The sequence below is a fragment of the Bradyrhizobium sp. 154 genome (genome assembly GCF_023073875.1).
Classification (GTDB): Bacteria; Pseudomonadota; Alphaproteobacteria; order Rhizobiales; family Xanthobacteraceae; genus Bradyrhizobium.
The window spans coordinates 57,672-114,086 of record NZ_JADPKG010000044.1; the positions used below are offsets into that span (position 1 = coordinate 57,672).

At 64.3% G+C, this 56,415-nt stretch carries 55 protein-coding genes (1 of these 55 cut by a window edge); 40 read left to right on the forward strand and 15 right to left on the reverse strand.

Annotation, left to right across the window (positions count from 1 at the left end):
- Positions 1-164: 164 nt before the first annotated feature.
- From IVA92_RS10140 to IVA92_RS10150, 3 genes are read left to right on the forward strand one after another with little or no spacing between them, the layout of a single operon-like run.
- The gene (locus tag IVA92_RS10140; RefSeq protein WP_247279528.1) at positions 165-1,214 is read left to right on the forward strand and encodes an aromatic ring-hydroxylating dioxygenase subunit alpha; all 1,050 of its coding nucleotides are present in this window, start codon (positions 165-167) and stop codon (positions 1,212-1,214) included.
- Positions 1,215-1,219: 5 nt separating this feature from the next.
- Complete coding sequence (locus IVA92_RS10145; protein WP_247279529.1) at positions 1,220-1,972, forward strand: GntR family transcriptional regulator; 753 nt, start codon at positions 1,220-1,222, stop codon at positions 1,970-1,972.
- Between the two features lie 10 nt (positions 1,973-1,982).
- Positions 1,983-2,963, forward strand: coding sequence for a PDR/VanB family oxidoreductase (locus tag IVA92_RS10150; RefSeq protein ID WP_247279530.1), 981 nt, complete (start codon positions 1,983-1,985; stop codon positions 2,961-2,963).
- A gap of 213 nt (positions 2,964-3,176) precedes the next feature.
- Here the strand turns inward: IVA92_RS10150 and IVA92_RS10155 are convergent, their stop codons facing one another.
- Together IVA92_RS10155 and IVA92_RS10160 are read right to left on the reverse strand one after the other, a co-directional pair.
- A complete protein-coding gene (locus IVA92_RS10155; protein ID WP_247279531.1) occupies positions 3,177-5,138 on the reverse strand; it encodes an EAL domain-containing protein in 1,962 nt (653 codons plus the stop codon).
- Positions 5,139-5,441: 303 nt separating this feature from the next.
- Positions 5,442-5,807: a nuclear transport factor 2 family protein gene (locus IVA92_RS10160; protein ID WP_247279532.1), complete on the reverse strand. Its 366-nt coding sequence runs from the start codon at positions 5,805-5,807 to the stop codon at positions 5,442-5,444.
- Positions 5,808-5,977: 170 nt separating this feature from the next.
- On the opposite strand from IVA92_RS10160, the gene IVA92_RS10165 reads away from it, so the two are divergent.
- From IVA92_RS10165 to hemC, 3 genes are read left to right on the forward strand one after another with little or no spacing between them, the layout of a single operon-like run.
- On the forward strand, positions 5,978-6,568 hold the full coding sequence (locus IVA92_RS10165) for a TetR/AcrR family transcriptional regulator (RefSeq protein WP_247279533.1): 591 nt from the start codon (positions 5,978-5,980) through the stop codon (positions 6,566-6,568).
- Between the two features lie 55 nt (positions 6,569-6,623).
- On the forward strand, positions 6,624-8,249 hold the full coding sequence (locus tag IVA92_RS10170; protein ID WP_247279534.1) for a choline dehydrogenase: 1,626 nt from the start codon (positions 6,624-6,626) through the stop codon (positions 8,247-8,249).
- Between the two features lie 26 nt (positions 8,250-8,275).
- Positions 8,276-9,256, forward strand: coding sequence for a hydroxymethylbilane synthase (hemC, locus tag IVA92_RS10175; RefSeq protein ID WP_247279535.1), 981 nt, complete (start codon positions 8,276-8,278; stop codon positions 9,254-9,256).
- Positions 9,257-9,425: 169 nt separating this feature from the next.
- Here hemC and hemE read toward each other — a convergent pair whose 3' ends face one another.
- Positions 9,426-10,460, reverse strand: a complete 1,035-nt coding sequence (gene hemE / locus IVA92_RS10180; protein WP_247279536.1) for a uroporphyrinogen decarboxylase — start codon at positions 10,458-10,460, stop codon at positions 9,426-9,428.
- A 106-nt stretch (positions 10,461-10,566) separates the two neighbouring features.
- Here hemE and IVA92_RS10185 point away from each other — a divergent pair, with 106 nt between their 5' ends.
- Both IVA92_RS10185 and IVA92_RS10190 read left to right on the forward strand, forming a co-directional pair.
- On the forward strand, positions 10,567-10,782 hold the full coding sequence (locus tag IVA92_RS10185; RefSeq protein WP_247279537.1) for a hypothetical protein: 216 nt from the start codon (positions 10,567-10,569) through the stop codon (positions 10,780-10,782).
- Positions 10,783-10,953: 171 nt separating this feature from the next.
- Positions 10,954-12,858 (forward strand): diguanylate cyclase, encoded by a 1,905-nt coding sequence (locus IVA92_RS10190; protein ID WP_247279538.1) that lies wholly within the window; start codon positions 10,954-10,956, stop codon positions 12,856-12,858.
- A gap of 9 nt (positions 12,859-12,867) precedes the next feature.
- Here IVA92_RS10190 and IVA92_RS10195 read toward each other — a convergent pair whose 3' ends face one another.
- Together IVA92_RS10195 and IVA92_RS10200 are read right to left on the reverse strand one after the other, a co-directional pair.
- The gene (locus IVA92_RS10195) at positions 12,868-13,086 is read right to left on the reverse strand and encodes a SlyX family protein (protein ID WP_346015457.1); all 219 of its coding nucleotides are present in this window, start codon (positions 13,084-13,086) and stop codon (positions 12,868-12,870) included.
- Entirely contained in the window at positions 13,076-13,828 is a 753-nt protein-coding gene (locus tag IVA92_RS10200; RefSeq protein ID WP_247279539.1) for a rhodanese-related sulfurtransferase, read from the reverse strand. The genes IVA92_RS10195 and IVA92_RS10200 overlap by 11 nt, the downstream gene beginning before the upstream one ends.
- A gap of 200 nt (positions 13,829-14,028) precedes the next feature.
- On the opposite strand from IVA92_RS10200, the gene ggt reads away from it, so the two are divergent.
- The 5 genes from ggt to IVA92_RS10225 all read left to right on the forward strand — a co-directional run bounded on the left by ggt (position 14,029) and on the right by IVA92_RS10225 (position 20,229).
- Positions 14,029-15,615, forward strand: coding sequence for a gamma-glutamyltransferase (ggt, locus tag IVA92_RS10205; RefSeq protein WP_247279540.1), 1,587 nt, complete (start codon positions 14,029-14,031; stop codon positions 15,613-15,615).
- Positions 15,616-15,775: 160 nt separating this feature from the next.
- Positions 15,776-16,390 (forward strand): (2Fe-2S)-binding protein, encoded by a 615-nt coding sequence (locus IVA92_RS10210; RefSeq protein WP_247279541.1) that lies wholly within the window; start codon positions 15,776-15,778, stop codon positions 16,388-16,390.
- Between the two features lie 4 nt (positions 16,391-16,394).
- Positions 16,395-17,411: a xanthine dehydrogenase family protein subunit M gene (locus IVA92_RS10215; RefSeq protein WP_247279542.1), complete on the forward strand. Its 1,017-nt coding sequence runs from the start codon at positions 16,395-16,397 to the stop codon at positions 17,409-17,411.
- 2 nt (positions 17,412-17,413) lie between these two features.
- Positions 17,414-19,705 (forward strand): xanthine dehydrogenase family protein molybdopterin-binding subunit, encoded by a 2,292-nt coding sequence (locus tag IVA92_RS10220; RefSeq protein ID WP_247279543.1) that lies wholly within the window; start codon positions 17,414-17,416, stop codon positions 19,703-19,705.
- Positions 19,706-19,764: 59 nt separating this feature from the next.
- Positions 19,765-20,229 (forward strand): FKBP-type peptidyl-prolyl cis-trans isomerase, encoded by a 465-nt coding sequence (locus IVA92_RS10225; protein ID WP_247279544.1) that lies wholly within the window; start codon positions 19,765-19,767, stop codon positions 20,227-20,229.
- Between the two features lie 151 nt (positions 20,230-20,380).
- On the opposite strand, the gene IVA92_RS10230 is transcribed toward IVA92_RS10225, so the two are convergent.
- Positions 20,381-20,599: a CsbD family protein gene (locus IVA92_RS10230; RefSeq protein WP_247279545.1), complete on the reverse strand. Its 219-nt coding sequence runs from the start codon at positions 20,597-20,599 to the stop codon at positions 20,381-20,383.
- Between the two features lie 129 nt (positions 20,600-20,728).
- On the opposite strand from IVA92_RS10230, the gene IVA92_RS10235 reads away from it, so the two are divergent.
- The 3 genes from IVA92_RS10235 (at position 20,729) to IVA92_RS10245 (ending at position 22,322) form a co-directional block, all read left to right on the forward strand.
- Positions 20,729-21,241, forward strand: a complete 513-nt coding sequence (locus IVA92_RS10235; protein ID WP_247279546.1) for a cupin domain-containing protein — start codon at positions 20,729-20,731, stop codon at positions 21,239-21,241.
- A gap of 129 nt (positions 21,242-21,370) precedes the next feature.
- The gene (locus tag IVA92_RS10240) at positions 21,371-21,799 is read left to right on the forward strand and encodes a VOC family protein (protein WP_247279547.1); all 429 of its coding nucleotides are present in this window, start codon (positions 21,371-21,373) and stop codon (positions 21,797-21,799) included.
- A 34-nt stretch (positions 21,800-21,833) separates the two neighbouring features.
- Positions 21,834-22,322: a VOC family protein gene (locus tag IVA92_RS10245; protein WP_247279548.1), complete on the forward strand. Its 489-nt coding sequence runs from the start codon at positions 21,834-21,836 to the stop codon at positions 22,320-22,322.
- Positions 22,323-22,440: 118 nt separating this feature from the next.
- Here IVA92_RS10245 and IVA92_RS10250 read toward each other — a convergent pair whose 3' ends face one another.
- Together IVA92_RS10250 and IVA92_RS10255 are read right to left on the reverse strand one after the other, a co-directional pair.
- On the reverse strand, positions 22,441-23,619 hold the full coding sequence (locus IVA92_RS10250) for a hypothetical protein (protein ID WP_247279549.1): 1,179 nt from the start codon (positions 23,617-23,619) through the stop codon (positions 22,441-22,443).
- 2 nt (positions 23,620-23,621) lie between these two features.
- Positions 23,622-24,323 carry a FecR family protein gene (locus IVA92_RS10255; protein ID WP_249797227.1) on the reverse strand — a complete coding sequence of 234 codons (702 nt, stop codon included), beginning with the start codon at positions 24,321-24,323 and terminating at the stop codon, positions 23,622-23,624.
- A 198-nt stretch (positions 24,324-24,521) separates the two neighbouring features.
- On the opposite strand from IVA92_RS10255, the gene IVA92_RS10260 reads away from it, so the two are divergent.
- A complete protein-coding gene (locus IVA92_RS10260; RefSeq protein WP_247279551.1) occupies positions 24,522-25,802 on the forward strand; it encodes a phospholipid carrier-dependent glycosyltransferase in 1,281 nt (426 codons plus the stop codon).
- A gap of 57 nt (positions 25,803-25,859) precedes the next feature.
- Here the strand turns inward: IVA92_RS10260 and IVA92_RS10265 are convergent, their stop codons facing one another.
- Positions 25,860-26,501: an OmpA family protein gene (locus IVA92_RS10265; protein ID WP_247279552.1), complete on the reverse strand. Its 642-nt coding sequence runs from the start codon at positions 26,499-26,501 to the stop codon at positions 25,860-25,862.
- Positions 26,502-26,872: 371 nt separating this feature from the next.
- Between IVA92_RS10265 and IVA92_RS10270 the strand changes: the two genes are divergently transcribed.
- The 3 genes from IVA92_RS10270 (at position 26,873) to IVA92_RS10280 (ending at position 28,745) form a co-directional block, all read left to right on the forward strand.
- Positions 26,873-27,109, forward strand: a complete 237-nt coding sequence (locus IVA92_RS10270; protein WP_247279553.1) for a hypothetical protein — start codon at positions 26,873-26,875, stop codon at positions 27,107-27,109.
- Positions 27,110-27,228: 119 nt separating this feature from the next.
- Positions 27,229-27,474 (forward strand): hypothetical protein, encoded by a 246-nt coding sequence (locus IVA92_RS10275; protein ID WP_247279554.1) that lies wholly within the window; start codon positions 27,229-27,231, stop codon positions 27,472-27,474.
- A gap of 104 nt (positions 27,475-27,578) precedes the next feature.
- Positions 27,579-28,745, forward strand: coding sequence for a crosslink repair DNA glycosylase YcaQ family protein (locus tag IVA92_RS10280; protein ID WP_247279555.1), 1,167 nt, complete (start codon positions 27,579-27,581; stop codon positions 28,743-28,745).
- A gap of 3 nt (positions 28,746-28,748) precedes the next feature.
- Here IVA92_RS10280 and IVA92_RS10285 read toward each other — a convergent pair whose 3' ends face one another.
- Together IVA92_RS10285 and IVA92_RS10290 are read right to left on the reverse strand one after the other, a co-directional pair.
- Entirely contained in the window at positions 28,749-28,913 is a 165-nt protein-coding gene (locus tag IVA92_RS10285) for a zinc-binding dehydrogenase (protein WP_247279556.1), read from the reverse strand.
- A gap of 137 nt (positions 28,914-29,050) precedes the next feature.
- Entirely contained in the window at positions 29,051-29,902 is an 852-nt protein-coding gene (locus IVA92_RS10290; RefSeq protein ID WP_247279557.1) for an oxidoreductase, read from the reverse strand.
- Positions 29,903-30,018: 116 nt separating this feature from the next.
- Here IVA92_RS10290 and IVA92_RS10295 point away from each other — a divergent pair, with 116 nt between their 5' ends.
- The gene (locus IVA92_RS10295) at positions 30,019-30,570 is read left to right on the forward strand and encodes a TetR/AcrR family transcriptional regulator (protein WP_247279558.1); all 552 of its coding nucleotides are present in this window, start codon (positions 30,019-30,021) and stop codon (positions 30,568-30,570) included.
- Here IVA92_RS10295 and IVA92_RS10300 read toward each other — a convergent pair.
- A complete protein-coding gene (locus IVA92_RS10300; protein WP_247279675.1) occupies positions 30,567-31,001 on the reverse strand; it encodes a DUF2809 domain-containing protein in 435 nt (144 codons plus the stop codon). The genes IVA92_RS10295 and IVA92_RS10300 overlap by 4 nt on opposite strands.
- 77 nt (positions 31,002-31,078) lie before the next feature.
- On the opposite strand from IVA92_RS10300, the gene IVA92_RS10305 reads away from it, so the two are divergent.
- The 10 genes from IVA92_RS10305 (at position 31,079) to IVA92_RS10350 (ending at position 45,332) form a co-directional block, all read left to right on the forward strand.
- Positions 31,079-32,401, forward strand: a complete 1,323-nt coding sequence (locus IVA92_RS10305; protein ID WP_247279559.1) for an MFS transporter — start codon at positions 31,079-31,081, stop codon at positions 32,399-32,401.
- A gap of 276 nt (positions 32,402-32,677) precedes the next feature.
- Positions 32,678-33,784 carry an efflux RND transporter periplasmic adaptor subunit gene (locus IVA92_RS10310; RefSeq protein ID WP_247279560.1) on the forward strand — a complete coding sequence of 369 codons (1,107 nt, stop codon included), beginning with the start codon at positions 32,678-32,680 and terminating at the stop codon, positions 33,782-33,784.
- Between the two features lie 179 nt (positions 33,785-33,963).
- Entirely contained in the window at positions 33,964-37,101 is a 3,138-nt protein-coding gene (locus IVA92_RS10315; protein WP_247279561.1) for an efflux RND transporter permease subunit, read from the forward strand.
- A gap of 34 nt (positions 37,102-37,135) precedes the next feature.
- Positions 37,136-37,735 (forward strand): TetR/AcrR family transcriptional regulator, encoded by a 600-nt coding sequence (locus IVA92_RS10320; RefSeq protein WP_247279562.1) that lies wholly within the window; start codon positions 37,136-37,138, stop codon positions 37,733-37,735.
- Between the two features lie 174 nt (positions 37,736-37,909).
- A complete protein-coding gene (locus tag IVA92_RS10325) occupies positions 37,910-38,533 on the forward strand; it encodes a flavin reductase family protein (protein WP_247279563.1) in 624 nt (207 codons plus the stop codon).
- A 318-nt stretch (positions 38,534-38,851) separates the two neighbouring features.
- Positions 38,852-41,119 carry an acyl-CoA dehydrogenase gene (locus tag IVA92_RS10330; protein WP_247279564.1) on the forward strand — a complete coding sequence of 756 codons (2,268 nt, stop codon included), beginning with the start codon at positions 38,852-38,854 and terminating at the stop codon, positions 41,117-41,119.
- Positions 41,119-42,402: an acetyl-CoA C-acetyltransferase gene (locus IVA92_RS10335; protein ID WP_247279565.1), complete on the forward strand. Its 1,284-nt coding sequence runs from the start codon at positions 41,119-41,121 to the stop codon at positions 42,400-42,402. The genes IVA92_RS10330 and IVA92_RS10335 overlap by 1 nt, the downstream gene beginning before the upstream one ends.
- A 2-nt stretch (positions 42,403-42,404) precedes the next feature.
- On the forward strand, positions 42,405-44,501 hold the full coding sequence (locus IVA92_RS10340; protein ID WP_247279566.1) for a 3-hydroxyacyl-CoA dehydrogenase NAD-binding domain-containing protein: 2,097 nt from the start codon (positions 42,405-42,407) through the stop codon (positions 44,499-44,501).
- Between the two features lie 7 nt (positions 44,502-44,508).
- Positions 44,509-44,919, forward strand: a complete 411-nt coding sequence (locus IVA92_RS10345) for an acyl-CoA thioesterase (RefSeq protein WP_247279567.1) — start codon at positions 44,509-44,511, stop codon at positions 44,917-44,919.
- A gap of 221 nt (positions 44,920-45,140) precedes the next feature.
- The gene (locus IVA92_RS10350) at positions 45,141-45,332 is read left to right on the forward strand and encodes a hypothetical protein (RefSeq protein WP_247279568.1); all 192 of its coding nucleotides are present in this window, start codon (positions 45,141-45,143) and stop codon (positions 45,330-45,332) included.
- A 230-nt stretch (positions 45,333-45,562) separates the two neighbouring features.
- Here the strand turns inward: IVA92_RS10350 and IVA92_RS10355 are convergent, their stop codons facing one another.
- On the reverse strand, positions 45,563-46,015 hold the full coding sequence (locus IVA92_RS10355) for a nuclear transport factor 2 family protein (protein WP_247279569.1): 453 nt from the start codon (positions 46,013-46,015) through the stop codon (positions 45,563-45,565).
- A 153-nt stretch (positions 46,016-46,168) separates the two neighbouring features.
- Here IVA92_RS10355 and IVA92_RS10360 point away from each other — a divergent pair, with 153 nt between their 5' ends.
- Both IVA92_RS10360 and IVA92_RS10365 read left to right on the forward strand, forming a co-directional pair.
- A complete protein-coding gene (locus IVA92_RS10360; protein ID WP_247279570.1) occupies positions 46,169-46,855 on the forward strand; it encodes an HAD-IA family hydrolase in 687 nt (228 codons plus the stop codon).
- Between the two features lie 87 nt (positions 46,856-46,942).
- A complete protein-coding gene (locus IVA92_RS10365; protein ID WP_247279571.1) occupies positions 46,943-47,791 on the forward strand; it encodes a DeoR/GlpR family DNA-binding transcription regulator in 849 nt (282 codons plus the stop codon).
- Here IVA92_RS10365 and IVA92_RS10370 read toward each other — a convergent pair.
- Positions 47,788-48,210 (reverse strand): type II toxin-antitoxin system VapC family toxin, encoded by a 423-nt coding sequence (locus IVA92_RS10370; RefSeq protein WP_247279572.1) that lies wholly within the window; start codon positions 48,208-48,210, stop codon positions 47,788-47,790. The genes IVA92_RS10365 and IVA92_RS10370 overlap by 4 nt on opposite strands.
- Positions 48,210-48,464: a type II toxin-antitoxin system Phd/YefM family antitoxin gene (locus IVA92_RS10375; protein ID WP_247279573.1), complete on the reverse strand. Its 255-nt coding sequence runs from the start codon at positions 48,462-48,464 to the stop codon at positions 48,210-48,212. The genes IVA92_RS10370 and IVA92_RS10375 overlap by 1 nt, the downstream gene beginning before the upstream one ends.
- Positions 48,465-48,748: 284 nt before the next feature.
- Here IVA92_RS10375 and glpD point away from each other — a divergent pair, with 284 nt between their 5' ends.
- From glpD to IVA92_RS10410, 7 genes are all read left to right on the forward strand, one after another.
- Positions 48,749-50,299 (forward strand): glycerol-3-phosphate dehydrogenase, encoded by a 1,551-nt coding sequence (glpD, locus tag IVA92_RS10380; RefSeq protein WP_247279574.1) that lies wholly within the window; start codon positions 48,749-48,751, stop codon positions 50,297-50,299.
- The gene (locus IVA92_RS10385; RefSeq protein WP_247279575.1) at positions 50,296-51,435 is read left to right on the forward strand and encodes an ABC transporter ATP-binding protein; all 1,140 of its coding nucleotides are present in this window, start codon (positions 50,296-50,298) and stop codon (positions 51,433-51,435) included. Before glpD ends, IVA92_RS10385 begins: the two co-directional genes overlap by 4 nt.
- 12 nt (positions 51,436-51,447) lie before the next feature.
- Complete coding sequence (locus tag IVA92_RS10390; protein ID WP_247279576.1) at positions 51,448-52,533, forward strand: ABC transporter ATP-binding protein; 1,086 nt, start codon at positions 51,448-51,450, stop codon at positions 52,531-52,533.
- Entirely contained in the window at positions 52,533-53,507 is a 975-nt protein-coding gene (locus IVA92_RS10395; protein ID WP_247279577.1) for a sugar ABC transporter permease, read from the forward strand. Before IVA92_RS10390 ends, IVA92_RS10395 begins: the two co-directional genes overlap by 1 nt.
- The gene (locus IVA92_RS10400) at positions 53,507-54,313 is read left to right on the forward strand and encodes a carbohydrate ABC transporter permease (protein ID WP_247279578.1); all 807 of its coding nucleotides are present in this window, start codon (positions 53,507-53,509) and stop codon (positions 54,311-54,313) included. Before IVA92_RS10395 ends, IVA92_RS10400 begins: the two co-directional genes overlap by 1 nt.
- A gap of 10 nt (positions 54,314-54,323) precedes the next feature.
- Positions 54,324-54,653 (forward strand): DUF2160 domain-containing protein, encoded by a 330-nt coding sequence (locus IVA92_RS10405; RefSeq protein WP_247279579.1) that lies wholly within the window; start codon positions 54,324-54,326, stop codon positions 54,651-54,653.
- Between the two features lie 130 nt (positions 54,654-54,783).
- A protein-coding gene (locus tag IVA92_RS10410; protein WP_247279676.1) for an ABC transporter substrate-binding protein crosses the window boundary here: on the forward strand, positions 54,784-56,415 show its 5' portion. It continues 111 nt past the right edge of the window; the window shows 1,632 of its 1,743 coding nt (coding positions 1-1,632); the start codon lies at positions 54,784-54,786; the stop codon falls past the right edge of the window.

Sequence of the window (56,415 nt, forward strand, 5' to 3'; positions counted from 1 at the left end):
CGCCTCACGCGGTTATTGCTCTCTTCGCGGAAAATAGAGCTCCGGCCAGATATGTATACAGCTTCACTGATAAAGGTATTATAGTAGGTTAGTTTTAGCTTGAACGTTTCTGGTCGACTGCTATTGTATACATAACGTATTCATGAGCCGTGGGAGTGAGACCGATGACAAAGCCCTTCCCGATGAACGCCTGGTACGCTGCGGCATGGGATGCCGAGGTGAAGCCGGCGCTGTTGCCGCGCACGATCTGCGGCAAGCATGTCGTGATGTACCGTAAGGCCGACGGCTCGGTGGCCGCGCTGGAGGATGCCTGCTGGCATCGCCTGGTGCCGCTGTCCAAGGGACGGCTCGAAGGCGACACCGTCATCTGCGGCTATCACGGCCTGAAGTACAACGCGCAAGGGCGCTGCACCTTCATGCCCTCGCAGGAGACCATCAATCCGTCCGCCTGTGTCCGGGCCTATCCGGTGGTCGAGCGTCACCGCTACATCTGGCTCTGGATGGGTGATCCCGCGCTGGCCGATCCCGCGCTGGTTCCGGACATGCACTGGAATCACGATCCGGCCTGGGCTGGCGACGGCAAGACCATCCACGTCAAATGCGACTACCGCCTCGTGCTCGACAATCTCATGGATCTCACCCACGAGACTTTTGTGCACGGCTCTTCCATCGGTAACGATGCGGTGGCTGAGGCGCCGTTCGACGTCACCCATGGCGAGAAGACGGTGACCGTGACGCGCTGGATGCGCGGCATCGAGCCGCCGCCGTTCTGGGCCAAGCAACTCGGCAAGCCCGGTCTCGTCGACCGCTGGCAGATCATCCGCTTCGAAGCCCCGTGCACCATCGCCATCGACGTCGGCGTGGCGCCGACCGGCACCGGCGCGCCGGAAGGCGACCGCTCACAGGGCGTCAACGGTTTCGTGCTCAACACCATCACGCCGGAAACCGAGAAGACCTGCCATTATTTCTGGGCGTTCGTGCGCAACTATCGCATCAGTGAGCAGCGCATCACCACCGAGATCCGCGAGGGCGTCTCCGGCATCTTTCACGAGGACGAGCTGATCCTCGAAGCGCAGCAGCGCGCGATGGACGAGAACCCGGATCGTATCTTCTACAATCTCAACATCGATGCGGGCGCGATGTGGACGCGCAAGCTGATCGATCGCATGGTGGCGAAGGAAAACGCGCCGCAGCATCTCCAGGCCGCGGAATAGCCGACATGGCCGAACGTGAGGTCGACCGCTCCGTCTCGCAGACCGTGAAGGCGCAGCTCGCGCTGCGCGACCAGATCCTGTCGGGCGTGTTGCGTCCGGGCGAACGCATCTCCGAGCTCCAGGCGGTGGAGACCACCGGCGCCTCGCGCACGCCGGTGCGCATGGCGCTGGTGCGACTGGAGGAGGAGGGCCTCTTGGAGGCGATCCCCTCCGGCGGCTTCATGGTGAAGGCGTTCTCGGAGCGCGACATCTCCGACTCCATCGAGCTGCGCGGCACGCTGGAAGGCCTCGCCGCACGTTTCGCCGCCGAGCGCGGCGTCTCCGCGCGCGAGCTCGAGCCGCTGAAGGAGTGCCTCGCCGCGATCGACGAATTGCTGCGCCAGGTGCCGATCTCGGTCGATTCCTTCTCGTCCTATGTCACGCTGAATGCGCGCTTTCATGCGCTGCTCACGGAATTGTCGCGCAGCCCGCCGTTGATTCGGCAGATCGACCGCGCCTCCGCGCTGCCGTTCGCCTCGCCCAGCGGCTTCGTGATGGCGCAATCGGCGCTGCCCGAGGCGCAGCAGATCCTCATCATCGGGCAAGAGCATCATCGCGTCGTGATTGACGCGATCGAGAATCGCGAAGGCGCGCGCGCCGAGGCCGTCATGCGCGAGCATGCGCGGCTCGCGGTGCGCAACCTGCGGCTCGCGCTGCGCAACCGGACCCATCTCGACCTCTTGCCGGCGCTCGCGCTGATCAAGACCGCAACCGATTGAGTGCACAGCCATGCGCTTCATCGAAACCTGGATACCGGCAACGCTCGTCTCGACTCGCGATCTCGCACCGAGCATCCGGGAATTCCTGATCCGGCCGGATCAGTTCGATGGCGCCGCCTACCCGGTCGGCAGCCACATCAATGTCAACGTCACCATCGACGGCCTGCCGGAGGCGCGGTCCTATTCGCTGGTCGGCGAAGCCACCTCGGCTGGTTTCAAGATCGCGGTGCGCCGCGCTGATGATTCCCGCGGCGGCTCGCGCTATATGTGGTCATTGCAGCCAGGCGCGCGGCTCGACATCACCCAGCCCGCCTCGCTGCTTGCGGTGGATTGGACGCGGGAAAACTATTGCCTGATCGCCGGTGGCATCGGCATCACGCCGATCTTTGGCGCCGCGCAGGCGCTGGCCCGCCGCGGCGCTGACCTCACGCTGCACTACGCCGTGCGCGCGCGCGGCGAAGCGGCCTATCTCGATGATCTCGCCGCGCTGCTCGGCGATCGCCTGGTCGTTCATGCCAGCGACGAAGGCAACCGGCTCGATCTCGACGCCCTGTTCGCGTCGGCGCCCAAGGGCGCGCTCGCGCTGTTCTGCGGCCCGATGCGCATGCTCGATGCCGCGCGCCATGCCTGGATCGGCGCCGGCCATCCGCTTCCGGATCTCCGCTACGAGACCTTTGGCTCCAGCGGCACGCTGCCGACCGAGACGTTCCGGGTGCGTCTGAAGGACTCAAATGTCGAGCTCGAAATCCCGCGCGAACGCTCGATGCTGGACGTGCTCAACGCCAGCGGCCACGACGTGATGTATGATTGCAAGCGCGGCGAATGCGGCTTGTGCGCCATCGACGTGGTCGCGGTCGACGGCGAGATCGACCATCGCGACGTCTTCTTCAGCGACCAGCAGAAGCAAAGCAACCAGAAGATCTGTGCCTGCGTCTCCCGCGCGAGGGGCACGATCACCGTGGATACACTGCTGCGGGCGGACGCGATTTGAAATAGCGTCCAGCGAGATCTGTTTTGGCGGAATGGACGGAGCCACGGACTCCACCTCTCCCGCGTGCGGGAGAGGTCGCGCCGAAGGCGCGGGTGAGGGTTCTCTCCTCTGGGGAACTCCCTCTGTGGAGACACCCTCTCCCCAACCCTCCCCCGCAAGCGGGGGAGGGAGCGCACCTCTTTCGTAGCGGCACCGATCTTAAGCGATCGAGTCCTACGCCGCAAAGGTCGCCCGATGTTTCTTGCTGTCCAGCAGCGCCAGCACGGCATCGGCCGCCACCGGCCGGCTGATCAGATAGCCCTGCACCTCGTCGCAGCTGATCTGGCGCAGATATTCGAGTTGGTCGGAGGTCTCGACGCCTTCAGCGACGACACCGATGCGCAGGTCCCGCGCGAGCGAGACCACCGACTTCACGATTGCAGCGCAGTCCGGCTGCACCAGCATGTCGCGGATGAAGGACTGGTCGATCTTGATACGGCTGAACGGCAGCTTGCGTAAATAGGTGAGCGAGGAGAAGCCCGTCCCGAAATCATCGAGCGCCACGGTGACGCCGAGTTCCAGCAGCGCATTCAGGACCGATGCGGCCGAGCCGTATTTCGACAGCAGCATCGATTCCGTGATCTCGATCTCGAGCCGCCTGGGAGAGACCTTCGCGTCGGCAAGCGCCTGCACGATGGTCTGGAGGATGCCGGTGTTGTGAAATTGTGCCGCGGAGAAGTTCACGGCGACCCTGATCTGTTCGGGCCATTGCGCCACCGTCGTGCAGGCGCGGCGAATGACCCATTCGCCGATCTCGTGGATCAGCCCGGTCTCCTCCGCGATCGGTATGAATTCGCTCGGCGGCACCAGTCCGCGTACCGGATGCTGCCAGCGCAGCAGCGCCTCGAAGCCGGTGATGCGGTTGTCGCCCAGACCGAGGAACGGCTGGAACACCAGGAACAGCTCGTCCCTCGCGATCGCGCCCGCGAGGTCCGATTGCAGCGCCTTGCGGTCGCGGGACACCTTGTCGTCGCTGGTCTCGAAGAAGCAGACCATGCCGGCTCCCGCCTTCTTGGCGCGATAAAGCGCGGCGTCGGCATTCTTCATGAGGTCGAACGGCGTGTTGCCGTCGCGCGGCGCCAGCACGATGCCGACGCTGGTCGCGCCGACGATCTGGCGGCGCTCGATCTGGAACGATTCGGTGAAGGCCGCGACGAAGCGCTCGGCGATCTCGAGCACATCTTCCGGCCGCGCCACATTGTTCATGACCAGCGCGAATTCGTCGCCGCCGATGCGCGCGACATGCTCGGCCGCGCGCGTGCAACGCTGCAGGCGGCTTGCAACCTGGACCAGGAATTCGTCGCCGGCGGGATGGCCAAACTGGTCGTTGACCTCCTTGAAGCGATCGAGGTCGAGCAGCAGCACCGCGAATTCCTCGCCTGATAACGCCAGCCGTTTGAGCGCGGCATCGAGCGTTTCGTTGAAGGCGACGCGGTTAGGCAAATGGGTGAGGGGATCCTGCCGCACCGTGCGCTCCGCCTCGAGCTGCTGCATCACGCGACGCGCGAACGAGAACGAATTGACGAACACGCCGCGGAGCAGCACGCTTCCGTAGACCACGACGAGGAATGCGATCAGCAGGAAGGCGAGATCGCCTTTTCGGCCCAGGCAGATGGCGATGCCGAGGAAGATGGGCGCCGTGAAAGCGATGGCCGCGATCGGGATCGTCGCGAAGGCCAGCGCGCCGCCCGCCAGCATGCCCGAGCACAGGCAGGTGATGACGAGTTGGCCGCCAGTCGAAGCGTCGGAGAAGAACGCGACCGGGACGATGCCCCAGGCCGTGCCAAGGATGAAGGCGTTGCGCACCAGCCGGTGCATGGCACGGCGCGAGACGAATTGCGGCTTGGTGATGCGGCGTGTGGCGTGGGATTGCAGGCCGAATGCGATCGCAGCGGCGGCCACGGCGACCGCCCAGATCAGGGCCGGCATCCGGTCCGGCGACTGCCACAGCGCGATGGCCAGCACGATGGCGTTGCAGGCATTGGCCAGCATGATGCCGACGGAATAGCCGAGCACCAGCGACATCTGTTCGGCCCGAATATGACCGGCGACGGCCTCGTCGGTTGCAGGACCGCCTAACGCCGACAGATCGCCGGCGAACAGCCGTGCGAAATAGCTGGTCGTTTGAGTCCGCATTCGAGAGCCTGGCAGCATCGGCCGTTGGTCCGGCTAGACGCTGAGAATTCGCTACAAACCTTTGACGAACTATGAATTATGCTCGGCTGCGACCGCCGCCGTGACCACTTCTGCGTGTTCGAAACGAGGGTATCGATAACAAATCGATACAAATGCGCGATGGCAGGGGATGTTCGCCCCTAACTCCGCTGTCATGCCCCGGCTTGACCGGGCATCCAGTACGCCGCGGCCTATCGATTGACTATTGGCGTCTCGGCGTACTGGATGCCCGGTCAAGCCGGGCGATGACACCGGTGTCCGCAATCATCGCCCCAACTGCTTCGGGTCGTAATAGAACCTCTCCTCGATCAGCTGATCGCCCCGCCAGGTCTGCCAGGCGACCTCGTCGAGCGTCCGGGTGATCCCATCGGCGTTGGTGAAGCTGAAGCACCAGCGGGTCGCGACATGGTCGCCCTCGATCAGGCTCGGCCCAATGCGCACGGCCTTGACCTCCTTCGAGGCCGCCAGCACGCCGCGCTCCTTGGCGATGAGCTTATCACGGCCAACCGTCGGAGCACCGCTGTTCTCGTAGGTGACGGCATCGGGCGCGCAGAACTGTTCAATGGCGCCGATGAAGTCTCCTGCTTCCAGCCGCTGCGCAAACGCTTCGACAATGTCACGACTCGGCAATGGCACACCTCACGACTAAACCGACTTATGGTCGGTAAATACCGACCGGTGGTCGAAAAGTCAACTGGCCGCCTGCGCCGAACTCGACTAAAGCGAGAGTGAGTTGAACCGGTGCGAGCCGAGAACTCACGTCTCCCGAAGGGAGAGTATTCTGAACCCAGACGAGACACATGGCGAAACAGGCGGAGCGGCGGGCGGCGACCACGGAAGCGATCCTGACGGCGGCGCGCCGCCTGTTCGGGACACAAGGCTTCGCCGCCACCACCATGGACGAGATCGCGGAGGGGGCCCGCATCGCCAAGGGCGCGGTCTATCATCACTTCAAGACCAAGGAGGCGGTGTTCGAAGCCGTGTTCGACCAGGTCTCGCGCGACCTCGTTGTCGAGATCGACAGCGCCGCGCGCGCCGAGAAGGACGTGCTCGCCGCTATGGTTGCCGGTACCCAGCATTACTTTGCGGCGACGGCAAAGGGCCCCACCGGCCAGATCATCCTGCGCGACGGGCCAGCCGTGCTCGGCTGGGAACGTTGGCGCGAGATCGACGCCAAGCACTTCGGTGGCAAGCTGCCGCGCACCCTTGCGGCGGCGATGGAGACCGGCCTGATCGCGCGACAGCCGGTCGAGCCGCTGGCGCGGCTGCTGCTCGGCGCAGTCACGGAGGCCGCGGTCGCCTGCGCCGGGCGCGCTGATATCGCAAGGGCGGGCGCGGAATATGCCCGTGCGTTCAGGTCGCTGGTCGAGGCGCTGCGCCTGCATGCATGATTGTGCTAAGTGACGAAGCTGGAAACGCCAACACCAACAAAAAGAACAGTAGCGCATGAACGCAAATTCCTCCCACGCGCCGTCCGATCCCGAATTCGACTACATCATCGTCGGTGCCGGCTCAGCCGGCTGCGTGCTCGCCAACCGGCTCTCGGCGAATGGCAAGCACCGCGTGCTGCTGCTCGAAGCCGGGCCGAAGGATTCCAACATCTGGATCCACGTGCCGCTCGGCTACGGCAAGCTGTTTAAGGAAAAGTCCGTCAACTGGATGTACCAGACCGAGCCGGAGCCCGAGCTGAAGGGGCGCCACGTCTTCCAGCCGCGCGGCAAGACGCTGGGCGGCTCCAGTTCGATCAACGGCCTGCTCTATGTCCGCGGTCAGCACGAGGACTACGACCGCTGGCGCCAGCTCGGCAACACCGGCTGGGGTTATGACGACGTGCTGCCCTACTTCAAGAAGGCCGAGAACCAGTCGCGCGGTGCCGACCAATATCACGGCAGCGGCGGCCCGCTGCCGGTGTCCGACATGATCGTGACCGATCCGCTGTCGAAGGCGTTCATCGACGCCGCGGTCGAGACCGGTCTGCCCTACAATCCGGATTTTAATGGCGCCACGCAGGAAGGCGTCGGCCTATTCCAGACCACGACGCGCAATGGCCGCCGCGCTTCCACGGCGGTGGCCTATCTCGGCCCCGCCAAGTCGCGCAGCAATCTCAAGATCGAGACCTCCGCACACGCTCAGCGCGTCCTGTTCGAAGGGCGGCGGGCGGTCGGCGTCGAATACCGGCAAGGCGCGGCCTTGCGCCGTGCGCGGGCCCGCAAGGAAATCGTGCTGTCGAGCGGGGCCTACAACTCGCCGCAACTGCTTCAGCTCTCCGGCGTCGGCCCGGCCGATCTCCTCCGCACGCATGGTATCGACCTCGTGCTGGAGGCGCCGGGTGTCGGCCACGATCTTCAGGACCACATGCAGGTCCGCATCGTGATGCGCTGCTCGCAGAAGATCACGCTCAACGACACCATCAATCATCCGCTGCGCCGCACGATGGCGGGCGCACGTTACGCGCTGTTCCGGAAGGGCTGGCTGACGATCGCGGCCGGCACAGCGGGCGCGTTCTTCAAGACTAGCCCGCGGCTCGCTTCGCCCGACATCCAGGTGCACTTCCTGCCGTTCTCGACCGACAAGATGGGCGAGAAGCTGCACGATTTCTCCGGCTTCACCGCCTCCGTATGCCAGCTTCGGCCCGAAAGCCGCGGGACCTTGCGCATCAAAAGTGCCGACCCGACCGTGCCGCCGGAGATCCGCATCAACTACATGTCGACCGAGACCGATCGCACCACCAACGTCGAAGGCCTGAAGATCCTGCGCAAGATCCTGAGCGCGCCGGCGCTGAAGCCGTTCGTCGCTGGCGAGGTCGATCCCGGCACGAAAGTATCCACGGATGCGGAGCTGCTGGATTTCTGCCGCGAGCGCGGCAGCACCATCTACCATCCGACCTCGACCTGTCGTATGGGCAACGACGCGCTCGCGGTGGTCGACCAACGGCTGAAGGTGAGGGGGCTTGACGCCCTCCGCGTCGTTGACGGCTCGATCATGCCGGACCTGGTGTCGGGGAACACCAACGCGCCCATCATCATGATCGCCGAAAAGGCCTCCGACATGATATTGGAGGATGCGCGCTAACCCGCGCGCTTCGAGAGGACAAAGACTTGGCTACGCGATTCAAGATCGGCACCCGCAAGAGCGCGATGGCGCTGGCACAGACGGAAGAGATTGTGCGCTGCCTGACCGCCGCCGTGCCCCATCTCGACGTCGAGATCGTCAAATTCGACACGACGGGCGATCTCGACCAGACCAGCAAGCTCCTGCCCCACGGCGGCAAGGGCGGCGCCTTCGTGGCGCAGATCCGCGCCGCCGTGCTCTCGGGCGAATTGCAGGCGGCGATGCACTCGCTTAAGGACATGCCGGGCAACGAGGACACGCCCGGCCTCGTGATCGGCGCCACGCTGTCGCGCGATCCGCCCAGTGACGCGCTGGTGCTGCGTTATGGCGTGACGCTGGAGACGTTTCGGCAAGCGCGCGGCCGAGGCTTCAAGATCGGCACCAATGCCGTACGGCGCGCAGCCTATGCGCGTCGGCTCTTTCCGGAGGCAGAGATCATTCATTTTCGCGGTGCGGCCGACACGCGTGTGCGCAAGCTCGACAACAAGACGAAGCAGCGTCTGCCCGATGGCGGCGAGGTGGGTCCCGCGGATGCGCTGATCATGGCGCGCTCCGGCCTTGATCGCGTCGGCCTTTCCCATCGCATCGCTTACGAATTCACGCCGGCGGAGATGCTGCCGGCCGCAGGCCAGGGCATCGTCGCCGTTGAATGCGCGGCGCAAGATTGGCAGACGCGGCAAATCCTTGCATCGATCGACGATCCCGCCGCGCACGCCTGTGCCAACGCGGAGCGCGAAGTGCTATGGGTGCTCAACGGCCACTGCAATTCGCCGGTGGCGAGCTTTTCGACCAGCGCCGGCGATCGGATGTCGCTGACGGCGTCCGTGCTCGACCTCTCCGGCAACACCATCATCGAGGCCTCGCGTTCAGGCCCCGCCAACCGCCCGCGCGAACTCGGTCGTGCGGTGGGTCTGGATCTGCTGGCCAAGGGTGCCGCCGAGATCATCGAGCGCAGCCGGCCGCGCTAGCCTGCCTGCGAGATCATAATCCGCGATGATGTCATCGTGCCCCTGTTTTGCCCGACGTGTCAAACGCGCCGGGTGAGTCATGCTGGCTTAGATTTTTCAATGACTTGTCTACTGTGCATGGGGTTGTTTTCGCGCTTTTTGTTTTGCCGCGTCCCACCTGCGAAATAAATCAGCCCCGCACGCGCTTCAGCATCTGCTCGACATGGGCGATCGGCGTTTCCGGCTGGATGCCGTGCCCGAGATTGAAGATCAGCCGCCCTTGCCCAAAATTCGCCAGCACGTCGTCGATGGCCCGGTCGAGGGCGGTACCCCCAGTGATCAACACCAGCGGATCGAGATTACCCTGAACGGCGACCTTGCTCTGCACGCGCTCGCGGATGAAGGCCGGCTCCGCGGTCCAGTCAATGCTCACCGCGTTCACGCTGGTCGTCTCGACATAGCCAGGCAACTGCGCGCCGGCGCCGCGCGGGAAGCCGATGATCTTCGCATCCGGCACCTTGGCGCGCACGCCTTCGACGATGCGCCGCGTCGGTTCGATCGACCAGCGCGCGAACTCTGCCGGCGGCAGCACGCCGGCCCAGGTGTCGAAGATCTGCAAGGCGTCGGCGCCAGCGGTGAGCTGCGCCAGCAGATATTCGACCGAGTTGTCGACCAGCACGTCGATAATCTCTGCAAACGCCTCCGGATGCTGGTAGGCCATCAGGCGCGCTGGTGCCTGGTCGGGCGTGCCCTGGCCGGCGACCATGTAGGTCGCTACCGTCCATGGCGCGCCGCAGAAGCCGATCAGCGCGATCTCGGGAGCGAGCGCGCCGCGCACGATCCGCAGCGCCTCGAACACGGGTGCGAGCTTGGAGAAGTCGGCGCGCGCGGCCAGCGTCGCAATCTTCGCCGGGTCATCCAGCGGTTCGAGCCGCGGGCCTTCGCCGACCTCGAAACGCACGGAGCGGCCGAGCGCATAGGGGATCACCAGGATGTCCGAGAAGATGATCGCGGCATCGAAGCCGAATCGCCGGATGGGTTGCAGCGTCACCTCCGCGGCAAGCTCCGGATTGAAGCAGAGATCGAGGAAGCCGCCCGCCTTGGCGCGCACCTCGCGATATTCCGGCAAGTAGCGGCCGGCCTGCCGCATCATCCACATGGGCGGGATGGCCTGGCGCTGGCCGGAGAGCACGTCGATGAAGGGCTTTGACGCAGACTGGGGCACGAATGGTCCTGAAGAGAGTTATGGCTCCTGATACACTGCCGCGGCCCCCAGCGGAACAGGGGAACCAGCGCAATCGGGCCGCGTTGACCAGCCAATGGAGGAGATCATGGCTGAGAGATTCAACCCTGCGCCGCACGACAAGCATGCCGATGACCTGCGCGAGGCGCTCGCCGCCGATCGCAACGCCAAGCTCGACGGCGGTCTGAAGGATACGTTTCCGGCCTCCGATCCCGTCAGCGTCGCGCAACCGACACCCTCGAAGGCGGATGCGGATGCCGAGCACCCCACGCTCTGGGAGAAAGTCAAGGCCATCTTCAGCTAGCGGGCGGGAGTCGTTCCCGAGAGGCGCGGTAATGTTCTGTTAGCAATGCGCTGATGCTTGCGTCCGTACGACTACGGGAAAGAGCGCATATCGCCGCGCATTACCGCGGTTATTTCAGAGTTCACTGGCAGAAGCGGCAGAGTTTCCGAAAAGATCGGAGAATTCTGCCGCATGAGTGCTGCGACCCAAAAAGCCGGATGGAGCCGTCTGCCGCTGCGCGCGGCGGCGTTCGTCGTGCTGACCTGCGTGACCATTCTCGGGGTCAGCGGCTGGCGCGAGTGGGCCGCGCGCGATGCGGTGCTCAAGGGTGCCGAGACCGAAATGGCGAACGTTGCCCGTTCGCTGACACAGCATGCAGAGGACAGCCTCGATCTGCTGGATTCGGGCGTCGTCGGCGTCGTCAGCCGGCTAGAGATGGACGGCGCCGGCCCGGCCACGATCGCGAAGCTGCGCACCCTGCTGGAAGCGCGCAAGAGGGCCGTTGAGCGCATTCACAGCCTCGCCATCATCGACGATCAGGGCAATTGGCTGACCTTGCCCGGCACGATCGGCTCGACCTTCAGCGACGACGCGTTCTTCCGTCATCATCAGCTCTCTGCGAAACGAGAGGCCCATGTCGGCCGCCCCGTGAAGAGCCTACTGGACGGCGAATGGGTCGTCACCCTGTCGCGTCGCTTCAACAAGCCGGACGGCAGCTTCGGCGGCGTGGTGCTCGCGACCATCAGCTCGGAATATCTTTCGCATTTCTACGAGCAGTTCGAGATCGGCCGCAACAGTTCGGTGGCGCTGACGCATGGCGACGGTCTGATCGTTGCGCGCAACCCGAGTAACGACAAATTCGTGGCCCGCAACGTCGGCGACACACCGCTGTTCCGCGACGCCAGCCTGCAGCAGCCGGGCGGCGCCTATCATTTCAAGTCGCCGCTGGACGGCGCCCAGCGCGTCAGCTTCTTCAAGCGCAGCAGCCGTTACCCCTTGGTCCTGCTCGCCACCGTCGATAAGGACGAACTGCTGGCGCCCTGGCGCGCAGCCGCGATCTCCCGCATGCTTTACGTGGTCGCCCTGGTGATGCTGATCGCGGTCATCGGTGCCGTACTGGTGCGGCAGCTGCAACGGGGCCAGCGCATGGCCGCAGCCCTGATCGAAAAGGAGGCTCACTTCCGCCTGCTCGCGGAAGGCTCTAGCGATATGGTGACCCGCATCGGGCTCGACGAGCGGCTGCGCTATGTCTCGCCCTCGTCGGTGCGCCTCGTCGGCTGGCGCGCCAATCAACTGATCGGCACGCCCGCGCTCGCGGGCGTCAATCCGGAGGATCGGCCGCAGGTTCAGGCGATCGTCGACGCCATGAAGCGTGGCGAGAAGGAGGAGGCGCGCCTCGTCTATCGCAACTCGCACCGGGAGAACGGCGAAGTCTGGCTCGAATCGACCATGCGGGTGACACGCAAGGCCAACGGTAACATCGACGGCGTGGTGGCGATCTCGCGCGACATCACCGAACACAAGAAGCTGGAGACCAGGCTTGAGACGCTCGCGATCGAGGACAGCCTCACCGGCCTTGCCAACCGCCGCCGCTTCGACGAACGTCTGAAGGACGAGTGGGCGCGCGCCTATCGCGACCGCTCCAGCCTCGCCTTGCTGATGGTCGACGTCGACCACTTCAAGGCCTACAACGACGAATACGGCCATCCTGCCGGCGATGCCTGCCTCCGCCGGGTGGCGCAGGTCATCGCGGCCGAGATGCAGCGTCCCGGCGATCTGGCGGCGCGCTATGGCGGCGAGGAGTTCGCCATCCTGCTGCCGAACACCGATGCCGAGGGCTGCGCCCGGATCGGCGACCGGATTCGACGGGCGATCCGCGAGGCGGGCCTCGTCCACACCAGCAACTGTGCCACCGGTTGCGTTACCGCTTCGCTCGGAGGCGCAGCCTGCCGGCCGGTGCTGGAGCGCACGGCGGGCGTGGCCTCGCTCGTCGAGGCGGCCGATCAGGCGCTCTACGCCGCGAAAGAGGCCGGGCGCAACCGGTTGATGATGTCGGGCGAGGTGGCCAGCCTGATGCTCAAGGCGTCCGGTCAGTAGCTCATCGTTTCAATAATGCGGCGGGCGCTCGTTGGCAGGCCCCGGCGCATTCGCCTCGGCATCCTGGAGCCGTTCACTGAGCTGCGCAATGTGCCGCGTCAGCGCATCGATCTGCTTCCACTGTGCGGTGATAGTCTGGTTCAGCGTTTCGATGGTGTCGTCCTGATAGCTGAGGCGCATCTCCAATGCGTCGATGCGCTCGCTCAGCGTCTTGATCTCATTCGCCACGGCTGTGCCCCTTGTCGAGTTCGCGCAAAGCGTGGCCGAGCGCGACGCGCTCGTCGAATACGAAACACTCGCCGCGCCAGCGGCTCTGCGTCTCCGGCACCTCTTCCAGATATCTCAGGATGCCGCCCTTGAGGTGATAGACCTCGGCAAAGCCGCGCGCGAGCAGATGCGCGCTGGCCTTCTCGCAGCGAATGCCGCCGGTGCAGAACATCGCGATCCTGCGGTGCTTTGCCGGATCGAGCTGATCGGCGGCAAAGTCCTTGAACTGGCCAAAACTCTTGATGCCGGGATCGACCGCGCCCTCGAACGTGCCCATCGCCACCTCGAAGGCGTTGCGGGTGTCGAGCAGCAGCGTGTCGGGTGCCGCGATCAAGGCATTCCATTCGGCGGCGTCGACATACGTGCCGACGTTCTTGGTCGGATCGGCGGCCGCATCGCCGAGCGTGACGATCTCCTTTTTCAGCCGCACCTTGAGCCGGCGGAACGGCATCGCCGCCGCGGTCGAGAATTTGAGCTCGAGATTGTCCAGCCTGCCGCCGAACATGTCGCCGTGCGCGAGCTCGTCAGTGAAAGCGTCGATCGCCTCCGGCGCGCCCGCGACAGTGCCGTTGACCCCCTCCTGGGCCAGCAGCACGCTGCCCTTCAGGGCCAGGCCAGCACAGAATGCACGCAACGGCTCGCGCAGCTCCCGGTGATCCGGGAGGGCGGCGAATTGGTAGAAGGCGGCGACCTTGTAAGTCATGGCGGCTCGTTTAGCAGGCGACGGCCGCCCGGAAAACCCGCTATGGCTGAAGCCGCGATCCGTCCATATACGCCCAGCGGATGGCAGCCATTTCATTGGTATGCCAGCATTGCTCCGGCTGGCCGGAATATGCCATGTAGGCCGGGTTTTTCCGAGATGGCGCGCCGTCGCGCCGGACGTCCAAGAAAGCAAGAATTCGCATGAGAAACTTCCATTTCCCCGGCAGATCCACGGTCCACGCCACCAACGCGATGGTGGCGACCTCGCATCCGCTGGCCTCGCTCGCCGCGATCGAGGTGCTGCGCGAGGGCGGCACGGCGGTGGACGCTGCGGTCGCCGGCTCGGCCGTGCTTGGCGTGATCGAGCCGCAATCGACCGGCATCGGCGGCGACTGCTTTGCGCTGATCCAACCGCGGGGCGAGGGCAAGATCATCGCCTATAACGGCTCCGGCCGCGCGCCGAAAGCGGCGAACGCCGACTGGTATCTCGAGCGCAAAATCACTTCCGTGCCGCTGACCTCGGCGCATGCGGTGTCGATTCCCGGCGTGGTCGACGCCTTCGCCACCGTGTTGCGCGATCACGGCAAGTTCGGTTTCGACCGGCTGCTCCAGCCAGCGATCAAGGCGGCCGAAGAAGGCTATGTCGTCGCGCCGCGCATCGCCTTCGACTGGAAGAACCAATTCGAGAAGCTGAAGGGTGGCACCAACACCGTGCGTTACCTGTTGCCGGGCGGAAAGCCGCCGGTGGCCGGCGACCTCATCCGCCAGCCGGAGCTCGGCAAGACGCTACGCGCGATCGCCAGGGATGGTCGCGACGCCTTCTATAAGGGCCCGATCGCGGAAGACATGGTCGACACCCTCAGGGGCATCGGCGGCCTGCACACGCTCGACGATTTCGCCGCGCATACGACGGAAGTGACCACGCCGATCGGCACCATGTACAAGGGCTATGACGTCTGGCAGTGCCCGCCGAACGGACCCGGCCTCACTATGCTGCTGATGCTCAACATCCTGTCGCGGTTTGACCTGAAGAAATATGCACCGCTCAGCGTCGAGCGTTTCCATCTCGAGGCGGAAGCCGCGCGCATCGCCTACATGCATCGCGAGTTGCATGTCGCCGATCCCGACCACATGCAGATCGAAGTCGCCAAGATCCTCGCCAAGGAATTCTGCGACGAGCACATCGCCAAGATCCGCATGGACGGCATGCTCGACCTGCCCAACGTCGCACCGCCGATGAATCCCTCGACCATCTACATCACGGTGGTGGACAAGGACCGCAACGTCTGCTCGTTCATCAACTCGATCGCGCATTCCTTCGGCTCGGCGATCGTCTCGAACAAGACCGGCGTCTTGTTCCAGAACCGTGCCGGCGGCTTCCGCATCCAGCCGGGCCATCCCAACTGCATCGCGGGCGGCAAACGGCCGCTGCACACGATCATGCCGAGCCTGCTCACCAAGGGCGGCCGGTCCGTGATGCCGTTCGCGGTGATGGGCGGACAATATCAGCCGGTCGGCCAGACCCATGTGCTGACCAACATCCTCGACTATGGCTGCGACGTGCAGGAGGCGATCGACATGCCGCGCGGCCTGCACTACGAGGGCCAATATCAGCTCGAGGACAGCGTGCCAGCCGCGATCGTCGAAGGCCTGAAGAAGCTCGGCCACAAGACCACCAGCGTGGTCGGTCCGCTCGGCGGCGCCCAGGCGATCTGGATCGATTGGGACAGGGGCACGCTCACCGGCGGTTCCGATCCACGCAAGGACGGTTGTGCGCTGGGCTATTGAGGCGCCCGCGCGGTTCCCCCGCAAGATCAGGAAAAGTTGACAAAGGGCGGCGCGGCATTTGCTGCGTCGCCCTTTCTGGAACGGAGCTCATGGCTTCAGGTTAAGGGGCGATGAGCGGTGCAGGCGTGTGCTGCTTGGTTCGAAGCAGTGGAGGCCGTCCATGTCCGATAAATCAAGTTCCAAAGCATCCGCATTCGATCGGCGCGCCTTTATGGTGGGCGCTGCCGGCAGTGCGCTTGTTCCGATCACGGCGCGCGCAGCCGCGGGGGATACGAGCGCGTCAGTCGCACAAGATCCGGCGCTTCCTGTCGAGGTCACCCTCCACGTCAACGGCAAGGACAAGCGCCTGAGCATCGATCCCCGCACCACGGTGCTCGACGCGCTGCGCGAACACCTCAAGCTCACCGGCAGCAAGAAGGGCTGCGATCACGGCCAGTGCGGTGCCTGCACGGTGCTGATCGACGACCGGCGCGTGGTGTCGTGCCTGACGCTTGCGCTCGCCGCCGAGGGGCAGGAGATCACGACGATCGAAGGGCTTGCCACCGACGACCGTCTGCATCCGATGCAGCAGGCCTTCATCGACAACGACGCATTCCAGTGCGGCTATTGCACGCCCGGCCAGATCATGTCCGCTGTGGCCTGCGTCAAGGAGGGCCATGCAAACAGCGAGGCGGATATACGCGAGTATATGAGCGGCAATATCTGTCGCTGTGCCGCTTATCCCAATATCGTCGCCGCCGTGAAGCAGGCCGCGCCCGAGATCATGAAAGGCTAGGCGCATGCGACCGTTTTCGTATCAGAGGGCAACAGACCCTGACATGGCCGTGCAGGCGCTCAGCGCCGCCGCGGCCGCGAACAATCCGCTGACCCAGGCCGCTGCGCAGCCGCTCGCCGGCGGCACCACGCTGATCGACCTGATGAAGCTGGATGTGATGCGGCCGGCCGCGATCGTCGACATCAATCCGCTTGCGCACGGCTGGTCGGTGATCGAGCCAAATGGCGACAATTTGCGGCTCGGCGCGCTCGCAAAGATGTCCGACGTCGCCGCGCATGACGGCATCCAGCGCAACTACCCGGTGATCGCCAATTCGCTGAAGCTCGCCGCCAGCGCCCAGCTGCGCAACATGGCGACGCTCGGCGGTAACGTGATGCAGCGGACGCGTTGCAGCTATTTCCGCGATGTCTCCTACGAGAATTGCAACAAGCGCCATCCCGGCTCCGGTTGCGCCGCGATGGACGGCGTCAATCGCATGCATGCCGTGCTCGGAATCTCCGACCAGTGCATCGCGACCTATCCGGGCGATTTCGCCCAGGCGCTGATCGCGCTCGACGCCACGGTCGAGATCACGGGCAAGGCCGGCACGCGCAGCATGCCGTTCGCCCAGCTTCACAAGGCGCCGGGCAGCACGCCAGACATCGAAACCACGCTTCAGCCCGGCGAGCTGATCTCGGCCTTTGCGGTGTCCGGACGCTGGCCGCGATCGGTGTATCTGAAGGCGCGCGACCGCCAATCCTACGAGTTCGCGCTGTCTTCGGCTGCGGTGGCGCTCGACGTGCAGGACGGCACGATCAAGGATGCGCGCGTCGCGCTTGGCGGTGTCGCAACCGTGCCCTGGCGAGCGCGCGAGGCAGAGGCGCTGCTCAAGGGACAAAAATTCGACGAAGCCCTCGCACAACGCGCCGCCGATGCTGCGTTCGCAGACGCGAGAGGGCGGCGGCACAACAGCTTCAAGATCGCGCTCGGCAAGCGCGTGGTGGCACGCGCGCTCCAGCAGGCCGTAACGATGGAGATCTGATCATGACTGCTGCTGCTCCCGAGCCGAAGATCAACATGGGCCAGCCCGTGCCGCGCTATGACGCCGTCGTGAAGGTGACGGGACGCGCCACCTATGCGTCGGACATGCCGCTCGCCGATCCCGCCTATGCGTTTCTCGTCACCAGCGCCATCGCCAAGGGGCGAATCGATCGCTTCGACCTCGATGACGCCAGGCGTGTCCGGGGCGTTATCGACATCGTCACGCACGAGAATGGGCCGAAGCTGAAGGAGTCGAAGCTCTTCAGCAATGGCGGCTATGCAGGCACGACGATCCAGCCGCTGAAATCGGCCGACATTGCCCATGATGGCCAGATCATCGCGGTGGTCATTGCCGAAAGCTACGAGGCGGCGCGCGAGGCGGCCAACCGCGTCAAGGTCAGCTACACAGCCGCCGCGCCGAGCGCGACCTTCGACTCGCCCGGAACGACCATTGCGGCCGCGAAGGGACAGAATGCCCAATTCAAGGAAGACCCGAAGGTCGGCAACTTCGCAAAGGCGTTCGAGGAGGCCGAGGTCAAGCTGACCGCGTCCTACGACACCCCGACGCAGCATCACAATCCGATGGAGCTGTTCTCCACCAGCTGCGCCTGGATGGGCGACGAACTCGTCATCTACGAGCCGAGCCAATTCGTCTACGGCCTGAAATATGGCGTCGCCGAACAGCTTGGCATCGACGCCGACAAGGTCCGCGTGGTCAATCCCTATGTCGGCGGCGGCTTCGGCTCGCGCGGCTCGATGACACCGCGCACCGCCATCATCGCCAGCATCGCAAAGCGCCTGAGCCGGCCGATCAAGCTGGTCCCGACCCGCGACCAGGGCTTTACCATCACCACCTATCGCGCCGAGACCCGCCACGAGATCAAGCTGGGGGCGAGCCGTGATGGCAAGCTGCTGGCCTTAAAGCATGAGGGCGCCGAAATCTCTTCGCGCCCCGACGCCTATTGCGTCGGCGGCACCAAGACCACGACGCGGCTCTATGCCTGTCCGAATGTCGACAGCCTCGTCTCGATCGTGCGCGCGGACCGCAACACGCCCGGCTTCATGCGTTCTCCACCGGAGGTGCCGTATCTGTTTGCGCTGGAGAGCGCGATGGACGAGCTTGCGGTGAAATTGAACATGGATCCGGTCGAGCTCCGCCGTATCAATGATACCACCGTTGAGCCGATTGGCGGCAAGCCCTACACGTCGCGCTCGCTGATGGCCTGTTTCGACGAGGCCGCCAAGGCGTTCGGCTGGGCGCAACGCTCGCCGCAGCCGAAATCGATGTCGGATGGCGACTGGCTGATCGGCTATGGCTGTGCCGCCACCTGCTACCCGACCCAGATGGGCCCGGCGGCCGCGCGCGTGCGCCTCCAGCGCGACGGCCGCACCCGGGTCGAGATCGCCGGCCACGAGATCGGGACCGGCGCCTACACCGTGGTCGCCCAGACCGCCGCCGAGCGGCTCGGCGTGCCGCTCGAGAAGGTTGCGGTCTTCATCGGCGACAGCGATCTGCCGCCGGCGCCTGTTGCCGGGGGCTCGAATTCGACGGCCAGCACCTGCTCCGTGGTGATGATGGTGTGCGATCAGATCCGCCAGCGCCTGTTCAAGGCGGCGATGCCGAGCCAGAGCCTGACGGACAAGGCCAAGGAGACCGTGGGCATCGGCCAGACACCGGCCACACAGGCGGCGAAAGGTGACCGCCCGCTCGACCTCGAGAAGGCGTTCGACGCACTCGGTGTCGGCGTCGTCGAGGAGTATGGCGAGTGGAAGCCGGAGGGCGCGCCGCTGGATTCCTTCCGCGCCATGCACAGCGGGCAGGTGCGGCTCGTCGGCGGTCACGCCATGAAAGACCAGATCGCCTATGCCTTCGGTGCGGAGTTCGTCGAGGTCCGCGTCAACCGCTTCACGCATGAGATCCGCTGTCCCCGTCTGGTTGGCGCGTTCGCGGCAGGCCGCATCATGAATCCGCGCACCGCGCGCAGCCAGCTGATGGGCGGGCTGATCTGGGGCATGTCGTCGGCGCTGCTCGAGGCCACCGACATCGACGAGCGCAACGCGCGCTACGTCAACGACAACTTCGCCGACTACCTCGTGCCCGTGAATGCGGACGTGCCCGGCGTTGAGGTCATCCTGCTCTCCGAGCAGGACGATCACATCAACCCGGCAGGCGTGAAGGGTCTCGGTGAGCTCGCCAATGTCGGCACCAATGCGGCGATCTGCAACGCGATCTATCACGCCACCGGCCAGCGCATCCGCAAGCTCCCGGTCCGGCTGGAAAATATCGAGGTGTAGGGGTGGAAACCTCATCGGCGTTGCGCTAGACACCTCCCGCCTCAAACGGAAGGTGCCTCATGCAGCGTTTCCAACGCGCGCTCCTCGCCCTGATGTCGGCACTCGCGATCACCGTGATTGCCAGCGTGTCGCATTTCGTTTCCACCACGGCCTCGGCCCAGACCGCAGGAAAGACCATGACCACAGCTTCAGGCTTGCAGATCATCGACAGCGTCGCCGGCACTGGCGCTTCGCCCAAGGCGGGCCAGATCTGCGTGATGCACTATACCGGCTGGCTCTACGAGAACGGCCAGAAGGGCAAGAAATTCGACTCGTCCGTCGACCGCAACGAGCCATTCGAATTCCCGATCGGCAAGGGCCGCGTCATCGCCGGCTGGGACGAGGGCGTCGCTTCGATGAAAGTCGGCGGCAAGCGCACGCTGATCATCCCGCCGCAACTCGGCTACGGCGCCCGCGGTGCCGGCGGCGTGATCCCGCCGAACGCGACGCTGATGTTCGACGTGGAATTGCTCGCGGTAAAGTGACGGCGCAGCCGTCATTCCGGGATGGTCCGAAGGAGCAGACCCGGAATCTCGAGATCTCGGGTTCGATGCTGCGGATCGCCCGGATGGCTGAGCAAGACAAACAAAAAGACCGGCCTTCCGGCCGGTCTTTTCGCTTTTGGCGATGCGCGCGCTACTCCGCGGCGCGCTTTGCCGCAGCGGCGGCACGATCCATTGCCTCCTTCGCGGCGTCCTTGGCATCGCCCATGGCCTGCTGGCCCTTGCCCTTCACTTCCTGGACTGCGCCTTCGCCCTTCATACGTTCCGAGCCGGTGGCTTCGCCGATGCCCTGCTTGGCCTTGCCGATTGCCTCGTTGGCATTGCCCTTGATCTTGTCGGTCGTGCTGCCCATGAAACTCTCTCCTTCGGGTTCGCTCGCGAAGACAACGTCTCATGACTACGAGGGTTCCGAATTTGCTGTGGCTCGCGGGCGTGGCTTTGGGTTAGTTTGCCGCGCAAGGAACCAACAGAAAGCAGTCCCATGACCGGCCATGACCACACGCATTCGCACCATGCACAGGATCACGAGGATCGCTGGAAACATGACGGCGTACGCGTCATCCCGGGCAACCAGCTCGATACGAATGTGCCATCGACGGCAGGTATGGACCGCGCGGCCGCGATCAATTTCGCGCGGGTCGGCGCCCAGAAATTGTGGGCGGGCACGGTGAGCATCAAGCCCGACGCCAAGACCGGCGCGCATCACCACGGTCATCTCGAAAGCGTCATCTATGTGGTGAAGGGCAAGGCCCGGATGCGCTGGGGCGAGCGTCTGCAATTCACCGCGGAGGCAGGCCCTGGCGATTTTATTTTCGTCCCGCCTTACGTCCCGCATCAGGAGATCAACGCCAGTCCCGACGAGGTGCTGGAATGCGTGCTGGTGCGCAGCGACGGCGAGGCGGTCGCAATCAATCTCGATATCGAGCCGGTCGAGAAGCCCGAAACCGTGCTGTGGATCGACCCCGTTCACCGCGATCCCAACGAGAAGAAGTAAGGCGTCCGAGGAGGAGCGAGGTTCGGAGCGACGGAACCTTGCAGGAGAAGGTCAAAAAATATTCGGAAGCTATGTCGGATGGCCGCCGGCTGGCCCGTCCTAGGGCGGAACCCTGCCAAGGAGCCTCCGATGCCCAAGATGATCTTCGTCAATCTGCCGGTGACCAACCTCAGGCGCGCCACTGCCTTCTACGAGGCGATCGGCGCGGTCAAGAATCCGCAATTCTGCGATGAGACAGCGAGCTGCATGGTCTTTTCCGAGACCATTTTCGCCATGCTGCTGACCCACGACAAATTCCGTCAGTTCACGCCGAAGCCGATCGCGGATGCCAGGACCTCGAACCAGGTCCTGTTCTGCCTATCCGCGGAGAGCCGCAGCGAGGTCGACGATATCGTCGGCAAGGCTGAGGCTGCGGGCGGGGTGGCCGATCCCGGTCCGAAGGACGAATACAGCTTCATGTACGGCCGCAGTTTCGAGGATCCGGATGGCCATATGTGGGGCGTGAACTGGATGGATCTCGCCGCGGCTCCCTTGCAGCCCGACATGGCGACTGCCTGATCCAAGCCCGCCAAGATCGAACAGGAGCATTCAAATGTCGAAGGTCACGCCCTGCCTGTGGTTCAACGGCGACGCTGAAGAAGCCGCCAATTTCTACGTCTCCCTGCTGCCCGATTCCAAGATCGTGCACGTCCAGCGCAACGTCTCCGATGGCCCCTCCGGCAAGCAGGGTTCGGTGCTCGTCGTCGAGTTCACGCTCGGCGGACAGCGCTTGGTCGCGCTGAATGGCGGAATGAAAATGGAGTACACCCACGCGCTGTCGCTGATGATCGATTGCGATGACCAGGCCCAGGTCGACAGCGTCTGGAGCGCGTTCCTGGCGCATGGGGGCAAGGAAGAGCGGTGCGGCTGGGTCAGGGATCGCTGGGGCGTGGCCTGGCAGGTGGTGCCGAAAGTGATGTTCGAATTCCTGTCGAGCCCCGACAAGGCGGCGGCCGCCCGCGCCATGCAGGCCATGATGAAGATGGTGAAGCTCGATGTCGATGTTCTCCGTCGAGCGTTCGAGGGCAAGTCGGCGGCGTGAGGGCCGGACGGATGCCGTAGGGTGGGCAAAGGCGCATTCGCGCCGTGCCCACCAGCGTTCTCAAGGCGAGAGAAAAGCGGTGGGCGCACTTCGCTTCGCCCACCCTAGAGGCTGTGCCTCAATAACTAATCCGCAGCCCCACGCCGCCGTGGATGGTATTGCCGACCGGTTGCGGGCCCAGCGTGCCGTTGGCGAACAGATCCACGATCCAGCCCTTTTGCACGCGGAAGCCGAGGCGGCCGCCATATTCGAACCAGCCCTGGTTGCCCATGGTCGGAACCACCACGCCGTTGCCGGTCACGGTCGCCACGATGCCGCTGTGGCTCGCAAAGGACTGGACCCAGCCGCCGTTGATGTTGGCCTCAATGTTGCTGCCGTAGAGATGCGTCCACTGGCCGCCGATCTTGACCAGGCTGGTGCGGTCGGTGCCGGTCGCAATCGCGGCGTCGAACGGATTGAAAGCCACTGCGCCGTCGGTGTAGCCCGATACCCGCTGCCAGAGCTGCCAGACCTCGATGGAGGCCGCGACCTCGTCGCGCGGCGACAGGCGCCTCATCCAGCCAGCACGGCCATAGACAGCGTAGTTCGAGGCGTTGGTTGAGCTGGTCACGCTCACAGGCCCGAGGCTGGTGTCGTAGCTGCGTGTGTATCGCGCCTTCTCCCAGGGCGTCAGGATCGTGCCGACGTCGAAGAACGGGCGCGACGAGCCCCAGTCGGTGAAGTCATAACGTAGCGCGAAGGCACCGATCGGTGCGCTCGTGACCTTGTAGCCGCCCTCGTTGTAGTGCGTGTAGGCTATGCCGGCGAGCAGCGACAGATTGTTGGTCAGCTCCTTGCGGCCGTGGATGCCGGCGGAGAACGAGCCGGCCGAGCCGAACGCGCTGATGCAGTCGCTGCAATTGACCTGCTCGTTGACGCCGAGCAGCACCGTGCCGAGCACACGGTTGGTGATCATCTGGTTGAAGCGCTGATTGGCGAGGCCACGAATCGAATTGCCGCTGGAATCCGCGCCGGTCGGTGTCGGGCTCGGAGCCGGATACGGGCTCGGAGCGGGCGCAGGATCGGGGCTCGGCGAGGGCGACGGATAGGGGCTCGGCGAGGGGGAGGGCGATGGTGATGGAGAATATGTGGGCGTTGGGGACGGTGAATAGGTCGGGTAAGGCGTCGGCTCACCGCATTCGGATCCGCACGCCGCCTGGGCTACAGCCGGTCGAATATCGAGCGCGACAAACGCAAGCGCAGCCAAGGTGGCCAGCGCGCCGGCGCGGACGAAGCGCTTGAAGCGGAGTTTCGCCATTGTCACCGCCCGCACAGCACGCCGTCGTCTTGGACGGCAGGTGTGATGGTCGGCCAGGCGGCGGCATATTGGTCGACCGCGCAAAGCCCGGCATTCGCGGCGCAGTTGGCGGCAAACGTCCAGGGCGGGGTGTTGGACTTGGTGATGCCGGCCTTGCCGCCGGTGGAGGTGACGATGGCGGTGTCGCCGGGCTGGGTGAGCTGCACGCACTGGGAGCTCTTCGTGCAGACGCTGGCCGCGCCGTCCTGAAGCACGACGACGGATCGGCCACGCTGCGAGAGGATGTCGAGCGTGGTGCCGCGTACGCCGATGGTTGCGAGCGGGGTCGTGATCTTGTAGGCGGTCTTGTCGGAGTGTCCGGTGACGAAGCGGAATGCGCCGGTGGTCATGCGGATCGCGACGTCGCGATAGCTGTGCTCGTCGTTGAAGACGGTGCGGTCGAGCTTCAGCGTCGCGCTCGGGCCCAGTGACAGATTGGTGCTGTCGGCCATGACGAAGCGCGCCGCGCTGCCGGCGCCGGTGCGCACGGTCTCGTCGCGCAGCATGCTGTCGCCGACATTGATCGGCGTGGTGCTCGCGGCCACGCGCGCCACTTCGTTCTGGATCACGACGGCCTCGCCGACGCGCGTCTGCGCCCGAGCGCCAGGACCAGCGCACAATGCGGCTGACAACAGAGAGAGGAAAAGCCAGAAGCGCAAATTCATTTCGCAACCGATCGATGTGTCCCTGATCGTACCGGATCGCGCGCGCTTAAGATGTGGCGGAATTATCACAAGCGGCGTGGACCTGCGTTATGCTTAGTGACAGTTGCGGCAGAATGCGTTCAATGAAACTGCGATCTCTTTTTTGTCCGCGGTGACGCCAATTTGCCACGCACAACATCTCCACAGCCGACGCTCGAATTGTCCGCGGTTCCAAAGGTGTCGCGGAGCGCAGTGATTGCTGTCGCGATTTTCCTGGTTGCTCATCTGGCGCTGCTGATCGGTCTTTCGACGCCGGAGAAGTTCGTCTTCGACGAAGTGCATTATGTGCCGGCGGCGCGGCAGATGCTGACGCCTGCGATGTCGCAGCCGATGCTCAATCCGATGCACCCGCCGCTGGCGAAGGAGCTGATCGCAGCATCGATCGCAGCCTTCGGCGACAACGCGTTTGGCTGGCGCTATCCGGCGACCTTGTTCGGCGCGCTCGCGGTGGTCGCGATCTATCTGTGCGGCCTTGCGCTGTTCTCCGCGCAGGGGCCGGCGATCGCAGCCGCGCTGATCACTGGCAGCAACCAGATGCTCTACGTGCAGGCGCGCATCGCCATGCTCGACATCTTTGCGCTCGGCTTCAGCCTGCTCGCGACCGCCGCCTTCATGCATGGTTTTCGAAGAGAGCGGCCGCATGCGCTGTTCGCACTCGCGGGCGGCCTGTTCGGCTGTGCTGCGGCCTGCAAATGGAGCGGCCTGTTTCCACTGGCCGTCTGCGTTATGATCGTTGCGGTGATTCGCCTGATGCAGGGCTGGCACACGCAGTTCGCCGACGCCAAGCCGAGCGACTGGTATCGGCCCGATCTCTGGCGCGGCTTTCGGGTACAGCATGCCGCGCTCTGCTTCGCCCTTCTGCCCGCGTTGACGTATCTTGCCGCTTTCGTTCCGCTGTACGGATTGTCGTTGCCGGATTTGGTCGAGGCGCAGCGGCGAATCTTCGCCGACAACACCACAACGGCGATCGCCGGCCACACCTATATGAGCGCATGGCCATCCTGGCCGTTGCTCGCCCGCCCGGTCTGGTTCCTGTTCGACAAGACGGCGGAGGACAACGTCGCCGCGATCGTCTTCCTCGGCAATCCGCTGGTGTTGTGGCCGGCGCTGCTCGCGCTCGCGGTCGTGCTGCGCGATTTCATCGTGGCGCGGCGCTGGGATGCGTTCCTGATCGCGGCGTTCTATTTCGGCCCTTGGCTCGCCTGGGCGCTGCTGCCACGCACGCTGGGCTTCATTTACTACTATCTGCCGGCCGCGACCGCGGCGTCGCTTGCGCTGGTCTATGTTCTGCGCCGGGACGGACTGCCGCGCTGGCTGCTGTGGGCCTATGTCGGCATCGCCGCCGCCGGCTTTGCAGTCCTGCTGCCGATCTCCGCGGCCTTTGTCGGCAGCTCAATGCGAACCTTCGGCCGGTTGATGCTGTTCCAGAGCTGGATATGACATCGCCGCCTGCCGGGTTACAGCAGGCGGCGCGTTTCGTCACGCGTAACTAGGAGATCATTTCGACGCGGTCTTGGTGTCCATGTTCACGACCTGGACGCGGCGGTTGACTGGGTCGGCGCCGTTGGCGGCATCCTTCAGCTTGGTCTCGCCGTAACCGACAGTGACGAGATCAGCGCCGTTCAGGCCGTAGTTCTGCACCAGGTACTTCTTGATGGTGTCGGCGCGCCGCTCGGAGAGCCCTTGATTGTACTCCTCGCCACCGGTCGCGTCGGTGTGGCCTGCGACCACGAAGGTCGAACCCTTGAGCGCCGGATCGGACAGCGCTTTGCCGAGCGCCTGCACCGAGGCCACCGAGGTCTTGGCGATCTCGGCCGAGTTGTAGTCGAACTGGATCTCCAGATCGATCTTCGGTTTGGCGGCCGCGAGCTCGGCGATCTGCTCGCGCTCGCCGGTCGAGAGCGACCGGGTCGAGCGGTTGCGCACGGTGTTGAGGAACGTCGATTCCTTGGCCTGCGCGGTGGTATCGGCCGGTGGCCCAACGGACAGGCCGCGGGTCACCGGCTTCGGCTTCAATGCATCCAGGATCTGGCCCGCGGAGACGTTGTTGTCGCCGGCCAGCGCAAGGTTCGCCGTCATCGACAGGGCCGCCGAGAGAGTAATCGCCTTCAGTCCAAAAAATTTATCGAAACGGGTCATTGTCGTATCCTCGCTGTTACGCCTGATGGCGATTTGATGCTGCGAGCATAGGGAAGGTTCAAAGGCCCTGATGTGATCCTTGTCACATTCGAAATCACGAGCCGGAGGTCACAGTGTTCGTTCCGGCTTGCTCCGAACGAGCTCTCTGGCCGCCCCGGACATCCGCGTTTCGCCGATCGTCGCAAAGGCGTCGCCCCAAGGCCCGCCCACGAACAAGAATTCGTCCATATGCGCGCCTAGCAGGCTTTGTCATCCAACAATTCGTCCGCGAGGGAGGCGAGTTCCGTCCAGTGCCGAGGCCAAGTGACTACCAGCGTGACTACCAGTTCTATCGCAGCGGCCCGCCGGATCGGACAGTGTCCCTGAGCTCAATGCCAATCTATATCGGCGCGGCGATGATCGCGGTGGCGATCCTGCTGTCGACATTGATCACGGGGCTGACCTCCCGCTATGTCGGCCTGGAAGCGCCGACCGACGATAACATGTGGCTGGTCGATCGTCTCACTGGCAGCGTCTATCGCTGCCAGTCGGAGGGGCGCGGCAAGGCGTCCTGCGAGCCGGATACTGCTACAGGCAGCCTCGGGGAGCGCCCAAAAGCCGCACGCTAAGGGGGGCTATCGCTGCGGCGCAGCAACGAAAATGTCTTCTCCCTGAAAACTTGTCGCTGAAGAATGGCTCTTGCGTTGGCCGGCACGACGCCGGTTTTGTTCTACGGAGGAGACACTCGATGAAGATGTTGCTTTCGGCTGTTGTGCTCGCGGTGTTCGCGGCCTCGCCGGCTTCTGCGGCAAAGATGCAACCCTGTACAGGCGAGGCTATCGGCAAATCGATGACCGCAATGGGAACCGTCGATTCGCCCGCCAAACAGGCGATGGCCAAGGAAATGGCTGCGGCCAACACCGAGATGAGCAAAGGCAATATGCGCGGCGCCTGCATGCATTACATGAAGGCGCAGAAGATGGGCGCGAAATAGTTTGAGCAGTTCGCTGACAGATCGCGCTGTCAGCAGATGGCAGCGCGGTTTTCTTTGCCTGTCTTGTTTGCCTCAGCGCGAATCCCGCTACATTGCATCCTGCAATGTCCCGCGCTCCCAAGCCTCTCCCTCTCTCGACGACACAGGCCCGGCAGATCTGGCTGCATGCCCAGCGGCTGGACGAGCGTACCCCGTTCGGCGAAGGCGCGCAGGCCGTCGCGCACGCGGTCGCTCATCTCGGCTATGTGCAGATCGACACCATCAACGTGATCGAGCGCTGCCACCACCACATCCTGTTCAGCCGCATCCCGTCCTACCGCCGCGCTGATCTTCGCCATGCCCAGAGCGTCGACCGAAGTGTGTTCGAATACTGGACGCATGCGCTGTCCTACGTGCCGGCGAGCGACTTCCGCTTCTTCCTGCCGGCGATGCGCGAGCACCGGCGCGAAGGGCACAAATGGTTCGACTCGGTGAAGCCGGCCGACACGCGCAAGGTAATGCGGCTGCTGCGCGCCGGTCCGCTCACGATCCGCGACATCGAGGACGACGTGCTCGTCGAGAAGGAACATTTGTGGCAGAGCCGCAAGCCGTCGAAGCGGGCCTTGCAACTTGCCTTCTATACCGGGGCTGTGACCATCAGCGAGCGCCAGGGCATGCTCAAGACCTATGAGCTGACGACGCGCCATTTTGGCTGGGACAAGCTGCCGAAGCCGGCCTCGCCCAAGGAGATCACGGCCTATCTGCTCGACCGCGCGCTGCGCTCACAGGGTGTGGTCAGTCTGGATTCGGTCTGCCATCTCGATGCGCCGCGCAAGAAGGCGGTGGCGGGGCTGATCGCCTCGCGCGTGCGCCGCGGCGAGCTCGTGCCTGTCGCGATCGACGGCGCGGGCAAGCAGGAGCATTGGGCGGTGCCTGCGGTGCTCGAGTCCACCGGCGCGGCGGCGTCGCCCGATCTCGTCCATATCCTGTCGCCGTTCGATCCGCTGATCATCCAGCGCAAGCGCACCAATCTCATCTTCGGCTACAACCATCTGTTCGAAGCCTATGTGCCGAAGGCCAAGCGCAAGCTCGGCTATTTCGCGCTGCCCGTGCTGGTCGGCCACGAGATCGTCGCCGCGCTTGATCTCAAGACGGACCGGCAGGCCAAGAAGCTCTTGATGCAGAAATGGACCTGGGTTGGCGAGGGCAAGAAGACTGCAGGCCGCAAGGAGCTCAAGCGCAAGATCGAGGACGAGCTCGACCGGTTCGAGCGATTTCAGCTTGCGGAGTGAGCCTCACCTCATCTGGACAATGACTTTCCCCTTGGCCCTGCCCTTCGCAAGATAGCCAAGGGCGTCCTTTGCCCGCGCGAACGGAAATACCTTGTCGATCACCGGCCGAATGTGACCCGCCGTGAGAATGTCCGAGATCTGCGAGAGCTGCCCCCCGTCCGGATGCACAAACAGGAATGAATATTCGACGCCGCGTTTTTCCAGCGCCGCGAATGATCTTGCGGCTCAGCAGGCCGAACACCATGAAGAAGTTCATGCCGCGAGCACGGGCGAATGCAGCGCCGGGAGCGGCGGCGCGCGCGCCGTCAAAAAGCTCGTGGGAGACGAGCGGACCGTGACGGCTGAGCCGCATCAAGCCGGAGGTCCTTTCGAATCCCGGCATCGACCAGGCCGGCGGGCGCAAACCTGCGTAGAAGTCGCAGGCGGTTCGCGAGCTTGCCGGCTGTGTATCGAATTTTCGGATGCGTCGCGTTTGCCGCCTTCAATACGGTGTCGGCGACCACATCCGGCGATTCGGCGGTTGCCATGACCTCGTTCACCCGCCTGCTCACGGCCGCGCGTGCTTCGCGATACTCGTCGAGCTTGACGTCCGGCTCGATGAAGTTCGCGTCGAACGGTGTCTTCGTGTAGGCGGGTTCGATGGTGGAGACCCTGATACCCCGCGTGCGCAGCTCGTGGTCAAGCGATTCCGAATAGCCTTCCACGGCGTGCTTGGTCGCCGCATAGAGCGCTCCATAGGGCATCGGCAGAAAGCCAAGGACGGAGCTGATGTTGATGATGCGGCCGCTGCCCTGACCGCGCATCTGCGGCAGGACGGCGCGCGTCACCCGGATCAGCCCAAAGAAGTTCGTCTCGAAAATCGAGCGGGCCTGCTCGATCGAGCTCTCCTCGGCGCCGGCGGGGGCAACGCCGAATCCGGCGTTGTTCACGAGTAGATCGATGCGACCCTCGCGCCCGATCACCTCGCTGACGGCCGCTGTGACGGATTCGTCGCTGGTCACGTCGAGGGCCAGCATCTCGAAAGGCCGCTTGCCTGCCTGAACTCCGCGTCGGCTGGTGCCGTAAACTCTATAACCGGCTGTTGCGAGCCGCTGCGCGGTGGCTTCGCCGATGCCCGACGAGGCGCCTGTCACGAGAGCAATCTTTACCTTGGCCATGACTTTCTCCTGGTGATCGTCGCTGCGCCCGTCAGATTTTGATGACGATCGTAATGTTTGAATTAGATGACGATCGTAATTATAATTGTCAAGACCTCTGATTCGGGACTTCCGACATGCGCGTTTCCAAGGAGAAGGCGGCCGACAACCGCGAGCGAATTCTAACGGCGGCCTCACGCCTGATCCGGGAGCGCGGGATCTCCGGCGTCAGCGTCGACGCGCTGACCGAAGCCGCCGGCATGACGCATGGCGGCCTTTACAGCCAATTTGGCTCCAAGGAGCGGCTAATCGAAGAGGCGGTCGCCGAAGCGATCGTCTCCAAAGGACGCGAACTCCGTGAAACCACCACGGTCGGCGATTATGTTTCCGAATATCTCTCGGTGGCGCACCGGGATGAACCGGGAAGCGGCTGCCCCTTTGCTGCCCTGTGCTCTGAAATGCACCGCCAGAGCCAAGGCGCGCGAGAGCGATTTACCGCCGGCGTGAGTGGCATGATCGGATGGCTCAGCGCCCGCATGGGAGCGGGGGCCGGCCAACGCAAGCGCGATGGGGACGCGATCGTGACTCTGGCCTCTCTGGTCGGAGCGGTTGTACTCGCCCGCGCCGTGAGCGATTCCAAATTGTCAGACGAGATTCTCCGCGCCACCAGGAAGAGGCTGGCTGGCTAGCCGTTGCCTAGGCTGCGCGTTTCCACAAGCCGATCCAGCCAGACGCCGAACACAATGCCGATCACGTAAGCCACCAAATTCCATAACGAGAAGATGCGCCCGAGCAGCAGCGCGCCCGCGGTGGTCAGGCGGAACGCGTCAAGCCAAGGGGTATGCACCAGGCGGGAGAATTCCACGACGACCGCGATCACGACCGCGATAGCTGCCATCTGCATCCGCGTCAGCCGCGGCAGCAAAAGACCGACCAGCAGAAACACCATCGTCGCCCACAACAGCGAGCCGCCGTACTTCACGGCGAAGGCGGGCAGGCCGAGCGGAAAGCCGTACCAGCGCAGAGACAGCCCGCAGACGATCACCGCAAACGCGAGGCCGGCGCGGATCAGCGATGTCCGCAGCAGCGCAACGCGTTTATCCGGCTGCGCTCCGTGCATTGCTCGCTCCATTGACTCTTTGCCCGCGATGCTCAAAACCGCCTCTTAGCTACAAAAGCAACAACACGGGGGAAGCCATGAGCCAGACCACGACCTATGCCGGTTCCGTCGGCGCAGCCAAGTCGGAAATCGAGACCTCGACTATCCGCACTATCTCATGGCGCCTGATTCCGTTCCTGGTGCTGGCCTACTTCTTCTCCTATCTCGATCGCGTCAATCTCGGTTTCGCCGCGCTGACCATGAATGCGGAGCTGAAGTTCACACCGCTGATCTTCTCCTGGGGCGCCGGCATCTTCTTCATCGGCTACTTCATCTTCGAGGTGCCGAGCAACCTCGCGCTGGAAAAATTCGGTGCCAGCCGCTGGATCGCCCGCATCATGGTGACCTGGGGCATCATCTCTGCGCTGATGGCGGCGGTCAGCGGCGTCACGAGCTTCTACGTCCTGCGCTTCCTGCTCGGCGTCGCCGAGGCCGGCTTCTTCCCGGGCATCATCCTCTATCTCACCTATTGGTATCCGGCCGAATATCGCGCCCGCTTTCTCGCGGCCTTCGCCATCGCCGTTCCGGTCTCGACCGTGATCGGCGCGCCGGTCTCGGGCCTCCTGCTCGGGCTCGACGGCCTGATGGGGCTGAAGGGCTGGCAATGGCTTTTCATCATCGAAGGCATTCCTTCCGTGCTGCTCGGCATCGTCACCTGGTTCTATCTCACCGACAGGCCGGAGAAGGCGAATTGGCTCTCGGCCGAGCAGAAGGCCTGGCTCAAGGCCAAGCTCGATTCTGAGATCGCAATCAAGCAGGCGGTGAAGCATCCATCGCTCGGCCAAGCGTTGTCGTCGCCGAAGGTGATCGCGCTCAGCCTGATCTATTTCGGCTTCGTCGGCGCGCTCTATGGCATGCAGTTCTGGCTGCCGCAGATCGTCAAGGCGTTCGGCCTCACCAACGCGCAGACCGGCTTCGTCACCGCGATTCCCTATCTGTTCGGCACCATCGCGATGGTGCTGTGGGCGCGGCATTCGGATGCGACACGCGAGCGCGTGATGCATGTCGGCGCGCCGCTGCTGCTCACCGCGGTTGCGCTCGGCATCTCCTCTTATCTCACCGATCCAGCCCTCACGATGGTTGTGCTGACGGTGGCGGCCATTGGGGTGTTCTGCTGCTTCGGCGTGTTCTGGACCTTGCCGACCGCCTGGCTGTCCGGCACCGCGGCGGCCGGCGCGATCGCCCTGATCAACTCGGTCGGCAACCTCGCCGGCTTCGGCGGGCCCTATCTGATCGGTTGGGTCAAGGAAGCAACTGGCCAAACCTCAAGCGGCCTGCTCGTGCTCGCCGTCTTGCCGCTGATCGCCGGCCTCCTGGTCTTCGTCGGCGGCCATGACAGCAAGCACGAGTTCGCCGAATAGGAACGGCGAGGGAGCACCTGCAGTGGGCCAAGGCGTGCTCTTCGCACGCGGTGCCCATCTCCCCGCTTGTGACTGTCGAGGTGGCACGCGTCCGCCTTCGCTCTTCGAGCTGGGGCGGACATCTCGCGTTGTCCGCCCTACCATCGCACCTTCCTGACAACGGGGACAATCCTTACCAGCCCTTAACGATCACGGATTCCTGATGACTGACGATTATTGACTTTTGTCAGTGATTAATCGACATTCCTCTCATTCGAGATGCAGGAGTGTCCTTCGATGTTCGTCCGGTCGGTTTTGTCCAGCTATTCCAGGCTGTTGGCGGGTGTGTCGCTGGCCCTGATGGCCGCCGCACTGGCTGGGTGCAATGACACCATCGCCGAAAAGGCCGAGCCGCCGCGGCCGGTTCTGGTCGCAACGGCCCATTATGACGCCGAGACGCCCGAGCGGAGCTTCGTCGGGACCATTCGGCCGCGGATCGAGAGCGATCTCGGTTTTCGCGTCGCCGGCAAGGTCGCAAAGCGCCTGGTCGAGGTCGGCCAGACCGTCGAAATCGGACAGCCGCTGGCGACTCTCGACGAGATCGATCTGAAGCTCCAGGCCGAGCAGGCCGTTGCCGAGTTGACTGCCGCGACCGGCGTGCTGGCCCAGGCCGCCGCTGCCGAGCAGCGCGCCAAGGACCTAAAGGCCAAGGGCTGGACCACCGATGCCCAGCTCGACCAGAGTCGTGCCGCCGCTGACGAGGCCCGTGCGCGCCTGAATCGGGCCGAGCGCTCGGTCGAGCTGACCAAGAATTCCCTTTCCTACGCGACGCTCAACGCCGACGCCCGTGGCGTCGTCACCGCAACGCTGATTGAGCCCGGCCAGGTGGTCGCCGCGGGCCAGGCCTCGATCCGTGTCGCCCGCTTTGCCGAAAAGGAAGCGGTCGTCGCCATCCCTGAGACGCTGGTCGGACGCGCCAAGTCGGGCGCCGCCAGCGTCACTCTTTGGTCCGAGCCGAACAAGAAGTACACGGCCAAGCTGCGCGAGATCGCGCCGGCGGCCGATCCGGCAACCCGCACCTATCTGGCAAAATTCTCGCTGCCCGAAGCCGACGACAAGGTCGCGCTCGGCATGACCGCGACGCTCACGCTGTCGGACGCCGCCACCGAGCGCGTCGCCCGGCTGCCGCTGTCGGCGTTGTTCAACGAAGGCGGCAAGCCGTCCTTCTACGTCGTCGACGACAACGGCGCGATTACGCTGAGGCCGGTGACGGTGAAGTCCTACGAGAGCAACGACGTCGTCATCACCGGTGGTGTCGAAGAGGGCGCCAAGATCGTCGCCCTCGGCGTGCAGAAGCTCGATCCGAGCCAGAGGGTGCGGATCGTCTCGTCGCTGTCCTTCTAACGAACGTTTACGAGTTCCTCATTGCGAGGTGAGTTTCGGCCCGAGCGCAAATGCAAGGGCTGAAGCGGCGAAGCGATCCAGAACCTGCCCAGCCCCCTGGATTGCTTCGCTGCCTCGCGATGAGGCCTTCAATAGAGCGGCTGTCGTTTTTGCAACTGGATCGTCTTTCGGAGAGTGCGATGAAGCGCTTCAACCTTTCGGCCTGGGCCGTCAGCCATCCGACGCTGGTGCTCTTCCTGATGATCGTGCTCGGCGTCGCCGGCTTCTTCTCCTATGAGAAGCTCGGCCGTGCCGAGGATCCGTTCTTCACGGTGAAGGTGGTCAACGTCTCCGTGATGTGGCCGGGAGCGACCGCGCAGGAGATGCAGACCCAGGTCGCCGATCCCATCGAGAAGAAGATCCAGGAGCTGCCCTATTTCGAGAAGGTGCAGACCTATTCCAAGCCCGCCTTCACCGCGCTCCAGGTGACGTTCCGCGACAGCACCCCGCCGAAGGACGTGCCCTATCTCTTCTACCTCCTTCGCAAGAAGCTGGTCGACGTGCAGGGTCAGCTGCCGTCCGGCATCCTCGGGCCCGTCGTCAACGACGAATTCTCCGACGTCGATTCCATCCTCTACATGATGACCGGCGACGGCGCCGACTATGCTCAGCTCAAGAAGGTCTCGGAAGGATTCCGTCAGCGCCTCCTGAAGGTGCCCGGCGTGACCAAGGTCGACGTCTACGGCAATCAGGACGAACGCATCTTCGTCGAGTTCAGCCACGCCAAGCTCGCCACCCTCGGCATCACGCCGCAAGCGCTGTTCGATTCGCTCGCCAAGCAGAACAACGTGACGCCGGCCGGCACAGTCGAGACCTCGTCGCAGCGCGTGCCGCTGCGCGTCACCGGCGCGCTCGACGGCGCCAAGGCCGTGGCCGAGACGCCGGTCGAGAGCAACGGCCGCGTCTTCCGTCTCGGCGATATCGCCACCGTCACCCATGGCTATGTCGATCCGCCGAGCTTCGTGGTCCGCCAGGAAGGCAAGCCCGCGATCGGCATCGGCGTCGTCACCGCCAAGGGCGCCAACATCCTCGATCTCGGCAAGGAGGTCGAGAAGGCGACGAGCGAATTCATGAAGGCCGTGCCGCAGGGCATCGACGTCAGGCTGATTGCCGACCAGCCCAAGGTGGTCGAGCACGCCGTCGGCGAGTTCGTGCACTCCTTCATGGAGGCGCTCGTCATCGTGCTGTTCGTCTCATTTTTGGCACTGGGCTGGCGCACCGGCATCGTGGTCGCGCTGTCTGTGCCGCTGGTGCTCGGCATCGTCTTCATTGTCATGAACACGATGTCGCTCGACCTGCACCGCATCACGCTCGGTGCGCTGATCATCGCGCTCGGTCTGCTCGTCGACGACGCCATCATCGCAGTCGAAATGATGGTGGTGAAGATGGAGCAGGGCTGGGATCGCATGCGCGCGGCGTCCTTTGCCTGGGAATCAACTGCGTTTCCGATGCTCACGGGAACGCTGGTCACGGCCGCTGGCTTCCTCCCCATCGGCTTTGCCAATTCCGCGGTCGGCGAATATGCCGGCAGCATCTTCTGGATCGTGGCGATCGCGCTGGTCGCCTCCTGGTTCGTGGCGGTGATCTTCACGCCCTATATCGGCGCCATGCTGCTGCCGGAGACGAAGGTCCACCACAATCACGATCCGCACGCAGTCTACGAGACCCGCATGTACCGCGGCCTGCGCGCCATCGTGCAATGGTGCGTCAATCATCGCATCACCGTGGTGGTCGCGACCGTCGGAATTTTCGTCGCCTCGATCGTCGGGTTCGGCCATGTCCAGCAGCAGTTCTTCCCGCTGTCGGAGCGCCCCGAGCTGTTCCTCCAGCTCCGCCTGCCGGAGGGCACCGCCTTCAACGTCACCGAGAAGGCGGTGAAGAAGGCCGAGACCCTGCTGAAGGACGACAAGGATATCGAGACCTATACCGCCTATGTCGGCCAGGGTTCGCCGCGCTTCTGGCTCGGCCTCAATCCGCAGCTGCCGAACGAGGCCTTCGCCGAGGTTGTCATCGTCGCCAAGGGCGTCGAGGCGCGCGAGCGCATCAAAGCCAAGATCGAAAACGCCGCTGCCGAGGGCTTCCTGTCCGAGGCGCGCGTGCGCGTCGACCGCTTCAATTTCGGTCCGCCGGTCGGTTTCCCGGTCCAGTTCCGTGTGATCGGCCCCGACGCCAACAAGGTGCGCGAGATCGCCTACCAGGTCCGCGACGTCATGCGGCAGAACAAGAGCGTCAAGGACGTCCAGCTCGACTGGAACGAGCAGTCGCCTTACCTCAAGCTCGTCGTCGACCAGGACCGTGCCCGCGCCATGGGCCTGACCCCGCAGGACGTCTCGCAGGCGCTGGCGATGCTGATCTCGGGCGCGCAGGTCACGACCGTGCGCGACGGCATCGAGAAGGTCGGCGTGGTCGCCCGCGCGGCGCCGTCCGAACGCCTCGATCTCGGCGGTGTCGGCGACCTGACGATTACCTCGCGCAACGGCGTTGCCGTGCCGCTGCAGCAGATCGCCAAGATCGAATATGCCCACGAGGAGCCGATCTTGTGGCGGCGCAACCGCGACATGGCGATCACCGTGCGCTCCGACGTGGTCGACGGCGTGCAGGCGCCCGACGTCACCAACCAGATCACGCCGAAGCTGAAGGCGATCAAGGACCACCTCGAGCCGGCCTACCGGATCGAGCCGGGCGGCGCCTTCGAGGAATCCGCCAAGGGCAACGCCTCGATCTTCATTCTCTTCCCGCTGATGGTGATGGTGATGCTGACGCTCTTGATGTTCCAGCTTCAGAGCTTCTCGCGCCTGATCCTGGTGTTCCTGACGGCGCCACTCGGCATCGTCGGCGCCTCTCTCGGGCTCAATGTCGCCAATGCCCCGTTCGGCTTCGTGGCGCTGCTCGGCCTGATCGCGCTTGCCGGCATGATCATGCGCAACACCGTCATCCTCGTCGACCAGATCGAGACCGACGTCTCGCACGGCCTGACCCGGCGCGAGGCGATTGTCGAGGCCACCGTCCGCCGCGCCCGACCGGTGGTGCTGACGGCGCTCGCCGCGATTCTCGCCATGATCCCGCTGTCGCGCTCGGCCTTCTGGGGCCCGATGGCGATCACCATCATGGGCGGCTTGTTCGTCGCGACCTTCCTCACGCTCTTGTACCTGCCGGGCCTCTATGCGCTTTGGTTCAGAAAGAGCCTAGATGAGGCTGGTACTCCCGAGCAGCCTGCCGCGCCGCAGCATGGGAGCGATGAGCCACGCGCAATTCCGCTTGCTGAAGCGGCTGAATAAGTGAGATGAAGTGCTGACTGACGAGTCCTGACAGATGACACTGATTACGGAACATATCGAAAGCGACACCCGGGATCGTATCCTCGAGGTGGCCGAGCGGCTGTTCCGCCAGATCGGTTACCAGAAGACCACGGTCGGAGACATCGCCAAAGAACTGCGGATGAGCCCCGCCAATGTCTATCGCTTCTTCGAATCGAAGAAGGCGATCCATCAGGCGGTGGCCCGCTCGCTGATGGGCGAGGTTGAGCTGGAGGCGCAGCGGATCGTGGCGCGGCCCGGTCCGGTGCTGGAGCGCTTCCGCGAGCTGCTCACCACCATCCATCGCATGAACACCGAGCGCTATGTCGGCGACAATAAGCTGCATGAGATGGTCGAAATCGCCATGCAGGAGGACTGGGACGTCTGCGTCACCCACATGGAATGTATCGCCGGAATGATCGGCCAGATGATCGGGCAGGGCGTCGCCGCCGGCGAGTTCGAGGCACCGGACCTGCAATTGGCCGCGCTCTGCTCCTGCACCGCAATGATGCGCTTCTTCCATCCCCAGATGATCGCCCAGTGCGCCACCAAGCCGGGCCCGACCATCGACCAGATGATCGATTTCGTCATCGCGGGATTGTCGCCGCGGCACTGACGGGGCGGTGGCTTTCCTCCTATAAGCAGCTTCGCGCCACCCTAACGGAGGGATGACGGCAAGGACGGACCAACACACTCCGTCATTGCGAGCGTAGCGAAGCAATCCAGGCTGTCTCCGCAGAGGGATTCTGCATTGCTTCGTTCCGCTCGCAAGACGGGAAGGAAACAGAGCGTGACCGCCAAAGACCCCTACTTCTACGAGCCCTCCAAGGGCCACGGCCTCAAGCACGATCCCTTCAACGCTATTATCGCGCCGCGGCCGATCGGCTGGATCTCCTCGCGCGACGCCAGGGGCCACGTCAACCTCGCACCCTACAGCTTCTTCAATGCGTTCTGTTATGTGCCGCCGATCATCGGCTTCTCCTCCACCAATTGGAAGGACACGGTCGAGAACATCCAGCAGACCGGCGAATTCGTCTGGAATCTCGCCACGATGGATCTGGCGAAGCACATGAACGCAACCGCCGCGCATGTCGCGCCCGAGGTCGACGAGTTCGAGGTCGCGGGTCTGACCGCCGTGCCCGGCAAGCTTGTCAACGTGCCGCGCGTCGGCGAGAGCCCGGTCGCCTTCGAATGCAAGGTGTCCGACATCGTTCGTCTCAAGGGCGCCAACGGCAAGGAGGCTGACGCCTGGCTGACGCTCGGCGAGGTCGTCGCCGTCCACATCGACAAGGCCATGATCAAGGACGGCGTCTACCAGACCGCCGCCGCCCGCCCTATCGTCCGCGCGGGGCGCCGCGGCGACTATTTCGAGATCAAGCCGGAAAACATGTTCGAGATGGTCCGGCCGGATTAAGCCGGGCTGCTGCTTCCACAGGTCATTCCGCGGCGTCGCCAGACGCGACCTATGATGCGCAATTGTGCATCAGAGATCCATTGGTCCACCAACGCTGCCGCACGCTCGATTCCGGGCTCGACGCTTGCACGTCGCCCGGGAATGACTGTGGCGAGGCGTTCGGCCCCATTTCCCGATCCCGGAACCGGCACCGCGGCCCGGCCGTTATGGCCCCTGGGCGGCCGCCCGGCCGCGTCAATTTCGCAGGCGAAGTGTTCGCCTCGGCCAGCCAGTTTCCGCTAAAATGCCCGATAACCGCGCCGATGCATGAGGTCAGCCATGAGCTTCCGCCGCGACACTCTGACAAAGCCGATCTTCACTCTCGCGCGCGGCGTGCTGCCGGCGATTTCCGATACCGAGCGCGAGGCGCTGGAGGCCGGTGACGTCTGGTGGGACGCCGATCTCTTCACCGGCAATCCCGATTGGTCGAAGCTGCTGAAGGTCCCGCAGGCAACGCTGACCGCGGAGGAACAGGCTTTCCTCAACGGCCCCGTCGACGAGCTCTGCGCCATGCTCGACGAGTGGAAGATCTTCTGGGAATGGCGCGACCTGCCGCAGGACGTCTGGCACTTCGTCAAGCGCGAAAAGTTCTTCGGCATGATCATTCCGAAGGAATTCGGTGGGCTCGGCTTTTCGCCGTATGCGCATTCCGAAGTCGTGCGAAAAATCTCGACCCGTTCGATCGCGGCCGCCGTCACGGTGATGGTGCCGAACTCGCTCGGCCCCGGCGAGCTCTTGATGCGCTTCGGCACCAAGGAGCAGCAGCAGCGCTGGCTGCCGCGCCTCGCCGATGGTCGCGACATTCCCTGCTTCGGCCTCACCAGCCCGGAGGCCGGCTCCGATGCCGCCTCGATGGTCGACACCGGCATCATCTGCAAGGGGGAGTTCGAGGACCGCGAGGTGATCGGCCTTCGTCTCAACTGGCACAAGCGCTACATCACGCTCGGCCCCGTCGCGACGTTGCTCGGTCTCGCCTTCAAGGCCTATGATCTCGATCACCTCGTCGGCGATCAGGAAGAGCTCGGAATCACGGTGGCGCTGATCCCGACTAATCTGCCCGGCGTCGAGATCGGTCACCGCCATCTGCCGTCGATGCAAGTGTTCCAGAATGGCCCGAACCGGGGCCGCGACGTCTTCATCCCGCTCGACTACGTCATCGGCGGCGAAGCTCGGCTGGGGCAGGGCTGGAAGATGCTGATGACCGCGCTCGCCGCCGGGCGCGGCATCTCGCTGCCGTCGCTGTCGGCCGCCGGCGCCGCCTTTGCGGCGCGCACCACCGGTGCCTATGCTCGCATCCGCGAGCAGTTCGGCATCTCCATCTCCAAGTTCGAGGGCGTCGAGGAGCCGCTCGCGCGCATCGTCGCGACCGCCTATCAGCTCGATGCGGCGCGGCGGCTGACCTGCGCGGCGCTCAATGCCGGCATTCATCCTGCCGTCATCTCCGGCATCATGAAGCTGCATGCGACCGAACGCATGCGCACTGCGATCGACGACGCCATGGACATCCACGGCGGCAAGGCCGTGATCGATGGTCCGCAGAACTATCTCGGCAATCTGCATCGCGCCGTGCCGGTCGGCATCACGGTCGAGGGCGCCAACATTCTCACGCGCAATCTCATCGTGTTCGGGCAGGGCGCCATCCGCGCCCATCCCTATCTGCTCGGCGAGATGAATGCGCTCGCCGACACCGACCGCGAGCGCGGCCTCGCCGCGTTCGACAAGGCTTTCTGGAAGCACGTCGGCCACAGCTTCCGCACACTGCTTCGCGCCTTTGGCCGAAGCTGGACGTTCGGCGCCTTCGCACCGGCGCCTGATGCGGGCGATGCCACGCCATTCTATCGCCAGCTCTCGCGCTACTCTGCCGCCTTCGCGCTCTGCGCCGATCTGGCGCTGCTGACGCTCGGCGGCGCGCTCAAGCGCAAGGAGATGCTGTCGGCGCGGTTCGGCGACATTCTGTCCGAGCTGTATCTGCTCTCGGCCGCGCTGAAGCGCTGGCAGGACGAGGGCCGTCAGAAGGAGGATTTCGCCGCGCTGGAATGGTGCATGGCGACGGGCTTCCGAACCATCGAGAACCGGCTCGCGGAAATTCTGGCCAATCTGCCGAACCGCTTCGTCGCAGCCTTCCTCAAGCTCGTGGTCCAGCCGTTCGGCGCACGCGTGCTCGGCCCGTCGGACCGCGTCGTCCATCAATGCGCAAGCCTCGTCCTGGAGCCGTCGGCGGCGCGCGAGCGTCTCACGCCCGATCTCGCCCATGTCGACGACGACGGCGGCTTTGCCCGGCTTGAGCGCGCGTTCAAGCTCGCTGCAGAAACCGATGCGATCGCTAGGCGCGTGCGCGCCGCGCAGGTCCGCGACTGGAAGGACGCGGTCGCCAAGGGTGTGATCACGCAAGCCGAGGGCGAGCAGCTCGCCGCGGCCCGCGAAGCCGTCAACGAAGTGATCGAGGTCGATGACTTTGCGCCTGAGGCGCTGTCACCGATTTACAAGAAATCCGGCGACGTGCATCAGTTCTTCCAGGAACTCGGTGAACAGAGGGCGGCGAGCTGATGGCACGACCGGTTTTCATCATCGACGGCAGTCGGACGCCGTTTCTGAAGGCGCGCTCGGGCCCCGGCCCGTTCACGCCGGTGGATCTCGCTGTGCAATGCGGCCGACCGCTGCTGGCGCGCCAGCCGTTCGCCCCGACTGACTTCGACCAGGTCATCCTCGGCTGCGTCAACGTGATCGCGGACGAGATGAACCCCGCCCGTGTCGCCGCGCTGCGGCTCGGCATGGGCGAGGACATGGTTGCCTTCACGGTACAGATCAATTGCGGCTCCGGGATGCAGTCGATCGACACTGCCTATCGCTACATCCGCGAAGGCCATGCCGACATGATCCTGGCCGGTGGAACCGAGGCGCTGAGCCACGCGCCGCTGGTCTGGCCGAATTCCGGCGTGCGCTGGTTCGCCGGGCTCGCCACCGCCAAGGGCGTTGCCGCGAAGCTCGCCGCAGCCTTCAAGCTGCGCCCAAGCTATCTCAAGCCGGTCATCGGCCTCGAGCGCGGACTGACCGATCCCGTCACCGATTTGAACATGGGCCAGACCGCCGAGGTCGTCGGTCATCTCTTTGGCATCACGCGCGCGCAGTCTGATGCCTACGCGGCCGAGAGCCATCGCCGCCTTGCGCATGCGCAGGCCGAAGGTTTTCTGAAGGGCGAGGTTGAGACCGCGTTCTCCCGGGATGGCAAGTTCTTCGACCATGACGACGGCGTACGCCCGGACTCGACGGCCGAGACGCTTGCAAAGCTCCGGCCGGTGTTCGAGCGCCCCTGGGGACAGGTGACCGCCGGCAATTACTCGCAGATCACCGATGGCGCCTCCTGGGTGATCCTGGCCTCCGACGCCGCGGTCGCCAAGCATAAGCTCACCCCTAAAGCTGTCATCGTCGACAGCAATTGGGCCGCGCTCGATCCTAGCATCATGGGGCTCGGCCCGGTGATCTCGGCGACGCCGCTGCTCCAGCGCAACGGCCTCAGCATCAACGACGTCGAGACCTGGGAATTGAACGAGGCTTTCGCCACGCAGGTGCTCGGCTGTCTCGCCGCCTGGAACGACGATAAATTCTGTCGCGAGATTTTGGGCCTCGACGGCGCAGCCGGCGAGATCGCCCGCGAAAGACTAAACGTCGACGGTGGCGCGATCTCGCTCGGTCATCCCGTCGGCACCTCCGGCAACCGGATCGTGCTGCATCTCGTCAACGCCATGAAGCGGCTTGGCACGCGGCGCGGCGTTGCCACCGAATGCATCGGCGGCGGGCTCGGCGGCGCCATGCTGATCGAGGCGCTGTGACCATGGATTCCAAGATCATGACCGCGCTTGGCGACCGCGTGCTGGAGCTCGGGCCCAAGCCTGGGACAGACAGTCCCTACAAGCACTTCAAGCTGACGCGCGATGCCGATGGTGTCGCCTGGCTGCTGTTCGACCGCGCCGAGGCGAGCGCCAACACGCTGTCCTCGGATGTGATGGAGGAGTTCGATGCCGTGCTTGCGGCGATCGAGACCGAGCGTCCCGCCGGCCTCGTGATCCGCTCGGCAAAGCCGTCCGGCTTCATTGCCGGCGCCGACGTCAACGAATTTCGCGGCGCGTCCGATCCTGAGATGGTGGAGACACGCATCCGGTCCGCGCATGCCGTAATCGATCACCTGGAAGCCTTGAGGTTGCCGACGGTGGCGGTCATCCACGGCTTCTGCCTCGGCGGCGGGCTCGAGGTCGCGCTCGCCTGTCAGGCGCGCATCGCCATCGAGGGGGCGCGCTTCGGCTTCCCGGAGGTGATGCTCGGCCTTCATCCAGGCCTCGGCGGCACCGCGCGCTTCACCGCGCTGGTCAATCCGATCCAGTCGATGGCCCTGATGCTGACCGGCCGCACCATCGATGCGCGCCGCGCCAGATCGCTCGGCCTCGTCGACACCGTCACGCAGGAGCGCCACGTCCACAATGCCGTGAAGGATGCGCTGTTCGGACGTCTGAAGCGGGCGCGGCCGGGCTTGCTGGTTCGCGCGGCGAATGTCGGCCTCGTGCGCGGGCTGCTCGCCAGACGCATGCGCTCGCAGGCGGCGAAGGCGGCATCTCGTGAGCATTATCCGGCGCCCTACGCGCTGATCGATCTCTGGGAGACCCACGGCGGCAGCAAGGCCTCGATGCTGAAAGCCGAACAGGGCTCGTTCGCCAAGCTGATGGTGACGCCGACCGCGCAGAACCTGATCCGGGTCTTCTTCCTGCGCGAGCAGATGAAGAAGGCGGCGGGCAGCGGCAATGCCGTCAAGCATGTGCATGTCATCGGCGCCGGCGCCATGGGCGGTGACATCGCGGCCTGGTGCGCGGGCCAGGGGATGCGCGTCTCGCTGGCCGACATGAAGCCGGAGCCGATCGCCGGCGCGGCGAAGCGCGCGGCCGAACTCTACGGCAAGATCATTCGCAAGCCGACCGACGTGCGCGACGCACTCGATCGCCTCATTCCCGACATGGACGGAGAAGGCGTACGCAACGCCGATCTCATCATCGAGGCCGTGCCGGAGAAGCTCGAGCTGAAGCAGAAGGTCTATGCCGGCCTCGAGCCGCGGATGAAGCCCGGCGCGATCCTTGCGACCAACACGTCGAGCATTCCGCTACAGGACTTGCGAACAACGCTGGCGCGGCCGGATCGGCTGGTCGGCCTGCATTTCTTCAATCCGGTGTCGCGGCTGCAACTGGTCGAGGTCGTCAGCCATGACGGCAACGACCCGCAAGTGCTGAAAGAGGCGCTCGCCTTCGTCGGCGCGATTGACCGCCTGCCGCTGCCCGTGAAGAGCTCGCCCGGCTTCCTCGTCAATCGCGCGCTGACGCCGTACATGCTGGAAGCCATGGTGATGCTGGACGAGAAGATCGACCAACGCCTGATCGACGCCGCGGCCGAGCAGTTCGGCATGCCGATGGGACCGATCGAGCTGGCCGACCAGGTCGGGCTCGACATCTGTCTCGATGTCGGCGACATGCTGCGCACCAAGTTCGGCGATCTGCTGCCGCCGACGCCGGCCTGGCTGCGCGAGAAGGTCGCCAAGGGTGAGCTCGGCCGCAAGACCGGCAAGGGCTTTTATGTCTGGAAGGAGGGCGAGGCGGAGAAGGCACAGCTTCCCGAGACCGGTCCGCGCGTCACCGACCAGATGATCGACCGCCTGGTGCTGCCGATGTCCAACGTCTGCGTCGCCGCGCTGCGCGAAGGCGTCGTCGACGACGCCGACGCGGTCGACGGCGCCCTCATCTTCGGCACCGGCTATGCACCGTTCCGTGGCGGTCCGTTGAACTATGCGCGCACGCGCGGCGTGGAAAATGTCGTATCCAGCTTGCGCGCACTGGCCGAGCGATTCGGCGAGCGCTTTGCGCCCGATCCGGGGTGGAACAGTTTCAAGTGAGAGAGATATGAGTGAACACGCCGCCACCGGACCGCGCGGGGATCTCTGTATTCGTACTCTGGCGATGCCCGCCGACACCAACGCGAATGGCGACATCTTCGGCGGCTGGCTGCTCAGCCAGATGGATGTGGGCGGCGGCGTGTTCGCCTCGAAAGTCGCGAAGTCGCGCACGGTGACCGTCGCGATCGAAGCGATGAATTTTCGCAAAGCGGTCTATGTCGGTGATCTCGTATCCGTCTACGCCAATCTCGTACGGGTGGGTCGTACCTCGCTCACCGTGCATCTGGAAGCCTGGGCGCTGCGGCGCGGTGAGGAGCATCCGTTCCTCGTCACCGATGGCAACTTTACCTACGTCTCGATCGACGAGCACGGCCGCCCGCAGGCGGTTCGCGCGACCGACACGACGATCGCGACGTAATCGCGCGACTCTCTGGCTCATCTCACGAAGACGTGGCAAGCACCGCAAACGCGGCGCGACTAAGTCATCGCGTCGCGTCTTCGCCAAGAACCAGTCATAAAACGGATGAGGTCCTAGCGTACTCAATTGCGTGTCGATTCGGGGTGGAAACGGCCTCAAATGCCCGCGGAACCTTTGGGCAGGAATGCCGTTATTTGCCCGCACTGAGGAATCCACGGGCCATGCCGGACAGCTACATCATCGAAGTCAATTCGCAGACCGCAGGTATCGTCGTTCGTTCTCAGGGAGGCTACTGTTTCTTCGCCTCATCCGACCGCTTCAACCGCCTCGAAGGTCAACTCTTCCGCAATGCCCGCGAAGCCGAGCGCGCCGCGCGCAAGCTTGTGAACGGCGAGGTGAAGGAGGCGGCGTAAGCGCCTGGCGCTGGTAATTTTGACGCGCGAAGCGTGGTCGGAAATTTTTACCGCCCACACCGCTGCTCCTCCTTTCTCCTTGCGGGAGAAGGTGGTGCGAAGCGCCGGATCAGGATCGGCTCCGCAAACGCAGAAGTGGGAGGTTCGTTTCGTGGATGGAGACCGCTCACCCGTCTCGCCGCTCCGCCGCGAACCACCCTCGCCCGCAAGGGGAGAGGGTTGGAACGTCATCACAACTTCGTCGCCGCCCGCGACAGCAGCTTCCACTCGTCGCCCTGCTTCTGCCAGTTCATCAGGATGTGGAGGTTGGTCGATACTTTCTTCCCATCGGCCGCCATCTCCTGTTCGCCGAGCCAGTGGAAGCGCACGATCGCGGCGGGACCGACGACCTTGATGGTCGGGTCCTTGTATTCGATCGAGAGGAATTTCGACTTGCCGTCGGTCGCATTGGTGATGAAGGTCGCCTTGTCCTCGACCTTGCCGCTGGAATGGCTGTAGCTGAGCTCCTCCGCGCAGAGTGCGCCGAGCGCCTTAGGATCCGCTGCGATCTGGGCGAGGCGGAAGGCCTCCACCTTCTTCGCCACGGCCTCTTCGTCCGCTGAAGCGGCCAGTGCCGGTGCCGCGAGAGCAAGCGCGGAGACGGCGAGAGTCGATAGAGCCAAATCGCGTCGGTTGATCATCATCGTTTCCTCCTTTTTGATCTTGCCACGAGTGTTGCAGCCGCGCGCGACTTTGTCGAGTGCCGCATTGTCGTGATGTGGACGCGTCATTGCGCAATCGAGGCCGTATTGATACGTCTTTCGCATTGATGCGCCACGCACTTGGGAAGTACGGAAATGATCGAGGCCAAAAGGCAAGCGATGGGCAGGGCGTTACTGTTCGACATTGACGGGACGCTGGCCGATACGGATCCGCTTCATCGCGAAGCCTTTCACCGCGTGTTCGCCCCGCGCGGCCATGTGGTGGACGATGAGCGCTTCAAGCGCGAGCTTCAGGGCTTTTCCAATGTGTCGATCGAGGAGCGATTTCTGCCGGACGAATCGCCGGAACGGCGCCTCGCAATCCTCGGCGAGAAGGAGGCGATCTTTCGTGATCTGGTGGCCGGGCAGATCGTGCCGATACCGGGGCTGATGGCGCTGCTCGACCGTGCGGATGCCGCCGGCATTCCCATGGTGGCCGTGACCAACGCGCCGCGCCTCAACGCCGAGCTGCTGCTCTCGGGCCTCGGCATCACCGAGCGGTTCAAGGCAATCGTGATCGGCGACGAGCTGCCGCACGGCAAGCCGCATCCGCTGCCCTATCAGGAAGGACTGCGTTTCGTCGGCGCCAGCGCAGAGGCGTCGATCGCGTTCGAGGACTCACGCTCCGGCGTGCAATCGGCCGCGGCGGCCGGCATCCCGACCATCGGCATGCGCACCACCCTCAGCCATGCAGACCTTGTTGCCGCGGGCGCGGTCGCGTCCGCGCGCGCCTACGACGATCCGGAGCTGCTCGCGCGCCTAGCCGCCGCGATGGCGTGTTGAGGCAGTCCGTTAACCGTGATCGTCTCCCGCATTGACCGAACGCGCGAACCGCCGCACCATGCATCGTTCTGATTTGAGGCTCTTGCCGTGACCGGACTGACCCATCGCCAAGCCGAAATCCTCAACCTCGCGCGGGCCTCAGGCCGCGTCATGGTCGAGGAACTCGCGCGCCGGTTCGAGGTGTCGGCGCAGACCATCCGCAAGGATCTCAACGATCTCTGCGAGCGGAGATCGCTGACCCGCATCCATGGCGGCGCCATCATCGCCTCGGGCGTTGAAAATCTCGCCTACGAGGCGCGCCGCTTCGTCGCCGCCGACGAGAAGAAGGCGATCGGCGCTGCTGCCGCCTCGCTGATCCCGAACGGCTGCTCGCTCTTCATCAACATCGGCACCACGACGGAGGAGGTCGCGAGCGCGCTGACCTCGCACGAGGATCTGCTCGTCATCACCAACAATCTCAACGTCGCCATGCTGCTCTACCGCCATCCCCGCATCGAGGTGGTGGTCGCCGGCGGCACGGTGCGGCGCGCCGACGGCGCGGTGGTCGGCTCGACCGCGACGCAGCTAATCGGCCAGTTCAAGGTCGATTACGCCATCATCGGGGCGTCCGCGATCGATGAAGAGGGCGCGCTGCTCGACTTCGACTATCGCGAGGTGCAGGTGGCGCAGGCGATCATCGCCAATGCTCGCAGCGTCATGCTGGTCGCCGATTCCACAAAGCTCCGCCGCAGCGCGCCGGTGCGGATCGCCCACATCAGCCAGATACAGACCTTCGTCACCGACCAGGAGCTGCCCGAGCGCCTCGCCACCATCTGTCACAGCAAGGGCATCGAGGTGGTCGAAGCCATGCCGAAGGAGGCGAGGGAGATCGATGAGACGCAGGCCGATGCGCAGGATGCCGCGCCTGAAGCAGTGCCGGTGATGCGGTTGCGCTAAGATTTAGGTGCGCTCCACGGGTTCAGCAGCGTCACGCCCGTAGGTTCGAAATCTCCCACATTGCGCGTAACGACCGTTAAGCCGTGAACAAGTGCGGTCGCAGCAATAAGGGCGTCGCGTTCGGCCGGCGGGTTCGGAACATGCAGTTGCGCGCAACGCTGCGCCACGGCCGTGTCGATCGCCAGAATCCGTCCCTCGAACCGGGCCAGAATGTGATCGTTGATCCAGGCACGCAGGACGGCACCTTGCACCGCGTCTTTGCGCTCGATCAGGCGCGCACCAAGTTCAATCTCACGAATCGAGATGGCGGACATGAAAAAATTCGCCGCAGGCACAGCATTGGCCCAGGCGAGGACATTGCGATCGGCCTTGTCCGGCCGCCTCAGTTCGGAAATGACATTGGTGTCCAGCAGAAACATCAGTCGAGATCAGCGGGCCTAGAGACGCCGCCGGTCATCCGAGGCGGTTCGAAATCGAAGTCCGCGTTCGCCTGTGCCAGAGCTTCGGCAAGGTTCATGTGCCCGCCGCTCAAGCGCAAATAGTCCTCGATGGTCAGCAGGACATGGGCCGGGCGGCCGCGATCGGTAATGAAGACAGGTCCGTGCGAGGCCGCTTTCTTGGCGCGGCTCGTATCCTGATTGAATTCCCGGCTGGTCAGGGTGGTCACGACCATCTGTGCGTCCAAGCCATTCGATGCTCTGCTCACGAGATCTATGTAGAGATGTTGCTACATTCAAGTCAATAAGCGCGTTGGTTCACGGAGCCGCACTAGCTGCTCCTTAATCGAGCTGCTTGCCCGTACATCTGTCCGTTCTCCTGCTGATTTCCCCACTCCATCGTGGTTGAAAAAGTTCCTCGTTCATTTCCTCTCGCTTCTCTTTCATCTTGCTTTCGTTTTGCGGTGTGATCTAATCAAAAACGAAAGTTGCCGCTCGATGAACGGGCGGTCGCCGGGGGATGCGTCTGTTGGAGCGTATTTTCGACCTCGCCATCATCGGAGGCGGTGTGAATGGCTGTGGCATCGCGCGCGACGCGGTGGGCCGCGGCAACACGGTTTTCCTGTGCGAAATGAACGATTTGGCGAGCGGGACGTCGTCTTGGTCGACCAAGCTGGTGCATGGCGGGCTGCGCTATCTCGAATATTACGAATTTCGCTTGGTCCGAGAGGCCTTGATCGAACGCGAGATCCTCTGGGGCATCGCGCCCCACATCATCCGCCCGCTGAGATTCGTCCTGCCGCATCACGCCGGCCTGCGCCCGGCCTGGCTGCTGCGGCTCGGCCTTTTCCTTTATGACCACATCGGCGGCCGTCACTTGCTGCCCGCGACCCGCTCGGTGGATCTCCGGCGTGACGAGGTCGGTCGCCCGCTGATCCCGAACCGCTACAGCCGCGCGTTCGAATATTCCGACTGCTTCGTCGACGACGCCCGCCTCGTCGTGCTCAATGCGCGCGATGCCGCCGACAAGGGTGCCGAGATCCGCACCCGCACCCGCGCCACCGAGATTCGTCAGTCCGACGGCGTCTGGACCGTCGGCATGATCAACACGCTGACCGGCGAGCGCTCGTCGATCCAGGCGCGCGCGCTGGTCAATGCCGGCGGTCCCTGGGTCGAGGACGTGCTCGGCCGCGGCGCCGGCCTCAATGCGAAGGCCAAGGTGCGTCTGGTGCAGGGCTCGCACATCGTGGTGAAGAAGCTCTACGACCACGACCGCGCCTACATGTTCCAGAACGCCGACGGCCGCATCATCTTCGTGATTCCGTACCAGGACGATTTCACGCTGATCGGCACCACCGACCGCGACTATGATGGCGATCCCGCTAAGGTGAAGGCGACAGCCGAGGAGATTCAATATCTCTGCACGGCGGCGAGCGAATACCTGGCTAAGCCGGTGACGTCCGACGACGTGGTCTGGACCTATTCCGGCGTACGCCCGCTCTATGACGACGGCGCCAGCGAGGCCAAGGCCGCGACCCGCGACTACGTGTTCGAGCTCGATACGCCCGGCGGCGTGCCGCTGCTGTCGATCTATGGTGGCAAGATCACGACCTACCGCCGACTCGCCGAAGAGGCGCTGGAACGGCTGGCGCCCTATCTTCGCAGCGCGAAAGCGCGCGAGGGCTGGACCGGCAAATGGCCGCTGCCCGGCGGCGACATGAACGTATCCGACATCGACGGCCTGATCGCGGAGCTCCAGCGCGGCTATCCCTTCCTCAGCCATGAGCATGCCCGGCGCCTCGCCCGCGCCTATGGCACCCGTGCCATCAAGCTGCTCGGCGATGCGAAATCGACCGCCGATCTCGGCCGGTCCTTTGGTGCGACGCTGACCGAGCGCGAGGTCCGCTATCTCATGGCGAATGAATGGGCGGTCACCGCCGAGGACGTCGTCTGGCGCCGGTCCAAGCTCGGCCTGCGACTATCTGCCGACGAGATCGCCGCGCTTGACGACTGGATCAGGGCCCACGCCGTGCCGCAAACTCCCCTGCTGGAAGCAGGAGGACGCTCATGACAGTGACGCTCGACCACGTGACCCGGACTGTCGAGGGCGTCCCGCACATCCGCGATGTCTCGCTGACGTTCGAGAGCGGTACCCTCAACGTACTGCTCGGCCCGACGCTGTCGGGCAAGACCTCGATCATGCGGCTGCTCGCCGGCCTCGACAAGCCGACCACGGGCAGGGTGCTGGTGGGCGGCAAGGACGTCACCGGCGCCGACGTGCGCCAACGCTCGGTCGCGATGGTCTATCAGCAATTCATCAATTACCCCTCGCTCACGGTTTATGAGAACATCGCCTCGCCCCTGCGCGTGCAAGGCAAGCCGCGCGACGAGATCAAGGCGCGTGTCGCGGAGGCTGCAAAGCTGCTCCGCCTCGAGCCGTTCCTGAAGCGAACTCCGCTCCAACTCTCGGGCGGCCAGCAGCAGCGTACCGCGATTGCGCGCGCGCTGGTCAAGGGCGCCGATCTCGTGCTGCTCGACGAGCCGCTCGCCAATCTCGACTACAAACTCCGCGAGGAGCTGCGCGCCGAGCTGCCGCGCATCTTCGAGGCCTCCGGCGCGATCTTCATCTACGCCACCACCGAGCCGACGGAGGCGCTGCTGCTAGGTGGCAACACCGTGTGCATGTGGGAGGGCCAGGCGCTTCAGATGGGCGAGACATCCAACGTCTACCGCCGCCCGCGGACGCTGCGCGTCGCGCAGGTGTTTTCGGATCCGCCGCTCAATCTCGTCGGTATCGATAAGCGAAATGGCTCCGTGCAATATGCCGGCGGCACGGCCTCGCCGGCCTCGGGGCTCTATGCTGGCCTTGCCGACGGCGCCTATCGCGTCGGCTTCCGCGCGCATCAGCTCGGGCTTGCCAATGGCGAGGCCGACCGCCACGCCTTCCACGCCACGGTGACGGTGACCGAGATCACCGGTTCGGAGAGTTTCGTGCATCTGACCCGCGAGGGTTCGAACTGGGTGGCGGTCCTGCACGGCGTGCACGAGTTCGAGCCGGGCCAGACCCTGGATGCCGTGCTCGATCCCAATGATGTCTTCGTGTTCGATGCGGCCGACCGTCTGGTCGCCGCACCTGGCATAGCGTTTTCAAGCGAATTGCGTGGCGGTTCGCGTGAAGAAAACGCGTCAAACAGAAAAAGCTCCTGAGGGAGATGCGCCATGGCCCGCATTGACCTCGTCGATCTCGCGCACTCCTATGGCGGCAATAATGCGCCGCCGGAAAGCTTTGCGCTGAAGCCTGTGACCATGACCTGGCGGCAGGGCGGCGCCTATGCGCTGCTCGGCCCGTCCGGCTGCGGCAAGACCACGCTGCTCAACGTCATCTCCGGCATCATCACGCCCTCGCGCGGAAAGATCATGTTCGACGGGGTGGACATCACACCATTGTCAACCCAGAAGCGCAACATCGCCCAGGTGTTCCAGTTTCCGGTGATCTACGACACCATGACGGTGGGGCAGAACCTGGCGTTTCCGCTGAAGAACCGCGGCGTGCCGAAGGCCGAGATCGACAGGCGCGTCGCCGAGATCGGCCGCCTGCTCGATCTCGAACCCTATCTGAACCGCAAGGCGACGCGGCTCACGGCCGACGCCAAGCAGAAGATCTCGCTCGGCCGCGGCCTGGTTCGCTCGGACGTCGCCGCAGTGCTGTTCGACGAGCCGCTGACCGTGATCGATCCCGAGCTGAAATGGCAGCTCCGCTCCAAGCTGAAGGCGCTGCATCGCGAGCTCGACCTCACGATGATCTACGTCACCCATGACCAGACCGAGGCGCTGACCTTCGCCGACACTGTAGTCGTCATGCATGACGGCCGCGTGGTGCAGAGCGGCACGCCGGCCGAACTGTTCGACAAGCCTGCCCATACGTTCGTCGGCTACTTCATCGGCTCGCCTGGCATGAACATCCTGCCGGCGGAGGTGAGGGGACGCGAGGCGCGGATCGGTGGGCACGTCATCGCGCTCAACCGCAGCTACGACAATTTGCCTTCGGGCGCCAAGATCGAGATCGGCGTCCGCCCCGAATTCGTCGAGGTCGTCGCGCCCGCGCCCGGTCTGCTCACCGCAAAGATCGAGCGCATCGACGATCTCGGCCGCATCCGTTTCGCGCGGGCGCGGCTCGGCGACGCAAAGCTCGCCGCGCGCGCCCCCGGCGGATTCACCAGCCCGGACGGCAATGCGGGGCTGAAATTCGATCCGTCCCATGTCCACGTCTATGCCGACAGCCTTCTGGTGGAGGGAGCCGCCTGATGGACAAGATCGTCAACCAAAAAGCCTGGTTCCTGGTGCTGCCGGTGTTCCTGGTCGTCGCCTTCTCGGCGGTGCTGCCGCTGATGACCGTGGTGAACTATTCGATGCAGGACACCTTCGGCAACAACCAGTTCTTCTGGAACGGTGTCGGCTGGTTCAAGGAGCTGCTCGATCCCTCGACCGATCTCGGCGGCCGCTTTCTCGCTTCGCTCGGCCGCAATTTGTTTTTCTCGCTGGTGATCCTCGCCATCGAGGTGCCGCTTGGCATCGTCGTCGCGCTGTCGATGCCGCGCGAGGGCTGGACGGTTGCGGCCTGCCTCGTCATCCTCGCGCTGCCGCTGCTGATTCCGTGGAACGTGGTCGGCACGATCTGGCAGATCTTCGGCCGCCCCGACATCGGCCTGCTCGGCTATGCTCTCAACGCCGCGGGCTTCGACTACAATTACGTCTCCAACGACATCGACGCCTGGGTCACGGTCATCGTGATGGATGTCTGGCACTGGACCAGCCTCGTTGCGCTGCTCTGTTACGCCGGTCTGAAGTCGATTCCCGAAGCCTATTACCAGGCCGCCCAGATCGACGGCGCCTCGCGCTGGGCCGTTTTCAAGGCGATCCAGCTGCCGAAGATGAACCGCGTGCTCTTGATCGCGGTGCTGCTGCGCTTCATGGACAGCTTCATGATCTATACCGAGCCCTTCGTCGTCACCGGCGGCGGGCCGGGCAACTCGACGACCTTCGTGTCGATCGAGCTGGTCAAGATCGCGCTCGGCCAGTTTGACCTCGGAAAGGCCGCCGCGCTGTCGCTGGTCTACAATCTGATCATCCTGATCGTCTGCTGGATCTTCTATACCGTCATGACCAATGCCGGCGTCGAACGCAAAGTCCAGGCAGAGAGCGAGCCGGCGATTGAGTCCAAGCCGTCGGCCCGGCCCAAGCCCGTGCCCGCGCTTAAGCCAAAGGAAGGAGTGGCCTGATGCATTCGATCCCCGGCCGCCGCCTCATCATGGGGCTGTTCCTGATCTTTCTGCTGCTGCCGATCTACTGGCTCGTCAACATGAGCTTCAAGACCAACAGCGAGATCGTCTCGACAATGACGCTGTGGCCGCATACCCCGACGCTCCAGCACTACAAGCGCATCTTCACCGACGAGAGCTGGTACTCCGGCTACATCAACTCGCTGGAATACGTCGTCCTCAACACCGTCATCTCGATCGCGGTGGCGCTGCCGGCGGCCTACGCCTTCTCGCGCTACCGCTTCCTCGGCGACAAGCACCTGTTCTTCTGGCTGTTGTCGAACCGCATGGCGCCGGCCGCGGTTTATGCGCTGCCGTTCTTCAACCTCTATTCGGCGATCGGCCTGTTCGATACGCCCTGGGCGGTCGCGCTCGCGCACTGCATCTTCAACGTTCCGCTGGCGGTGTGGATCCTGGAAGGCTTCGTCTCCGGCGTGCCGCGCGAGATCGACGAGACCGCCTTCCTCGACGGCTATTCCTTCCCACGCTTCTTCATCAAGATCCTGGTGCCGCTGATTGCGAGCGGCATCGGCGTCGCCGCCTTCTTCTGCTTCATGTTCTCATGGGTCGAGCTCTTGCTCGCGCGCACGCTGACCTCGGTGCAGACCAAGCCCATCGCCGCGATCATGACGCGCACGGTGTCGGCCGCCGGCATGGACTGGGGCCTGCTGGCCGCCGCCGGCGTGCTCACCATCATTCCGGGCGCGCTCGTGATCTGGTTCGTCCGCAACTATATCGCGCGCGGTTTCGCGCTTGGCCGGGTCTAGGGAGGCTCATATGGAATCCATTGCATGGATGGCCTGGACGTTGCCGACCGCGATCTTCTTCGCAGCGCTCGCCTGCACGCTGGCGGTGATGACGTGGCTTGCCGCGGTCTATCCCGAGGCCGAGCGCGTCGGCGTGCTCAGCATTCCGACCACGCGCGGCGACCGCCTGTTCATCTCGCTGATCGCGGCCGCCGTCATTCACCTCGTGTGGATCGGCCTCGTCGGCACCGATGCGATCGCCACGCTGCCGGTCGGCGAGGAAGGTTTTGAGATTTCGAACCTGTGGCTCGCAAGTGGAATTTCGCTGGTCATGGCCGCGCTTATTTTTCGCACGGTCTGAAGCTGGCGAAGGGACGGCCAGATCCGGGACCAACCCGGGCCTGTATAAAAGTTTGTCGCTGCAACGGAGGAATAACATGCGGCAGTTTAGGAGAAGGAAAGGTCCATTGACCAGGAATAGCTTTACGACCATGTCCAGCGTCGCCGCGATTGTTGCGGTGTCGTTCGCCGTCTCGGCGCCGGTTCGCGCCGCCGATGACGCCGTAATCCAGAAGTGGATCGCGGAATTCCAGCCCTCGACGCTGTCGAAGGAAGACCAGAAGAAGGAGCTGGAGTGGTTTGCCAAGGCCGCCGAGCCCTTCAAGAACATGGAGATCAACGTCGTCTCCGAGACCATCACGACACACGAATATGAAGCGCAGACGCTGGCCAAGGCGTTCTCCGAGATCACCGGCATCAAGCTCAAGCACGACCTTATCCAGGAGGGTGACGTCGTCGAGAAGCTCCAGACCCAGATGCAGTCCGGCAAGAACGTCTATGACGGCTGGATCAACGATAGCGACCTGATCGGCACGCATTTCCGTTACGGCCAGACCATCGTGCTGTCGGACTACATGGCCGGCGAGGGCAAGGACGTCACCGATCCCATGCTCGACGTCAATGACTTCATCGGCAAGTCATTCACTACCGGGCCGGACGGCAAGCTCTATCAGCTTCCCGACCAGCAGTTCGCCAACCTCTATTGGTTCCGCTACGACTGGTTCACCAATCCCGACTACAAGGCCAAGTTCAAGGCGAAGTATGGCTACGAGCTCGGCGTGCCCGTGAACTGGTCCGCGTATGAGGACATCGCCGAGTTCTTCACCAACGACATCAAGGAGATCAACGGCGTCAAGGTCTACGGCCATATGGACTATGGCAAGAAGGACCCCTCGCTCGGATGGCGCTTCACCGACGCCTGGCTGTCTATGGCCGGCAACGGTGACAAGGGCATTCCGAACGGCCTGCCGGTCGACGAATGGGGCATCCGCATGGAAGGCTGCCGTCCGGTCGGCTCGTCGGTGGAACGTGGTGGCGACACCAACGGTCCAGCCGCGGTCTACTCGATCACCAAGTATCTCGAGTGGCTGAAGAAGTACGCGCCGCCGCAGGCGCAGGGCATGACGTTCTCCGAAGCTGGCCCGGTGCCGGCGCAGGGCAATATCGCCCAGCAGATCTTCTGGTATACCGCCTTCACCGCCGACATGGTGAAGCCGGGTCTGCCGGTCGTGAATGCGGACGGTACGCCGAAGTGGCGCATGGCTCCCTCTCCGCACGGCTCCTACTGGAAGGAAGGCATGAAGCTCGGTTACCAGGACGCCGGCTCCGCGACGCTGCTGAAGTCGACTCCGCCGGACCGCCGCAAGGCAGCCTGGCTCTATCTCCAGTTCATCGTCTCCAAGTCGGTGAGCCTGAAGAAGAGCCATGTCGGTCTCACCTTCATCCGTGAGTCCGACATCTGGGACAAGTCCTTTACGGAACGTGCGCCGAAGCTCGGCGGCCTGATCGAGTTCTACCGCTCGCCCGCCCGCGTGCAGTGGACCCCGACCGGCAACAACGTGCCCGACTATCCGAAGCTCGCGCAGCTCTGGTGGCAGAACATCGGCGATGCGTCGTCCGGTGCGAAGACGCCGCAGCAGGCGATGGATGCCCTTGCGGCCGCCCAGGACTCCGTGATGGAGCGCCTCGAAAAGTCCGGCGTGCAGGGCGCCTGCGGTCCCAAGCTGCACAAGAAGGAATCGGCCGAATACTGGTTCGCCAAGGCCCAGAAGGACGGCACGATC

Coding starts and splice junctions, on each gene's coding strand:
- IVA92_RS10350 (WP_247279568.1), top strand. CDS start 45,141: ATGCCGGACAGCTACATCATCGAAGTCAATTCGCAGACCGCAGGTATC.
- glpD (WP_247279574.1), top strand. CDS start 48,749: ATGCGTCTGTTGGAGCGTATTTTCGACCTCGCCATCATCGGAGGCGGT.
- IVA92_RS10190 (WP_247279538.1), top strand. CDS start 10,954: ATGAGTGCTGCGACCCAAAAAGCCGGATGGAGCCGTCTGCCGCTGCGC.
- IVA92_RS10225 (WP_247279544.1), top strand. CDS start 19,765: ATGCAGCGTTTCCAACGCGCGCTCCTCGCCCTGATGTCGGCACTCGCG.
- IVA92_RS10245 (WP_247279548.1), top strand. CDS start 21,834: ATGTCGAAGGTCACGCCCTGCCTGTGGTTCAACGGCGACGCTGAAGAA.
- IVA92_RS10215 (WP_247279542.1), top strand. CDS start 16,395: ATGCGACCGTTTTCGTATCAGAGGGCAACAGACCCTGACATGGCCGTG.
- IVA92_RS10330 (WP_247279564.1), top strand. CDS start 38,852: ATGAGCTTCCGCCGCGACACTCTGACAAAGCCGATCTTCACTCTCGCG.
- IVA92_RS10220 (WP_247279543.1), top strand. CDS start 17,414: ATGACTGCTGCTGCTCCCGAGCCGAAGATCAACATGGGCCAGCCCGTG.
- IVA92_RS10390 (WP_247279576.1), top strand. CDS start 51,448: ATGGCCCGCATTGACCTCGTCGATCTCGCGCACTCCTATGGCGGCAAT.
- IVA92_RS10265 (WP_247279552.1), bottom strand. CDS start 26,501: ATGACCCGTTTCGATAAATTTTTTGGACTGAAGGCGATTACTCTCTCG.
- IVA92_RS10310 (WP_247279560.1), top strand. CDS start 32,678: ATGTTCGTCCGGTCGGTTTTGTCCAGCTATTCCAGGCTGTTGGCGGGT.
- IVA92_RS10170 (WP_247279534.1), top strand. CDS start 6,624: ATGAACGCAAATTCCTCCCACGCGCCGTCCGATCCCGAATTCGACTAC.
- IVA92_RS10290 (WP_247279557.1), bottom strand. CDS start 29,902: ATGGCCAAGGTAAAGATTGCTCTCGTGACAGGCGCCTCGTCGGGCATC.
- IVA92_RS10355 (WP_247279569.1), bottom strand. CDS start 46,015: ATGATGATCAACCGACGCGATTTGGCTCTATCGACTCTCGCCGTCTCC.
- IVA92_RS10280 (WP_247279555.1), top strand. CDS start 27,579: ATGTCCCGCGCTCCCAAGCCTCTCCCTCTCTCGACGACACAGGCCCGG.
- IVA92_RS10150 (WP_247279530.1), top strand. CDS start 1,983: ATGCGCTTCATCGAAACCTGGATACCGGCAACGCTCGTCTCGACTCGC.
- IVA92_RS10295 (WP_247279558.1), top strand. CDS start 30,019: ATGCGCGTTTCCAAGGAGAAGGCGGCCGACAACCGCGAGCGAATTCTA.
- IVA92_RS10340 (WP_247279566.1), top strand. CDS start 42,405: ATGGATTCCAAGATCATGACCGCGCTTGGCGACCGCGTGCTGGAGCTC.
- IVA92_RS10305 (WP_247279559.1), top strand. CDS start 31,079: ATGAGCCAGACCACGACCTATGCCGGTTCCGTCGGCGCAGCCAAGTCG.
- IVA92_RS10140 (WP_247279528.1), top strand. CDS start 165: ATGACAAAGCCCTTCCCGATGAACGCCTGGTACGCTGCGGCATGGGAT.
- IVA92_RS10250 (WP_247279549.1), bottom strand. CDS start 23,619: ATGGCGAAACTCCGCTTCAAGCGCTTCGTCCGCGCCGGCGCGCTGGCC.
- IVA92_RS10400 (WP_247279578.1), top strand. CDS start 53,507: ATGCATTCGATCCCCGGCCGCCGCCTCATCATGGGGCTGTTCCTGATC.
- IVA92_RS10360 (WP_247279570.1), top strand. CDS start 46,169: ATGATCGAGGCCAAAAGGCAAGCGATGGGCAGGGCGTTACTGTTCGAC.
- IVA92_RS10405 (WP_247279579.1), top strand. CDS start 54,324: ATGGAATCCATTGCATGGATGGCCTGGACGTTGCCGACCGCGATCTTC.
- ggt (WP_247279540.1), top strand. CDS start 14,029: ATGAGAAACTTCCATTTCCCCGGCAGATCCACGGTCCACGCCACCAAC.
- IVA92_RS10385 (WP_247279575.1), top strand. CDS start 50,296: ATGACAGTGACGCTCGACCACGTGACCCGGACTGTCGAGGGCGTCCCG.
- IVA92_RS10155 (WP_247279531.1), bottom strand. CDS start 5,138: ATGCGGACTCAAACGACCAGCTATTTCGCACGGCTGTTCGCCGGCGAT.
- IVA92_RS10255 (WP_249797227.1), bottom strand. CDS start 24,323: ATGAATTTGCGCTTCTGGCTTTTCCTCTCTCTGTTGTCAGCCGCATTG.
- IVA92_RS10275 (WP_247279554.1), top strand. CDS start 27,229: ATGAAGATGTTGCTTTCGGCTGTTGTGCTCGCGGTGTTCGCGGCCTCG.
- IVA92_RS10230 (WP_247279545.1), bottom strand. CDS start 20,599: ATGGGCAGCACGACCGACAAGATCAAGGGCAATGCCAACGAGGCAATC.
- IVA92_RS10300 (WP_247279675.1), bottom strand. CDS start 31,001: ATGCACGGAGCGCAGCCGGATAAACGCGTTGCGCTGCTGCGGACATCG.
- IVA92_RS10200 (WP_247279539.1), bottom strand. CDS start 13,828: ATGACTTACAAGGTCGCCGCCTTCTACCAATTCGCCGCCCTCCCGGAT.
- IVA92_RS10145 (WP_247279529.1), top strand. CDS start 1,220: ATGGCCGAACGTGAGGTCGACCGCTCCGTCTCGCAGACCGTGAAGGCG.
- IVA92_RS10345 (WP_247279567.1), top strand. CDS start 44,509: ATGAGTGAACACGCCGCCACCGGACCGCGCGGGGATCTCTGTATTCGT.
- IVA92_RS10395 (WP_247279577.1), top strand. CDS start 52,533: ATGGACAAGATCGTCAACCAAAAAGCCTGGTTCCTGGTGCTGCCGGTG.
- IVA92_RS10320 (WP_247279562.1), top strand. CDS start 37,136: ATGACACTGATTACGGAACATATCGAAAGCGACACCCGGGATCGTATC.
- IVA92_RS10315 (WP_247279561.1), top strand. CDS start 33,964: ATGAAGCGCTTCAACCTTTCGGCCTGGGCCGTCAGCCATCCGACGCTG.
- IVA92_RS10375 (WP_247279573.1), bottom strand. CDS start 48,464: ATGGTCGTGACCACCCTGACCAGCCGGGAATTCAATCAGGATACGAGC.
- IVA92_RS10335 (WP_247279565.1), top strand. CDS start 41,119: ATGGCACGACCGGTTTTCATCATCGACGGCAGTCGGACGCCGTTTCTG.
- IVA92_RS10240 (WP_247279547.1), top strand. CDS start 21,371: ATGCCCAAGATGATCTTCGTCAATCTGCCGGTGACCAACCTCAGGCGC.
- IVA92_RS10210 (WP_247279541.1), top strand. CDS start 15,776: ATGTCCGATAAATCAAGTTCCAAAGCATCCGCATTCGATCGGCGCGCC.
- IVA92_RS10185 (WP_247279537.1), top strand. CDS start 10,567: ATGGCTGAGAGATTCAACCCTGCGCCGCACGACAAGCATGCCGATGAC.
- IVA92_RS10235 (WP_247279546.1), top strand. CDS start 20,729: ATGACCGGCCATGACCACACGCATTCGCACCATGCACAGGATCACGAG.
- IVA92_RS10270 (WP_247279553.1), top strand. CDS start 26,873: ATGCCAATCTATATCGGCGCGGCGATGATCGCGGTGGCGATCCTGCTG.
- IVA92_RS10370 (WP_247279572.1), bottom strand. CDS start 48,210: ATGTTTCTGCTGGACACCAATGTCATTTCCGAACTGAGGCGGCCGGAC.
- IVA92_RS10165 (WP_247279533.1), top strand. CDS start 5,978: ATGGCGAAACAGGCGGAGCGGCGGGCGGCGACCACGGAAGCGATCCTG.